The sequence below is a fragment of the Metabacillus sp. SLBN-84 genome, from assembly GCF_053629595.1.
On sequence record NZ_JBRJIP010000006.1, the window covers coordinates 1 to 54,063 of the forward strand.

Genomic DNA, 54,063 nt, shown 5'->3' on the forward strand with positions numbered 1-54,063 from the left:
CCTTTTCCGTGCTCTTATCTCTTTTTTGGATTACAAGCGGCCATTCCGACCGCTCAAATCCTTCCAATTTTACCACGAACGGCCAGATTCGACAAAGAGGGGTGCGAAAGACACCCCCGTTTCTCTTTATTTTGCTTTTGCCAGCTGCTTTTTCTTCATGGCCACTGCGGCTGGGCGCAATTTCTGAGCGACCTGGTACAGACCCTGCACGTTCAAAAAGCGTGAGAACTTGCTGTCCAGGTAGACGATTGGAAGCAGGTTGTCGTCCCCAAATTCCGCCACGCGGCTCTGGAGTTTTTCGAACAGGCTCCACTCAAGAGGCGTTGCGCCGCCACCGAAGACGAAAATCACTTCGATAAATCCGCCCACGCGGCTGAACACTTTACTCACTTCACCTGCAACCACGTCGCCGAAGCGGCTTTCTTCGGATTGGTTCACGTTTTTCACATGCGTCCACTTTTTCTTGGTGAACGGCGACGGCTCGTTGTGAATCAGTTCAGCAAGTTCCTTGCGTGACTTGTATGGATACCCCTCTTCCTGAAGTTTAGAAAGAGTGGATTCCAAAACCGAACCGTAACCCTGATTCATCGTAGAGCTCGCATCCGAGTTGAACTTCCCGTTTGAGAAGACAGCAAAATCAATTGTACCCTCTCCGATGTCAATCCCGAGCGTGTTTTTCGCACTCACCAAATCCCGGCCCGTAATGCCGTCCAGTTCCCCGTTCGGGAATCTCTTCACGGCTTCTCTGTAGATCATGTCCAGGAACGCATCTTTAGCGAACATCAGGCCGTACTGGGCACTCTCGCCTTCGTTTGCCACATACGCATGTTCAAACAGGATTTCGATATGCACCGGACGCTCGAAGTTATGGAACGTGACCATGTGCGGCATGCCATCGTTCAGGTACTTCTGGCGGTAGACTTTCGCGTGATGACGGTGTTCTCCGATCGGAAGGGCCGTCGCGAGATCCACTTTTACCTTTAACTTATCGGACGCAGGTAGGCTCTTGTTCTCGTCATAGTGCGCATACAGGCGGTCAGCTGCGATCGTCGCAAGGGCAAGGACGCCAGAGAGATCCACTTCCGCTTTCCCGATGCGGGCAAACACGTCGAATTCTTCTAAGTTAAGCCCTGACTTTAGCGCGCGTTCTCCGAACAGGCGGCGCTCTGTAGAACGGACGAGGGGGCTTGAAAAGCTCACGTCCATCTGATTGATGATGTCGCTCATGAAGGTACCCACTTCATCGTCGCCAAGCGGCGTATGATGTGCCGTGTTGAACTGTTTGACGGCGATTGACGGGAAAACCCTCACCAAACCGTTGATATTTGCTTTCACATACCCGTTTCCTAAATCCAGACCTGCTGTGATGGCTGCTGTCATAATCGCATCCGCTCCTTTTTTGTGAGTTCATACGCAGATTCCTGCGCTTTATCTGTTTTATTTGCTGAATGTGCTCCCAATGTCGTTCATCATGATCGAGACGGGATCGTATTCGGGTTCTGCATCTTCATCCGGAAGCACGTCGTCCTCCTGCTGCATCAGATCCGAGAGATCAAGCGGCAATTCTTCACCCGAGGGCTCGTCCGAATCGAGCAGAACCTCGTCTTCGACGTCCAGAGCTTCCTCCTGGAGTGCGAGTGGTTTTTGTTCTTTATTTATAGACGGTGCGGCTTGCGCTTGGTCAACCGGCGTGATGATCGGTGCAGCCTTTCGCACCGGTGTCGGCGCGGGTGCTGGCTCATGCGTGTCGTAAAACGTTTCACGCTGGCTCAAGTGGGCCTTGATGACATCCCCTTCGCCGTATTTATGGATCGCATCCACGATGATGAGCTGCAGGCTCGTTCCGAGATCGGACTGGGCATCGAGCCAGTCGTTGAGTTTCTTGGACTCCGGCTCCCAAAACGAGCGCCGCTTGCGTTTTTTCTCGCTCATGTGGTGTCTCCTCCTTTCGGTTCGGTTGTTTCTTGGTTGTTCGTCCCTTTTTCGGGCGTTTTCTTGGACCGGGCGTACTCGGTCAGCTGATGGGCGAGCCCGAACCGGACGGCTTCGATCGGTGTGTGGCCGTTCGCGATGCGGGAGAGCGTCGACTCGGCAATGCCGAGGTCTTTGCTGATTTTATATCGGCTGATTCCACTTTCGTGAAACAGCCAGTCGATTAAACGGCTGTCTGCGTCTACCATTGGATTCACCTGCTCTATTTATTCGCTATTTGCCTATACACACAGTATATCACGATACTTGCATACACGCAAGTATAAATAACATAAATTACCATTTGTCGTTAGGAGAAACGTTGATTCTGGTAAATAAAAAAACCCATCACAGATGGGTGCATGGAATCTTCTATTTTGCGGCGCATGCGATAAAGAATGAAGCAATGATAACGATAACAATCGGTGCATAGAGGACAAATAGCGTTGGTGAAAAAATCGCACTAAATAACCGTTTTTTACTCTTATATTGGCCAACACGTAATGAAAAATTAATTTGATCGTTATTTAGGTTGATGACGTGCTGATAGAGCTTTACATACGCTCTTTCCTGGTGAAGAAAATAGCCATCGAGCCCCCAAAATACGACGGCCGGAATCAGAGACAAGAGTATAAAGCCAGCGTTCATGTCTTTGACGTTCGCGAAAGCAAATAAACCGACCACTAAAGTCACAGTCCACCCTTTCAAGTAGAAAGAATTTGTCGCCATGCGGGATATTACGTTTTGAATCATCTCAAGATGTCTCATTTTTTCTTCCAATTGCGGCCATCTCCTTGAATTTTAACTTTTATATGTGCGAAGGTCGAACTCTAGCACACCTTTTCTAGTGTATAAAAGGTCTAACGGGTGCTGCCAAGATCTATCCCGCTCTCTAACGTATTTCGTACGCCACCCATCGAGGTCAGACGTAGACAATTTAATCAAATGGTTGAGGTCTACGGTATAATTGATGGTCAAATCCTTTTTCTCATCGGAATGTTCAAATTTAGCAGATTTCGTTAGTATTTCATGTCTCTCCGGTCGGACTGTCCGTAGCATCGTGGACATCGCGATTTCATTGTAAATCCAAGGAGATTTCGTTCTTTTTTCAATGACATCTTTAGTAGAAAGGGAATTTGGGGTGTTAATAAAGATGAGACACTCCGCTTTGTCCATCATTTTCGCTAATGCTCCCGAGAGCATCATATGGACGTGACTCGTAGAAAAGTTCCTCTTGTTGTAGTCGTATGTCGCACCGGTCTCATTCTTGCAGTATTCTTCATCAATCTTTTTTAAAAGATTGTCAGCATAACCCCAAACAGCAGAATCTATAAATGCATTCAATCCGAAATTATCCTTCAGCATGGCTGCAAATGCGAGAGTGAGCCTCTGATCTCCGTGAGAGTGAGAAAGAAAAATGTCTGCGTCCACTTCCGGAAACCAATCATCCTGCAATGCCACCCCATCTATGCTCCCATCTGCTAATAAAAAGCCATCCAGCTCTTTTTCGATATGCGCTTTCTGCTCATTGAAGATCGTTTCGCCTGAGCCAATATAATCTGAAAGAAATCTTTCATCCAAACCTACTAAATTAAAACCAACAAACATCTTAAAAGCCTCCCTTTGTCATACGTCAATCTTTCTGCCAAAACAAACTTAACCGTAAATTACTAATCTTGTCAATACAGGAAAATCCAATCATAATGAGGATGCCGAGATCAGCATCTATATAATAGAAGAAACACGAAAAAAGGCCGCCTCATTCGGCCGCCTGATCCTGCATCGTTTCTGCTTCTTTTCGTTTGTTTAATTCTTTATATAAAAGCGCCTTGCTTACACCCGTCTCCTGTGTGATTTGTGCAACCGTCAATTCCTGGCGATCATACAGTTCGAGCGCCGCCGCGACTTTCTTCGCACTCATCTTCGGGCGCCCTCCGCGGCGCCCTCTCGCACGGGCTGCAGCAAGACCTGCAGCCGTCCGCTCCAGGATCATGTTGCGTTCAAGTTCCGCCATCACCCCGATCATGCCGAACATGGCACGACCCATCGCGGTTTTCGTATCGAGCTGCTCGGAAATGCTGAAAAGCTCCACGTCTTCTTCCTGGAGACGGTCGGCGATCTCGATCAGCTGCTTCAAGCTCCTGGCGAGCCGGTCGAGCTTGTAGACGACGAGCGTATCACCGGGCCGTAAATGTTCGAGGCACCTCGCAAGCTCTGCCCGGTCCCATTTTCCACCAGATTCTTTTTCTGAGTAAATTCTCTCTGCGCCTGCTTTTTCCAAAGCGTCGATTTGAAGATCCAGGGACTGATCTTTTGTCGATACCCGGGCGTACCCGATTTTCATACCAAAAACCCCCTTTTTTCTGCTTTTATCGTACACAAAACGTATGGAGCCGTCAACATAGAAAAAAGAACGGGTTTAAATACGTGTGAACGACTTTGTAGACGATTTGCCACAAAACAAGTTCCGGTGTCTATTTAACATCCGTTTTGTAGACGGACAAAAAATACAGATATTGTAAATGATTTCGGTAACGTATTACGGTTTTTGATTCCGTAACATGTAACAGTATTTTTTTCTGAATTATTCAAAGAGGTATAAATTTTGAATAGTTTGTCAATAATGATACTAACCGTGGAATACCGACTTTTTTTCAAAAGGTCTTTTCTATTAATTTTTTTGATAGTGAGTAGGAGACTTCTATTTTTATGAGAACAAATGATTAGCACCATTTGATCCAACGTATGTGTCACGGCTTAACAATCGTGGGCGCAGCTCTATCAAGAGCTTCCGAAGAATGGGGGTGGTCAGCCAAACGCGGATTTGCAGCGGTTAGATCCAAAAATTTTCTGCTAATGCCTCCGACCTCGACCTAGTCTTGACCGAACGCATTTTCGACCATAAATCCGCTTTGCTTCCCCTAGTGCGGTAGGGCCAAATCGTTTACAATGTGGGTGTGGGCAAACCGGTGTCGAAAAGAAGCAATTTTAGAAACGGAGCTCAACTTGATATAATAGTAAGGGAAGGATGGAAAGGGGTGATGCGTGGAATTAGGCAAACAGTTGAATCAAATGATGCTGTTTGCGGTAATACTGATTAATAGATAGAAAAGGATCCGCATTGCTATCGTTTTTAGGTGAACGTTTATAAATCAACGGTAGAAAACGGGGCGGACTTCCGATACAATTAACCACATCAGCATAGAATGTTTTGGGTCAGCACCCCGCCATACTTTTTTTGAAAGGAGTGGCTGCGGATGCTGGAAGCCGTTGAGCTCATCAATAATCTGGTTGAGCTGTACAACAATGTCAACGCCATGTCGGATTCGGATTCAGGCGTTTTCTACTTGGCTGAGTTGTTGCTGAAAAAGTACAACAATCAACCCAAAACACCACGGAACAAACCGCGTAAGAAGAAAAAGCGAAAAAGACGCAACAAGAAAAACTGACTTAACGGTAATTAAGTCAGCTTCACAAAATCTCTTATGGAATTCTTCACTTAGCTTCACTGGCGGGTCAGTCCAAAACCACACCATGAACGGTTAGAAAATCAGATGTTGGCGCATCTTGATTTTCTTTTTTTTTTGTTATTTCAAGTATACCGTTTTCTATTTTATTTTCAAAGCATAATTCCGATGAGTATCTTAGATACATTCTGCGGAACAGGCACATGTTTCACATCCAACACTTACCACATTCAGACATCAACTTCCAATGATATGATGAATGGTGAGGTGATAACCATGTTCGTTTCCCCTATGCTGCTTCAAAAAGCCGATGCTCCATTTGAGGACGAGAATTGGATCACGGAACTAAAACTGGACGGTATTCGCCTCTTGCTCTCAAAGTTTGACGGGAAAGTGAAACTGTACACCCGTCACCATAATGAGGTCACGTCTAAGTTTCCGGAGCTACACTCGATTTCGATCCCGGACGGAACGATTCTCGATGGAGAGCTAATCGTGCCAGGTGAAAAAGGAAAACCTGACTTTGAAGCCATGATGGAACGGTTTCAATCAACGAAATCACAACACCAGATTCAATTTTGTGTGTTCGATATAATCTATTATGAAGGTCAAGTCGTGAATCTAGCGCTATACGAACGAAAACAGCTCTTAGAACGACTGATACCAGATTCCGATGTGCTATGTACGTCTAAATGGATATACGGGAATGCCGGTGCTTATTTTGATCTTGTGAAAGAGCAAAGCCTTGAGGGCATCGTTCAAAAGAGAGCCGACTCCAAGTATCAGATCAATAAACGATCGGATGACTGGCGAAAGGTGATCCATTATCAGTACACAGATGCCTTTATCCTTGGTCTCAGAAAAGATAAATTCGGACTCTTGCTCGGTGTTGGAGAACCGTCACGCTTACGCCCTGTGGGTGTGATGGAGTTTGTGACAAACCAAGAGCGTAAACGTTTTTACAGCATGTACAAAGAATTCGTCACCGGCGAAGATAAGACCTTCATTTATCTTCAACCGCAGCTGCGCTGTGAGATCAAATTCAGAAACTGGACGAAATCAGGAAATCTTCGGATTCCCTCGCTTGTCCGCTTCTTAGCATAAAGTCTACCCATCGGGTAGGCTTTTTATTCGCAGCAAACATTCGCTTGGTAATTAAATAAGAGGGGAAATCAACAATTCCCACCCAGATAACCCGAGCGGGATGAAAAATTTAGCAATTTTATTCGATTTCGCTTCAAAAGTTGTTAGATTTGAAATTCTTCTTTGATATAATGTTGGTACGAGAAGCGACCTGTCCTTTCATTCTCCAATGAAAGGAGTGAGGGCCGGTTGGCACGCAATAACCCCAATAGCAACACCAACCAATGCCCCCTAAAAAGGGCAACCGCCTATAAAACCCGCAAAGAGGGACAAGCACTTGTGCTTAGAGAACTAAAATGGCCGATTCTAGCAATCGTACTCATCTTAGGAATCACCTTCATGTTTTTTGCGGGCGTTGACCTGTCACAAGTGGGGGATCTCATCTCATCCACAGACGGACTGGTTAACATAGACACGCAACCAAAGCCATAACAATCTCCGCTTGACCATATCATATGGAGATTCATTGGTTTTATGCATCGCGTTTTCACCGGGCCTGGACAACCCGGAGCCGCTTTCTCGTACGGACATTGCAGGACAGGGTGTGAAACTGTGGGTCCCCCAGTGATTTTGGAAGATAGCACAAAAAGAAAAGCCCGGCAGTTGGACGACTGCTCGGGCTTTTTCTTTCTTTCTGCTTGCATTAGGGTTCTCGGAACGTCTAATCCAAGCGCTGCGCTGTGTATGTGACCTAACAACACATACATAAAACGTACTGGATCTGTGAGCTCCAAAGCGGCTGACGGACAATCAGCTTTTGGGTTCAGTTGGCTGGATGAATCTATTTGCAATAACTCCCTACTTAAAGTATATCACGATGAGCTTGATTGTAAACCTAAAAGTTGACCGGGGTCATCTATATTCCCCTTTTGCGAGCATATTCATGACAGATTGCATGAGACGGCACACTCTCACACCTTTAAAAAAGAGCCGCAACCCCTTGCCGCACATATCTGCAGTTAACTATGATTATTTAGAACACTGTTCTAAATAATCTATTGATATACCGATCCTAGTTACCAAGGAATTGAAAGAATTCAAACAAAGTGCCATAAACCGTTGACAGCATAGCGTTTTTATACGTAAAACGGAAAAACCAGCGGTTTATGCGAGAAACCGAGCAGATACCTATTCGATTATTGGGTAGGGTGGTTGGAGTTGTCCCCGAAAGGGGGTGATTCCATGACAACTTTCCAGGCGCTTACGCTTATGATCTCTTTCTCCACGATGGTCATCGCGCTGATCGCGGTCGTTGTCGCTATTTTTAACGCAAAAAAATAGCCCCCCCTGTTCGACCGGGTGAGGGCTACGCTTAGCTTCCAGATTCGATGACACCAATCCCCTATCGGAAGAATGGGTATCGATGACCACAGTTCCCAGCTGTGGTCATTTTTTTTGTGATTTGTTACCTGCATCATACCACATGCGGCCATACGAATTCAAAAGGCGCGTCACTCAGACCGGTACCGCGCAGCAAGTCTCTTGTACGAATCGACCGACGACGCATGATGGTCCAGCAGCGCGCGCAGGTTATCGGCTTCCATTCCCCGGATCGCCAGGTCGTTCATCTCTTTTTTCCCAAGCCGGAATGCGTGCCGGTGGATAAACGTCGGCGCCCCTTCAAACGTAAGCTCTTTTAATGGATTGTCACTGAATGCATCGGCGAGGATCTCCTGGGTGTTGACCGGGAGCGATAGGCTTGAGAGCCGATTGTACCGAAACGCCGCATGCGGGATCGTAAACAGATTCTTCCCAAGTCTTACACTCTCCAGATGGTTGTACGTAAACGCGCCGTCTTCGATCAAGGCGACCGTGTCCGGGATATAGACCGTTTTCAGCTGGTTGAACGCAAATGCGTAAAAACCGATAACGGACAATGTCGGCGGGAAGACAACAGACCTCAAGCCCTTGTTCCAGAAGGCTTCCGGCCCGATGGATGTCACTTCCATCCCATCGATATAAACCGGGATCACGACATCCTTTTCTTCTCCGTCATAATCAATGATCTCCCTCCGGAATTCATCAAATCGAAAATGCTTTTCATTAGTCGTCATAAATAATGCCATCCCCACACTCTCCGCTCTCCGCATAGTGATTATTCTAATGGGTTGATTTTACCACAAAATCACAGAAAAGGGGTGCAATGACGTGCGCAAACTCACTTACCGGCTGCAGGATACCCTCTGAACGCATCTACTTTAATTTGATCTTTTCTGACCTTTTGATTTTTTAGCAGAGTCGAAATAGATGTAACCATAGACGGCAATCCTGCAACAAAATAATGACTGTCTCGTTTGTCGTCTGTGATGTAATTTTCAATAGCAGCTGTGAGTGTTTCTCTTTGTTGATGGTAATACACATCAATAATTCATATAATAGTTTAATTATATTTATTGTTTTACCGCAGAATATCTCTCGAATAATTCCACTGACATGTTTAAGATACTCATTGCCTTTCTCTTTGTAAATAGATAAATCATCAATTTTATTAAGAACCTCTAATGCTCGATCAAATTCTCCCATATTAAACAGTGTGAGGAAAGATATGTACATTAAATGATGTTTTTCAGAATGAATATAGCTTCTCGAGCCTGTTTCTAATTCCATAGAACTACTAATTAATTTATTTAATTTATGCTTGTAATATTTAGTGTGCAATATTACATTAAAATAATTAATATCTACACAATCCGGAGAGCATTCTTTTAATATTTGCAGCTTATTTTGCAGGTCGCCCCACCTTCCAACTTTGACATAGCTATTGCAAAGTACAACTAATACTTCAGGAAGATATTTGTGGTAATCAATTTCTTTGGTGAAATTAGCAATAAAAAATTCCAATTTCTCTATAATGATATGATCACAAATAGTTTTATTGCTATGATCATTCTCATAATAACTCTTGGCAGCTAAATCTCTGGCATAAAAATAGTACCACTTAGGACGTTGTGGCTCTTCAATTAACATTCTCTCCAGCAACCTTATATTTCTAAATAGTTTCTCTTTTCCAGATATTATTTCTTTGGAATAGCCATCGTGGAAGAATTTTATTTGAGTCATTACATGTTCTGGGTTTTCTCCAAATGAAGTTAATGGCTCTTCATGAATTCTTCCGGAAAATTTTATACCGGAACTCTTTTTAAAAATTCTCATTAAGTTGTAATGCTTACCACCGTTGATTTCTTCAACAATTGGGCTAAGGCAAAACGTTTGCTCGCTAGATATTACACTCTCTACAACTTTTATAACACTCTTTATTTTACCTTTATATTGGGCATCCAAGAATTCATCAGCATCTACAAATAACACCCAATCATATTCAGCTAATTCTAAAATATAATTCCTTGGCTCCGAAAAATCGTCGTTCCATTTCTTTTCAAAAATCCTAACAAACGGAAATTTATCCCTGACCAAATCTAACGTCCCGTCTGTAGAACCACTGTCAATCAATATAATTTCATCCACATCATCCTTTACGCTATTTATGCATCTCTCTATGCATCTTGATTCGTTATAAGTCATAATCCCACAAGTAATTTTGGGATACGATAGTAGCCTGTACCTATCAATATCTATTGAGTTAATGTTCATCTTAATTCCATCAGATACTTTTTCAAGTAACGATAAGTCTTGGGCGAATAAATAGTTATCACTACACCTGTCAAAACCACTCAGATTATTCATAATTTTTAGTCCACCTGTTTTAGGGTTTGTTATTTATATCGCAGCTGGCAATAAAAGACTTTAGTTTTTTTTCAGACATATAGCCTACATTTCTCTTCTTTTCAATTCCATTTTCGTAACATAATAGAGTAGGAGTCTCCATAATATTCTTACTATCATATAGTTCTCTATCTCTATTATCTTCTACATCTAAATTAACAGCATGAATTTCAACATCTTCCTCTTGTATAACATTATTCAAGACAGGTTTAAACTCTTGACACGCAGGACATGATGTCGCATAAATATAAGAAATAAACGTATTCTTCTTTTTAAGATTTTTTTCATACTCATTCGTAGATATATTATTATATAGTGGCTTATCTTCAGTTATATTACTAATTACTAACGCAATTATGAATATTGATAATGTTAAAGAAACACCAACAACAATAATTTTTTTCATGCCATCTGCCGCTCCTTAGTTATAGCTTTTCCATCATTAAATTCAAAAATTTTATCAAATTTTGATAGATCGTCTACATTATGAGTAATAACTATTGTGATACAATCAAGTCTTTTTAGATTTTCTATTATCTGGTTTCTGGTGTTAACATCAATGTTCCCAATCGTTTCATCTAAAATAAGAACATCCGGATTAGAAATTAAAGCCCTTGCTAAAATTAGCACTTGCTTTTGACCAAGCGATAAGTTTTTTGCATTTTCCTCCAAACGATAATTCAATCCACCAGGAAGAGTATTAAGTACATGATCAAGGCAAGAAGCCTCAAGTGCCTTTCTTAATACACTTGGATCCTTTTCTTTTCCTAAATTAATATTCTCCAGTACGCTATCTTTAGTGAAAAATGATTCTGGCGAGACATATTTTATTCTATCTCTAAGAGATATATCGTCTATTGTATTTATATCTATTTTATTTACATACACACACTCATCAGACACATCAAGAAGTTTTGTGATAATTTTAGCAACCGTTGACTTTCCACAGCCACTGCTTCCAACAAATGCAACAAATTCACCATGCTTTATATCAAGATTAAAATCATTCAAGATATTATTACGACCACTATAAGTGAAATTAAGATCCTTTATTTCTATTTCATGAATAACATCTTCAATTTTTTTAGTATTGTGACTATCTTTAGTTGGATAATTTATTATCTCAAAAAAGCGTTCTGCTGCAACAATTCCTTTTTGGACCACTGGTTGTAAGTTAACTATATTCTCAGCCGAACCTGCAAAATACACTAACAGGGCGTTGAAGGTCAATAGTGCTCCAAAAGACATTTCATCTAAGAATATTTGTTTTGTCCCCATCCACAAAATAAAAACACCGAAGACTGACTGTATTATTTTTTTTAGAAAAGAACTAAAGTTTACCGTATTGTCTTCTTTGATAAAATTCCCTAATAGCTTTTCATATTTATCATTCGTCAGCTTATTAATTTCGATGTGTTTATTCAAACTTTTAATACTCTCAATATTCCTTACTACCTGAAATAAATAACTATCCATATCTGCATGCTTTTCCATAACGGTTCTGTTTTGCCTTTGCAATCGATCGAAAAACAGATATGAAAGGGTTAAATATAACCCAATAGGTACCAGAGATAACAGGAATAAGTTTTCGTTTTGATAATATAGAAAAACTCCAGATAAAATAAACAAAAAGAAATCAATTATAACAGTAACAACAAGCATACTGACAACATCTCTTAAAGTGAGGGAATCATTGAACCTTGAAATCATTTCTCCCTCTTGGCGAGAAGTGTAAAATTTTGGAGGGAGCTTAAAAAGTTTGGAGAAGTACATGTTTGCGAGTAATTTTTCGAAGCTCCGACCCACTCTGATCACCAAAAATCCCCTGATGTAATCAATAAGACTCTTTAATATGGCAATCGAAATAAAAACTGTAGAAACCACAAAAAGTGTATGATCTAGGTGGTTAGGGAGTATGTAATCAGCTAAAATTTTTATATAAAATGCACTAGCTACTGACAATACCATCAAAAGAATAGAAAAAACGGAAATTAAAAGGACTAAAAGCTTATGCTGTTTACAAAAAAACTTAATCAATTGAAACAAATACGATTTTTTCCGCACACTCGAAAAAGTCTTATTCCCATTTGATTTTGGTTGTGGCATTAATATAAGTTCCAAGTAACTATCAATAAAAGTATCTAATTCTATGTATTTTAAGTCACTTTCTCCAGGGTCACTAATTAAAATTTTGTTCTTTTTAATACTGTAAACTACCACATAGTGATATAGTTCTTCCTTTTTTACGTAAGCTATACATGGAGCGTTAATTTTTTTTACAAATGAGACAAATTCCGATTTTTTAATCTTGAAACCTTTGCAAGAAAAACCTAATTTTTCAAATCCACTAACCACATCCGATGCTTTTGTACCATAAGCATTAGTATTTATAAAATCTCGAACAGTAGTTAAGTTATAGTCTAACCCATAATAAAACAATATAGTTGAAACGCAAGCAGCCGCACAGTCATAAGAATCTTGCTGCCTGACATGAGTTAGTTTTTTTTTCATAATCAGCCCACACCTTGAATTATTTTTTATAAAAGCCCTACCAAAGAGGCAGGGCTTTTCTCATAATTATTAATTAATCATGTGCATTGATTTCGCCAAGTTTGGCAAACGATAGATTGAGAGGCACTACTAACACCTGTGATGCATTGTAGCCAAAGAGATTCGCAATATGCAGATGCGCCACCTACCATCTCATCCAACTCTTCCACATTTAAGGTATCATATTCGTTTTCTAAAAGTTTAAAGTCTTCCAAATGTCTCTTCCTCCCATTTATAAAAGAATTAGGCAAGCGCTTACCTTACAATTAATGCTATATCATTCATAATATGGAAGTCAACACAAAAGTAAATATCAAACTTTAAGCCTATATTCTGAAATTTGATTTCAGAGTTTTTTTGTATATTTTTGCAATTTGATAAGGTTCTTTTGTTCTTCTTGTGTTAGCTTCTTTTTCCCTGAAATGTGATCAATTAACTTTTTTACTCCTACTCCTTCAGTTTCTTTTACGCTCCGTTCGCTCATATCTTTATCAAAGACAGAGCCATAAGTTAATCCTTCTTTTAAACCCTTCTTTAATCCGTTTGAAAAGCTACTTTTATCGACCAATTAAATTACCTCCATCTTTTATTTAAATTTTTTTCTTACTTAAACTTAACTCATAGCTATTAATTTAAACAGTGTCTTATGATACATTATATACCATAGTTGTAATATTAGTGAAAACAGGAGGGGAATATGGATAAGTTTACTAAGTATGCGGTAGAACTCGCTTGGATTATTTCAATCATAGCCACTATGATAAGTCTCTCATTTAGTTTAATTTTTAAATTCATCCCTTGTGATTTATGCTGGTACCAAAGAATCTTAATGTACCCATTAGTAGTAATATTAGCAGTTGGAATTTACACCAAGGATAAAAATGTTAAGTTTTATGTACTCCCATTATCAATTTTTGGCATCTTAGTGTCTGGGTATCATGTTTTAGTGCAAAATATTGACATCTTAGAAGACCACACCTTCTGCAATATAGGAGCTTCATGTTCTACGGATTACATAAATTTATTAGGGTTTATAACGATACCACTAATGGCTTTAGTGTCGTTCATTCTTATTACAGCCCTTGTATGGCTTGATATTCGAGCTGTTAATGTAGTTGAAGAAACTACTACTATGTGAGGGAAATAGCAACAGAATACCAATAAATCCGAACTGACCAGATCAACATTTTAATTTGAGAGAGAATCTCGTGTTCAGTTCGGACCTATTATCAATACATATATCTTTTAGACAGATACCCTCTAATCGATACTCATTTCCTGATTTTCTTCCACGTATTCTATCTTTCCAGCTCCAGCCAGATTCTTTGCTTCTTTGCTGCTCATCGTTGCGGTAAACGCCCCGATGCTTGAGAGGTGATTGACGTCTTCTCCCCCATTTTGGTCAATTATTTGAAAGATCTCGTCAGGATCTACCCCATCTTTATACCCAATAATATATTCCGTCCCTGTTTGTGTCAGATACACCCCTGCAAATCCAGCTACGATAATGCCTATGAGAACCGTAATTATTATCCCTTTTTTCCTCATACGTTCGTTCCTCCAATCAAAAAAAATATCTTGTAAACGTATCCAATGCCCCCACTAATGATAATAAAGACCCACGCCAAACGATGAGCAATATACGAATCATGTATTCTGATTGTCCTCGTCTTCTCCATCAAGCCGTATGACATGGATAGGATTTCGGCTGCCCTTGCGCTTCTCCAGTTTCCGTTGATAGGCAGCTGTCAGGTAGTATCTGATTGTGTCGGGCTTTACGTTTCGAAACGCCGCGCACTCGTTGACCGTACCGGAACATACGAATTCGTCCCCTTTATACACCGCAACTTCAATCATATTTCTCGCCATGATACTCATCATCCTTTCTATACACCATCGCCCTGTAACTCCATTTCGCACAGCTGCGCGTAGGACGCTTCGATCTCTTTCATCTCCTGCTTCGCTCGAAGGTAACGCCTCTCGGCGTAGTCCAGGTTTGCCCTCGCCTCTTCGACCTGCATCTTCGCCATCGCCTTCACCGTGACATAGCCCCTGTGCAAAAACGGGTCCGTCTTGTCGTCATACGTTTCATCCAACCGCCGCAGCTCGTTCTTCCGCATAAAACCCCACCACCTTCCAGATGTGATCCGGCTCGTACAGCATGCCGTAGACCGTTCGTAGCGCCGACTCGGACAAAAACACGTAGGCCCATTTCGCCTGGGCGCTCACTCGCTCCACCGGACGGGTCAGCTCGTCCATCTGCGGCATATCCGGGTCACTTGTGACCTGGAGGACATACTGCCGGATCGGAAACGGATTTTTGTGATAGATTTCTTCAAGTTCGGGTTCGGTAAGGGCCCAGCTCCCTTTTATGATGTTTTGAACGGTCTTCGGTCCGACCAAGCTCTCCCCGTTCTCTGCCGCGCGGTCTTTTAAAAACTGGACGCACAGATCGGCGAGCGGTTCGGGCATCCTCTTTTGGGCGAGGTAGGCCCGGATTTCCGGATACGTGATCGTACGTGATTTGCTTCGGAATCTTGCTATGAGTTCCTTCATTCTTATCGCTCCTTTTTCGCCTGGTTACGAATCTCCTATATATTCCCATTTTATCAGATTACTTGCATACACGCAAGTATAAGTTCAAGGTCTGTCACACTCAAAAACCGCAGATGTCCCTCTGTTCCTGGTTTTTTTGAGAAACCTTTATATGTGTAACACGCTTATGTATATATTATTTTTTTATAGTCTTTGATTAAGAAAAGAAGGAACAAAGGAACACGATTCTCTGAGCCCTTGATACATAAGGATTCAGCCATTCCTTTTTGGCGTGAAAAGTGAGGGACATCCAAGGGACATTTCGCGTGAAAAAGGAACAAATGGCCGCATCTGACCCTTTTTTGCGTGACTCCGGGCTGCCCCGACCGGGCCGATTTGCTGCTCATTTCTTCGAAATCCGGCCTGATTCGGCCCAAAAAAGGAACATTTCGGGGGTAAAAAGGAACATTTTGACCCCAAAAAGGAACAATGCAGGAACAAAAAAAAGAGTCCCGCAGATGGCATGCGAGACTCTTTATAGTTTAATGAGGGACATCATACAGCGGAGTGTCCGTTCCGTAATAGCGTTTCAGAAGCTCTTTTTCCTCGTCTGTGATAGACAAGAGCACGTCATCGTTTGGCGGCTGGTTGCCCGTGAAGGTCTGATACAATCGTCCAGCTGCTTTCAGCAGCTGTGACTTGGCAATCAGCGGTGGCTGATTGGCGTCGATGATCTCCAGACCAATCGCCTCACCCTTTTCTTCAAACAGGCAAAAGTATTCGTCCCTTGTGTACCGGAGGCGCTCGATGTCGGATTCATACAGATCGTTGTCCCCATATTTGCCCCTTCGGTGCATGCTCACTTCCGGTTCAACATCGAGGTAGAGCACCGCATCCGGCAGCCGCATGAATCGTGTGAGCTCCTGGAGCCAAGCGTCATCGTTGTCAAACGCGCCGTATGCCCATTCCGTATGGACGTAACGGTCGATCAAGAGGATGTCGACCCCTTGCCGTTCGTATTCCTGAATCTGAACCTGCGCACGCTGTTTGTCCGCCGCCTGCAGAAGTTCGAAGGTCTTTTCGTCGGCCAAAAACTCTCCTTTCAGCCACTTGTGAATCAAGACTCCGATCGGAGAGCGGTAATTAGGGAAACTCATCGTCTCGACCCGGAGCCCTTTCTCTTTGAAATACGCTCTGAGAACTTTCAGTGCCGTATGCTTGCCGGCCTTGTCCAATCCTTCGATTGCAACAATCTTCATGGCGCGTGCTGTTTTGTTGCGTTCAGTGTGCTTCCCTGGTCTGTCTATGCATGCTATCATTTTATCAAAACCCTCTCTGTTCAACGTTTTCATGATTTTATTATATTCCATTTTATGGATTTTTTCAATCGAGTCCGTGAAACAAATCCCGTTGCTCTTTTCATTCAGAAAAAAGACGGGCGTGAAAAAGTGGTGCGAACCCGCCGCACCGATTAAAAAAAGGAACATGAGAGAAATTGGAGGGAAAACATGAAACCAATCCGCCAAAACACCCAGGCAGACTGCACCGTAGAATTCCTAGTGATCGACCCGAAGACGAAAAAGCCCTCTTGGACGGTCTATGAAACCATGACCATCCAGGCGCCGACCGTTGAGCATCTCATGGAGCGCGCCCACATGTACATCGGCCGCCCCGAACGGCATGACAACGTCTCCGCAATCCGCCTCACCGGACGCATGGCGATCATGAAACAGAAAAAAGACGCGTTTTTCCAACATGAAGATTCGATCACACTCGACTTGCATATTTTACGAGAACGGTCGGTTCCCCTTTCTGTCGATGACAGACTGGCGAGCGGGCAATAACAAAGGAGGAGATTCATATGATTACGATTGAGCGCCGCATCTTGAAAGCGGCGTGTTCAGCAGCTGCATCCCTGCCTGATAGCCGGACCGAAAAAGACAGCCGGTATGCACTTGATACCGTAAACGCTGTGATGGCCGCTTTGATTCAGGCAGAGGAGCCCGTCAACAAAGCATGCCTGTTTCACGAACAGGCGCAGCGAAGTGCAAAAGCCTTGGCCGCCTTTATCGAGCACCGAGGCAAAGAGATGTGGCGCCCCGACTCGACGTTTGATTATGGACAAAAGACCGTTACCGCGATTAACGCCTAAATTCTAAAAACAAGGAGCGATACCCTATGAGCATTTTATTGACCGACCATCCGAACTTGAGCGCCAAACAGACGATGAAGCGCCTTCGCGCGTCAAACCTCCGCCTTCACGCTAAAAAGTCAGACGGCTGCTTCATCTGCCGCATCACCGATGCCACTGGAAATGTGGTTAGCGTCTCATCCCGCAGCACGCTTGAGAGTGCGATCACGATTGCCGTCGGGAACCTGCAGAAAGCCGTTTCTGTGTGACCAAAAATCAATATTTCACAAATCTAAAGGAGCGTGAACCCATGAATACAACCGTCGAACCAGCCGCTATTCCAGACAGCAGTCAAAAAGAGCAGCTGCTTTCAGACATCCTGCTTCTCGGCATGAAGGCGCATTATCAATCCAGCCGGTGCGTCATGATTGAATTTTATGGGCACACAAGCAATCTGTATGTCAGCATCCGAGAGAGCGAAACCGAATACAAAAAAGAGCTCGCCTCGACCGTTATCCGGTTCGAGCCGTATTCCTTTTTTGATGAAGAGGAGAAAGCGGAATTTGAAACAACGATCATTCAGACTTTGGAGACATTGAAGCGGTATCTGACGGATTTGCTTGAACACGACATCGTCCACACCAAAGGCTTTCTGGAGATCAGTACGCGTGCGAGCTGACGGGTGTGACTGGTACCGGTGCGGGAATCATGCACCGGTTTTTTATTACATAATATAGTTACAAAACATGTAATACACTATGTGAAACCTTTCCGTAAATGGTATTCCAGAATGTTTTCTATCAAGCAAAACCAGTCACAGTCACCCTATGACTGAAACTGAATACAAAATCCAATTACCTAAAGGAGCGAATGCAACATGATACAAATGACAGTCCAGTCAATTAAAGAACACGAAGCAGAATCCCTGAGCGCGATAGAATCCAGCACCCTGACCGACATCAAAGGCATCATCGGAGCGGTCTCTTTCACAAATAATGAAAAGATCCACCTGATCGAGAGTCGTCTGATTATCGAAAAGTCCGAGCGGAGCGAGCTTGCTGCAGAAATGAACGATTTGAGAAAGCTCGAAGCCATCATCCAGTCGACCGTCGGCCGCGAAAAACCCGGCGATAGTGACGCACCATACGGCCAGCTTACGATCTTTGATTTTCTTGGAACGGAGACGGAAGAAGACCCGTCTGAAAAAGACGTCCCGGAAGAAATCCAGGTTGCAGTCAAAGAATTCATGGGATTCCTCCAGGCGACGTTCGGAAAATAAAAAAAGATCCGCTCTTTGTTCAAAAGAGCGGACCCATTCTCACGGAAAAGATACGAGAAGACGACCAACCAGACCAACGGTTTGCCGTCTGGGGCGCATGCCCCAAACTCATATACAAACTGTACCTTGAGTATAGCACAGCGCATGGACAGGGTTCAAGCACGCGCTAGATACCTAAAAACAGAGCAAAAGACGCCCCGAATGAATCGGGGCCGGAGAAATGAGTGAGGAAGAGGCCAATGTGCCTCAGGTTCGATTCGGTTCCCTATCGAGACCGGTCGAATCTTAACCCTGCAAGTCGATGTGATGGTGGACGTTGAAATGTCCGTTCGTCATCGGGCTCACACACATTTCCGTGTTTTTTGATCCCATTTTTGTCTATGACAACAAAAAAGGGATAAACCGAAGGAGAACGGTTTTAAAACTCACCAGGGAATGCGCGCCGGCCTCGACAACCGGGCACCTTCCTGATAAAAAGGATCACGGTATTGGTCGGATGCCGGATTCTTTTTTAAAAAGAGACCAGAGAGTCATAAGGGAGCTGCGACTGCGCGGTTCCCTTATTTTTTTTGAATACGAAATAAAAATAAAAGGGTGAGAACAATGGACGAACGAGATCAGGACTTACTGAACGAGATTAGGCAGGCCCTATACATGCACGGCAAGCTCTCGCTTTTGTTTTACAACATGATGGATGAGTGGATCGTCCACAAATGGGGCGAGTTCTCAAGACTCGAAGCCATCCAGCAAGACCTGTTTGCGAAATACCAGAAGGCGGGACTCACCGAAGAAGCTAACTCCTTGACGCTGATGGAGCTTCCAAAAGACGAAACCCTTATTTTTCGGATCTTAACCTGCGGCCACCTCCCTGCTGTCTTGCGTGAAGTGGGATTGATTCAGGAAGACGCCCCGGTGTCTCGGGGCCCATCAATCAACTGACCACCTTAAAGGAGGAGATCCATCATGGCCAAAAGCAGCGCCCAGAAAACCCGCGCATGCTGCACGCAACGGGGCGAGGAACCCAGAAGCGAACCGAGTATACGCCCCGGGTTTCAGCACGCACGTCCGCAAGACTCCGACCCTGCATGAAAAACGCGCGAAACAGGAGCAGAAGCACCGGCAACGCGCGTATGTCTAAAAACCAATTCAGGAGGCGATCCGCATGAATCAGCTGCAGAAAATCTTACTTGAAGAACGCGACGAGATCATCGAGTGGTTCCAGGAGCAGGAAGACGAAAACATGCTCGGTTCGACAATCAGTGTCCGGTCTTTCCAATGGAAGACTCATACCGTTTCGTTTGAAGGTGACTTCCGTCATCGCATCAACGGGGAGAGTCCGATTTATCCGACACTTGACGAAGCGCTAGACGAGATCATCGTCCGCGTCTTGATGCAGTATAACCAAACACCATAAACCGGAGCGAAATTCGCTCCGGTTTTTTTATGTAGCGCACACGCCATGCTGTATGCAGTGTGACATCTCGTATGCGCGTATACACCCATCGCTTAGAGCAGCGTTTCTATACGATATGCGCATGGAATGCGGCATGTGATTTTAAATGGCATACGGTGCGTATGAAATGCGTACGACATGTACTTATTCATGATTACGTAATATGTAACAGTAAACATATTATACAACCAGGTGCGGTAAACCCGCACCGACGAATCGAGCAAAATCTTATTCACATAAGGAGCGATCCCCAATGAAACCCACTTCACCTAATCTGCCAGCCCGCGTGAACGACAGCGCATATTATCCATCCAAAGAGATGCTTTCGGAGATGATCCAAAACTTTCAGGCACCAATCACAAAGTGTGTGATCCGCCCCGGGTTTCTCGCCCGCACGGACCGGTTCGACGTAGACAAGGCGGTGCGTGATTTAGAGAAGCATCCAGAGCGAGCTGGCCTCCTCTCTCGCCTATTGAGTGTGAGCGATCTGTCTGCAAAAACCTATGAGCGATTCTCAAACAACCCGAACAGCCTGTACAACTGGTACCCGGCACTTGAGCTCGCATTGCTCAAAAGCAGTTCCGATCTAAAGACGCCAGATACGAAAGTGCTGCGCCTTCCGATCGAGCTTGCCCAGTTCATCCGCCTCGAATACCAGGAGACGTCTCAGACGGATAAAGACTTGTTCAACCAGTTCATCTTCGATCAGTTCGGACTGGAGGACGGCAAAACGTATTTTATCAAGACCGGCACGTTCTCAAGCAAGTTTCAGTTCGCAAACGCGAAGTGCAGCGAGCCGCGCGAGATGGGTGAATACTTTCAGGTCGTAAACAACTTCGCAATGGAAGTCGGCGCGGGTCACAGTGTGGACCTGGTCGTGCGGGAATACATCGAGGACTGTGAAGACAATCCGACGATCTATAACGGCATGCCGCTCCGCACCGAATTTCGCGCCTTTGTCGACTGCGACAAGAACGAACTGATCGGCATCGTCCCCTACTGGCACCCGATCGTAATGAAGCGTGCGCTCAAAAACGGACTCGCTGAGTCGATCCAGGCCGACTACCAGACCTATCTCGCCCACGAAGACAAACTGACCGAGGATTACAACGAGAACCTGAGCCGTGTGCGCCGCGAGATCACGGAGCTGTTGCCGGAGCTTGCACTGTCCGGGACTTATTCAATCGATGTCATGAAAAACGGCGAGGATCTCTATGTGATCGACATGGCGCTCATGAGCGAGTCGGCACTGGCCGATTTGCTGTGACAATATATGTAATAGGTTTGTATTACATGTTACGTAAACATATTTTGTAGATTATATACTCTTACTAGAAGCCATTCATGCTTGTGAATCCTTGAAGGGCTTCTTTTTTATATAACACTCTTTAAGATGCACAGGGGACTCAAAAAGGTAATTGGGAGGAATGAATTTGGAACACAAGTACCGGATTGTTTATGCAAATTTAAAGTTAGGAAAATTCTATGATATGCGTTGTATAGACAAGGTCTACAAGACAATAAAGAAGATGGAGAGCAAAGGGGAAGTGCAAATTTTTGTTGACGAAAGACAGTCTTTAGTAGATCCGTAGTACGAAGAAAATACGCATCTACCACTTTGAAATCTCATCATCTCCAATCCAAAGAATCCCGATATCCTACATAATCCTGTTACGTAAAATGTAACAGTCACAAATAATCATAATTCGATAGAATGCGAGGTTGAAGCGCTTTGAAACCATTAAAAAACATCGAGGAAACCGGATTGCTCAAACAAAATGAAAACAAAATCAGTCTGAGTGAGTTTTTGAAAAGACACGAGCCAGATGTTGCTGAAGTTATGCAAGAACTAGAGCGTGAAGAAGAATACGGTGAATAAAAAAGTGCTTTGGATTTCTTATGCTTTATTTTACTGTTACATCTTACGTAACACAGTTACCTAACCATCTTATCTTTCATTATTAAGGAGCGAATATAATGAACACACAAAGTGAAAAGTTTTACGATGTTATCATGACCGTAGAAGTCAGACGCACTGTTCTCGCAACGTCTGAATCCGAGGCGCGCGATAAAGCAGACACGTCTGACATGATTCATGAAATTAAAAATTACCGGTTGGACGAAACCATCACCGTCGAGGAAATCAAAGACCGGTTTCCGACTGAGTATGACCGGATCGATGACATCGGGGCGCAGATTGTCGCGGACAGCTATGCTCCGATGCATGTTTTAAAAGCGAAGTACGGGGAGATCCGGAACTTGAACCAGGCGCTCGCGAAAGCCGGAAAGCCCGAGTATGAACCGCACATACTGAACCGTATGACTGACGACTTTCTAACGCGGCTCAAATGATAGCTTTCATCTTACTGTTACGTATTATGTAATACTCATATGAAAGCCTCATTCTATTCATGAACAGGAGGACAAATCCATGAATCTTAAACAGCAAATTGAACAGGTACGAGCGGAGCACGATGCGCTTAACATCAAGCTGCAGCAGCTGCTTGACTCGTGCGAGCACGAAACCGTCGTGAAGTTATCCTGCGATTCTGCGCAGTGTGACATCTGTCAAGAAAATCTCGGCTGGTATTGCCCCGATCCGCGCAATCCCGTCCGTACCTGCGAGTATGACTGGGATGAGAACGGCGAAGACTGCATTTATTGCGGGGCACCAGAAGAACGAAAATGACTTTCGTCAGAGGCTTTAAAATAAACCCGGGGTCGGCATACGCGTCCAAAAAAAGGAGGCATTTTCTTGGAACTTTTACACCTGGTGATTCCTATCGCTAAATATTTTGCAGCGCTACTGGTTATGATTGTTGTGCTGTGTGTTTTGGCTTGCATCTTTTATAGTGAATAAATCAATGATCGGTGGATGATTAAAAACAGCGGCAAAAGCCGCTCGGTGAAAACGCTGAAGAGTGTTATGTATTATGTAATACTTAATGTATTTCATTAATCTATTATTAATTATACAGGAGTGATTCGTATGTATTTTGTTATGAGTGACATCCACGGCTGCCACGCCGAGATGATGGCTGCCACGCCGAGATGATGGCTGCCCTTAGATTTTGGGATCCGAGCAAGCAGACATTAATCGTTATGGGAGATCTGATCGATCGCGGACCGGATTCGCTAAGCGTTATCCAAACGCTCGCTGACTTACAATCGCGACACCCAGACAAGGTCGTTGTGCTAAAAGGCAATCACGATGAGTCCTTCACAGAGTGGTTGCTGAACACCCCGGAAGAAGACCTCGGGTTTTACTACATGCTGACGCATGATGCAACAGTGCGATCATTTTATGGGAGTGACCCCGAGAACGCTCAGAAGTTCAAACGTGATTCACGCAAACAGCGCGGTATGCACATCCGCTACCTGTACAGAAAAGAGTTGCACTTTTTGGCGCGTCTTCCCATGCTTTATGAGACCGACCACTGCATCTTCGTTCACGCAGGTATCAATTTGACCATCCCTGACTTTAGGGATGATGAAAGAAGCATGAACGAGATCAGGAATCCGTTCATCTATTCGAAAAAGAAAGCGCCAAAGCGAGTCTTTTTCGGCCACACGCCAACCGGACTTATACGGGACAATCAAGAGGACTGCTCAATCTGGATCAATGATGACGGCGACAAGGTTGGCGTAGACGGAGCTGTCGCATTTGGCGGCCAGCTGAACGCTTTGCTTGTCAATCATCAAGGCAACATCGTTCAGAGAGTCATCATTCCTGCAGCAGCAAGCGTAACGACTTGATAGTCGCCCTCTAACCCGGACAGGAAATCCCTGTCCGGGATTTTTTTTTTGAATGAAAAGGCGGTTGCGGACCGCAACCCGGTCAAATACGCGAAAACGATAAACCCTAAAAGGAGCGATTCTAATGGCATTCACATATGACGGCTTAATCAGTGAAATCAAACAGGAAACGAACGGACTCATGGGGATCCATGTTCCGATGAAAGCGATGCATTACTGGGACTTTGTTGAAAACGCCGGACTGAATCCAGATACCTACTATTCGCTTGATGCCTACATCAATCAAGCATCCTACCAGGAAAAACGCGACACGTTCGAGTCACTTGGCTTCAAGGTGCTCTACCTGACGCTCTCAGCGGTCAAAGTCATTCATTATATCGAAGGTCGCGCAGATGGCGCTCCGAACGACCCGTCAATCGAAGAGGCGTTCCTGGACAACAAGCGCAACGTCTTTATTTTAGACATTGAGACGGGAATGAAAAGCCTGTATTTTTGTGATCGAGTACCAGAGCGAGGACGCCCTGGCTAAATACACCGTCGACCAGGAGAAGCTCGCAAGAGAGCTGGAGCAAAAAGAACAGGTGCGCGCACTTTTTGGCCGTACAAAGAAGAAAGAGACAAGCGACTCATCAATTTTTTAGTAATCAACTGAAACTAAGGAGCGATTCCATTATGAATGCAGCGATCAAACATATGACTCAAACTCAGGAAACGAAAATCAAGAACCTCGACGAAAACGAGCAGCGAAGGTATAAAGCGGGCCTGCTCCTCTTTGCTTCTTTCATCCGCGAGGACTTTCTCGATCTTCCGATTCTCCCAGATAACAAGTACGGCACAAGGGACTTTTTTACACACTTCCGTTTCTTCATGATGGTACCTTGTATCAGAACGGCCGCACTCAAATGCTGCTTGTCGTCTATCAAACTCAATGCACATCAGAGTGTCCGCTGCGCATTGAGTTTGAAGTGACAGACGCCGAAAAGAGAGAATACAAGATTCACCTATTCGATCAATCAGGCGTGCGAACTACCAAACATCTCCTCGTAGAAAGAGTGCAAGGGGAACATTACATTAACAGCAAAAACTATTTGTCTATGACGCTTTCTGAACTCGTCGCTCATTTCACATCATGCAGCGCCTAACCGGACAGGGAATCCCTGTCCGGTTTTTATCTTGTCTATCAAAGTTCGCAACAGGGATGCGCAAGCGGCCTACCAGTAAGCGTTGCGAAGAAAAAGGAGAGGATGATAATGATGGTCACAAGCAAATGGGTCAATCAACATCTGAACGCGGATCAAATCCAGTGGAGATCCGTCAAAGGGGAATTCGCTGAGCTTATTCAGGCTATCCAAACGCAAAACAAACAGGAAATCCAAGAAGAAATTGCGGATGTCCTTTATTTCACGTACTGCTTTTTACAGGGGAAGTTCGGCATCAACCTGCCCATGCTCGGCGCGATGCCCACAGTGAAAAAAATCATCGGCAGGCTTGATGTCTGGAAAGAAATTTTCGCCGAACGCGGGCTGAACTTTGAGGTGCGGTATTTAGTCGGCGGCAGCAATTATCATAAAAAATCGAAAGTAAATAAGGCCATTGGGATGACCAACCGTAACACATAATGCCAGACAAGGTTGCTCACCGCAACCCAGTCAAAACTGTGAAGACGATACCGACTAAAAAAGGAGCGATTTCTTTGAAGAATCTCATGGGAACCGTGATTTCCGAAGCCCTTAATCCCAACGAACAGACCCTCATTCTGACGAACCTTCAATCACACAAAACGAACGAATTCCGCGTCGAGCGCGGAACAGTCATCATTGCCGGAGAGAGAGAAATACCGACCTTCGCCCTGCTGTCTGCCTCGAATGCAAACGAGCTCAAAGATGCGTGGCTGCAAAAAGAGGGTACCTCCTTCCTTCTTTCACAGAAAGAACTCCAAAAAGCCGAACAGCTGAACCTTACAGATTCCCTTGCATAATCCCATAGAAAACCGACAGTCTATCCTGACTGTCGGTTTTTTTTTTGAAAGAGTGTATAAGATTCATAGAGTTGGGCATCCTATTAACAAGAAAAAAATGATAAGGGGTGTGACACCATTGGCTTCGAAAGAGATAATAGACAAGAGTGTGCTCAAAGCGTTCGGGAATCTAGCAAAGCAATCCAAGACGATTGTGAAAGTGAAAAGAAAATAACGAAAAACGTATGAAATTCCGTTACCTTGCCCATACTATTAACGAACGAGTCAATCGTTCCGCATAGTCCTTCTTTAAAGAGAGATCCATGATGAAACCACTCTTCCCGGTAGGCGGATAGGTGGTTCTTTTTTACATGAGCATTACATATTACGTAATACAGTTACGTATCTTTTATACGTTTGTGTGAAGAGAAAATAGAGCGACACATCCGATTATCGAACGTGCCGTTCTCCCATATACGCCTGAATCATCCGAACCAATGGCGGCATCTCATCTTCCAGATCGCTGAATCCTCTTTTGAGAGCGTGGTTTTTCACAGCTTTAATCATGGCGAAACCAATCTCTTCAGGAAGCTCTATCGCAGCGTGATGGTGGCCCACATCATCCAGGTTGCCATCCTCATTTATGACTTGTTGAGGCGATCGCTGCTCGCCTACTGCGACCTTCGTGAAATCACTCAACCCAATCAAGAACTGACTATTCATCCCGTTGACCGGATTCAGATAGTACATCATGTGAGGAACTTTTTTATACAAACGAGCGAAAAATCGACGCACTTTCGGAATTTCATACAACTCATCTGTGACATCGTCATAACCCTGGATAAACAACATGAGTGTGCCAAAACCTCTCCATGAATGGTCAGTTTCATCCGCCATTTTAATAGCTTCCAATACGCGATCAAATTGAAGATTGATAATTTCCTGTTTACCCAGCTGGATCATCTGAATTTTTCTCCCGGCAGGGTCTACAAATAACCCTCTTGAAAATTCCACTTCATTCCCCTCCTATTTAGCGCTGCGCATCTTCCATTTCGTCAAGTAACGCTTCAATCGCTTTGTTGAGAAACATAGTCTTGAACCCTCGCTTGCCATTAGCCAGGTTGTCGAGACGTTTCTGGAGGTCTGTTCGAAACAGGAATGTCGCCCGTGTATGAGTTTCTTCGACAGTTTTCTTTTTACTCTTCGCGTCATACATGTTCATCAAGCTCTCCGTGACTTCCCTGATTGTCCGCACAGGCGCTTCATGCTGCGGTGTTTCTTTTATGTATGCCGGTTTCTGTCTCTCATTCTTTGTTTCGGAAGGTGTAACAGCCGCTGTATTACGTTCTTGTGTTACATCTTTTGTAAGAGTTTCTGTATTACTATTACCTGTTCCATTCCCATGAATCGTTTCTTGTGCGGCAGATGCCTCCTGTGACCCTGCGAGCAGATCTTCATCATTCTTTGTTTCAGAAGGTGTAACAGTCGATGTATTACGTTCTTGTGTTACATCTTTTGTAATGGTTTCTGTGTTACTGTTACCTGTTTCATTTTCCTGCGCTGCTTTTTCAAACGCACCAGAAAGTGATCTTTTTTTTCTCGCCATAGTTCATCTATCCTTTCATTGCTGTTTTTGATCGTTCGATTTCCATGAATTCTTTTGCTAAGTCGTCGTATGAACTGACCAGTTTGTTTTTTGCATCGGATGAGAGGATTGCCGGGACGCTGCTGTAGGCAACGGATTTCGCAAACGCAATGGTTTTTGGAATAATCGTGTCAAACATATGAAATCCTGATTGGCTGCAGTATCTTCTGGCTTCCTGGAGTAGTTCCGAATGCAGGGACGTGGCCGACTCGACTTTCATTCCAATAACGCCTGCAACGTTTAGTTTTGGATTGTAATTGTTTTTGAAATCCTCGATTGCCTTCACAACCCTGATTAACCCTTTTACATCAAACATTTCAGGTACAAAGGGGATAATGACGTGATCGGCATAGGTCAAACAGTTCCCTGCCACAAATCCTAATGACGGAGGCGTATCGATAAAGATATAATCATAATCATCTTCAATACCTGCCATCCCGTCTTTTAATAAATAATAAGGGCGGGTGTATTTATCCAGGTGGGGGAGAACATCAAACTCCAAAAAATTCATGTCTCCGTTTGAAGGGAGCAAATCGATATTCTTCTTCATCTTACAGATTGCATCTTTTGGAGGGCAACCGTGAAGCATGACATCATAAATGGTGTTCTCGTAATCATCTGGTTCTTTTCCAAACGCGATGCTGCTGTTACCTTGCGCATCTGTATCGATAATGAGCACGCGTTTTTTATATTTCTTAGCAAGTATGGACGCCAGGTTCGTTACAAGCGACGTCTTACCCACACCGCCTTTATTCATGCTGATCGAATAAATTTTAGCCACACACATCACCCTTCTATATGAAGATAATTTCATTCTATAAGTGGAAGTACATTCCGTCAACGGAGAACTTAATCATATTATGTAAGATGTAATACTTTTATGTAACAGTTTCTTACAATTGTCGACAGTTTCCGGGGAAGGCCACATGGGTTTCTGATTCATAGGGGATTGAGTCAGCAGGATGTTTCGAGGTAATATCCGAATCGATATTCAAGGTTGAGGATCAGGGAAAGGGAACGCTCTTTTCCCTTTATCTGACCGCAGACCTCCAGCAACGAACGCTAGTGAGGCGGTAGGGTTTTGCTTTGAAATCGGGGACGTGCTGTTTACATCAAGTGCGGCACACAAGATATAAGAGGGGAGCTCCGAGTTATTCACTTGTGGATAACTATTATTCGTCCTTTTGCAGCAAGGTAGCTGTTGTGGATAACTATTATTAAAAGCGACCCCGTCACAGAACGCTTTTTTTGAAATGCGACCCTGCGGTAGAACGGTTCATTTTCGATGCGACCCCATACGAGAACGCTTTTTATTTGAATGCGACCCTACAAGAGAACGGTTTTTAATGCATGATTTTGCCCCTATTGGCGAAAAAGCGACCCCGCACCAGAACGCTTTTTGCAAAATGCGACCCCATGAGAGAACGCTTTTTATTTTTTATTGAAATCTATCATGAAAAAAGACCCTCTTAGAAGGGCCTTTTCAATTTATCTTATTAATTATCGTGCTGTTGGAACAGTGTACGAATGTGTTTTGTATAGTCGTCGGTCCCATCATGATCCAAACGGAACATAAGATCCGGATGGATTAGATAACGGGTTTTCCCTTTGTTCTTGAGAACCATGACCGCTCCTGCTTTTTGCAGAATATCCATGTATTTATCGATTGTTGTTCTGTTTGCTTTCTGATAGCCGAGAATGCGTCCGATTCTTGCTTTAGAAAGGTGTTTGAGAGCCCTAGGATTGCGTTCTAATGCCTCTTGAACCTTTTCACCTTCATGTGTGATCTGCTCATCCGGATTCGAAACCAAGTAATAAGCTTCAAAATGGAAATAAGGAATCACGCAGTGTAGCAGGCCTATGACGTTATGAATGCTCGTTTTCGTTTTTCGGTGGCGGTTTTTAAGCTCGTTGATCTTTTCTACTTCCTCAATAACGTCCCGCAGCTTGTTCTGAAAGAGTTTTACGAACTTTTCTCTTGGTTTCGTGACTTTCCCCTTCTGAAAATAGAGCTCATTTAGCACATAATTTGAAATACGACCATCCTGCTGATTGCGAATTTTTTCGACTAAACCGATCCTAGCAAACTTGCTCAATCGATCTTTCGCACGGTTGACAGGAATCCCCCATATTTCCGCAATTGTTTTGTTGTTTAGCGGCTCGCCTTCTTTCATCAATGGTTCCCCATTGAATCCAGCATAAATCACTAGCATCATGAAGTATCGTCGGTCTGCGACAGTTAATTCCGACCCCTCAAGCGAACGGATTGGTTCATTCTTTCCCATCACAAATGGTCCGCGCGGGTCCCGTAAGCGCTGTTGTTCCCGTTTCATTTTCTCTATGTAGGCTCGCTTTTGGTCTTTGGACATCAGCTCGTACTTCTCTGGGTCCTCGATGATCAACCGGCGGCGAAGGCCACCACCATCACTGTCAATCACTAATTCCAGCTGGTATTCTCTTTTACCTTCCATCTTATGGTAATCTCCCTTTCTCCTTTGACAGAAAAGGGTTGGCCATATTATAATGACATTGTTGAATAATCGAATTAATTGGTCTTTATATGGCCGACCATTGAACTTCTTGTTGCTGCCCAACAAGAGGTTTTTTTTTCGTTTCTGTCGGTTTTAGTAGTTTTCTGTACATAATCGTATCATAATTCGTCTTTTTATGTAAGAGTGAGAGAAAGACAGATTGGGAGACTGGATTCACATCTCTTCTGACTGACGAATCTCTCGTTTTAATCGTTCAATCTCTTTATCGGTATATAGGTCATGAGATTTCAGTGACTTCATCGCTTCCGCACGGATGCGAAACGTGCGACCTTCGAACGTATCCATTATGACTAACGATTTTTCAGCACCTGTGGCCGAGATATTCATTTTAAAAAACCGCTGCTCTGTATGCGGATCTACCTCCAGGTCTGTTATTCCGGATAATTGTGCGATGTATTCCAAAAGTTCTTTGACAGGATACTTCCAAAGTGTTTCAGAGTACACGTCAGAGGACACGCCATTTTCCATGAGGATTCGAATTAGTTCACGCATGCCGATTTCTTTTCGGTAAATTTGGTTAAAATGCTCTAAGACAATCTTTTTCCACAGGGTTGGATCAGAAAACATGGTTTCTGATTTGATGGGATGATTTAATACATGCTCAATCTTTTCTTGTCGATCCAAACAGAACACCTCTCCTTTTCACACGATTTTTTCTACTATAACATGATAAGGCGGGGAATAACTGAGCGAAGAATCATCAGATGGCACCTAATCATCCATAGGTTGAAAGGATTCTCATTAGGGAATAGAGAAAAAGAATCGAACGGATTTCAATATTCAACGATAGGGGGTTCGAATATGAACAAGAAAGCGAAAATTACGATTAAGATTTTCGCCTCGGAGGAAGAGAACGGTGAGAAAATTCGCGCGGTCTTTGAACTGGATGGGAGCGACCATGACATCATGGATCTCGCGGAAATCGCCCAAAGCACCGGAGTGATTGGAGAGTTTGGAATGGATAAACTGCTCCGCCACGTCCTAAATGAAGACGGGGATCGAGATTTATCTAGTTCAAGCGGCGGAGCGCTGCATTGATACAAAACTATTTGGAAAGCTCCACATCCATGACGATGACAGACACGACATCTTGGTTTTATTAAAGGTGAGGGTTACGATGTGTCTCAAATCATAGGCTGACAACAAACGAACTCATATTTTTTCTACTAGAGACCGGTGCGGAAATCGTACCGTCTTTTTTTCGTTGCGACGGACGCAACCGGAAAAATGAGTACAGATAAAAACTCACACATTTATTACTAAAAAACAGTCTACCGGTACCCGATAGAGTAGACATCGATAGAAAAATACGGAGGAACTCAAATGAAGCTGCAGCTAATGGAAATAACATACTTATTAATGATGCCACCGGTTATCTTAATACTACTTTTGAATGTTTTGGGCGAATTGACTTTCACCTCATTCATCGTATTAACCGGTCTTGTCTTGTCCGGAGGGGGTATTGCCATCCTCATTTTTCTCTACTCCATTCGTTATTCTAAGGTCGCATTCTATAACTGGATTTCAGGTTTTGTAGAATTGCATTTAGGGCGAGGCGTATCACTTCAAAAGAACGTGCGACAAGCGGTTCGATTGGGTCAGAGATTAGGAAAAAATGTCATGTTCTATACCAACCATTATCCAGAAGAAAGACTGCGGACCAAATGGGAAGGGAAAATCATCATCAAACGCGCCAACACCATACAATCATTTTTCTTCAATCTTACGTATTATCTAATTACAACGGGAAAGAAACGTGGAAAGAGATACCCGGTACTCCAGTGTGAAATTCTCTGCGACTCTATCAAAACAATGCGAAACTGATTGACCGGTGCGGAAGTCGCACCGGGATTATTTGCGTTGCGACGGGCGCAACCGAGAAAAAAGCCAGGACACTAAAATAGGAGAGGTGAACGATATGCAAATTCATTTAGGCAAAAACGAAGCAGATAAAAGACGGGTAGATTTTTATGGAAATGCGGTCGAAGGGGTGTTTGTAGAACTCGTCAATGATAAAGGGGTTACTTATTTCTCCAAACAAATTACTGAGACCGAGCGAGCGCGGCTGATTGAAACGTTGACCCGAACAGATAATGGGCGCGCCGTTTAAGTTAACAGTCTCACATACTTTCATAAGGAGGCTATTCCATGAATTTCAAGCAGCAATTCTATCAGCATATTCCACTAAGATTGATCAACCGAAATTATAAGCACTATAAAGCCAAGCGATTCTTGATTAACGATACGAGCCAGAACGTCTGGATTCCAAACAAGCACCTTCAGCATGACGGAACGATTAAGACGGGTGAAAATCTGGACTATATCTTCCGGAAAGCGAAACGGCAGCTGGAGCTTGCCGGCGTCGAAGGAGAGACATGATGAGAAAAGCATTCTGCCCCGTCTGCAGGTTCACCGCATATTCATTAAAGAAGGTCAGGGGATTGTACCAGTTCAAATGCGCATGTGGATGTGCGTTTAAATTAAAAGAAGAATTTACAAAGTGAGGGTCGCACCCCCTAACGCCTGAGCGGCAGGGGGATCGTCCCTTTCACATTACGGGTTCTTTGGCCGCGAGGAAATCTTTTAGAATTTCTCTTCCTTCAGGGCTCACGTAAAGGCCGCCTGGCAACTGGACGTTTTGATCGCTTACGTCTCCTGTAATAAAGCAAGCCTTCTCAATCGTATACTTCTGCAGAATGATCCGCTCATCCTCGACAAACATCTCAAGGGGATCGCGCGCCTGGATGTCCAGACTGCGGCGCAGCTCCATCGGGATGACGATTCGGCCTAACTCGTCCACTTTTCTTACGATTCCGGTACTTTTCATGGTTTGAAAACCCCTCTCTTTCTGATTGGTGAAACAATTTATTCCATTATAAAATGATAGAATAATAGGTAACTATTAACAATATTAACAGATTACTGGCATTATTTCGATAACTTAAAACCCATTACGCTGCGCAATACGCAGCCGGATAAACGAGAGGGATAGACCCAAACAGATAAATGTATAATATTCCCAGGAGGAATGTCAAGTGATTTTTGAAATTAAAGATGAACAAGGTTTCATACATAACAAGGTAACAAATCCCGCCGCGGTGTTTGATAAGGATTCCGGCACGCTTCATAAAATAGGGGAACGAGAGGAAATCCTGGATTATTTCAATGCGATGAACGAGGCATACAGGGGAGCAGGGTTTCACGACATCGCCGATGATCTGCATTATATAGAGTTGCCGAAAGACCAGGAGGAAATCGACAAGGTGTTCCAGATCACGGGATACATCAAAGTGCTGTACGCTAGGCTGTTCGCCTTTGCGCACTGATTTCCAACTAATCGAAGCGAGGGGGTGAAACAATGGGGCATTACGGCGGCACGACAACCCAAATTAGTTCACTTGAGGTGGGCACGAAATTCTACGTATGCAATGGGGCTTGGGACGGAGAAATCATTCTTGTTGACGGCATCAAGCGCGTCCTGGTTGAAGGGGACAGCATTGAAAATGCCATCACTTTTCCAGAAGGGCACACACTAGATATTGAACTCAAATAGCACACATAGGAACCCACATCGTAAAAATCGGTGCGGGTTTTCTTTTTGCATCACTCTGGCATGAAAGATTGTGTACGGTATGTGAAATTATTGTCTCCCGACAGCTTGGTTGCGGAAATCGCAACCCGGTCAACGGCGCGAAAATCGAATCTTAAAGGAGCGATCTATTTTGGCAGATTACACATATGTTGGCCTGACCGCCTATATCGAATTATCAGAAAAGAGCGTAGAAGGACTGAACGTGCTCGCCGAAGCGATTGACGCCATTCGGCCATTCGTTGACATCGCTCAATTCGATGAAATGGATTATAAACACATCCTGCATTCGCCTGAACTGCAGTACCTATACGATAACGATCATATCTGCTATACGGACCCATCTGAGCTCCCGCTTCAAACGCCGGATGCTTACCAGCGCGCCACGATTGATTCTGTGAACATAAAGGGTGCGCCGATGTTGCGCCTTTACGTACCGGCTGTCGCGAAAGATGACGACAAGGTGCGACACTTCATGCGGCACGCGTTGACGAACGTGCTGAGCGAACTGTTCCAAGAGTATCTTCTTTGCGTGAAAGTGAAAGAGGGGATTGAGTACGAACGTTTCGAAGACCTAAAAGAAACGGTCCTGGTGTCTGCAAGCAGGCATGTCGAATCCGTTGCGTAAAATCTAAAACCGATTGTCTTTTATAGACGATCGGTTCTTTTTTTGCCAGCAGATGCCTATTTCATGTGAACAGCAGATCGCACGGCATGTGACATCCAGTGTGACAGAAACCAATGTGTATGACGTACCGCATCCCGTGCCGCATTTCATGCTGGGTTTGATAAGTGCTTTCCTGCACACCGAATCGGCACGGGATGTTGATTGCATGGAATTGCATATATCATGTGTATGCCGTGCGAAATACCGTGCAGCATCTCATGGTAAACCCAGTATGTGAACGGTATATCATACCGTGTGCGTATACGGTGCGGGATCTCATGATTGATAAGAGCTGTTGCTCACAGCATGTCACATGGCGTGCCAAATGAGATAGGAGAATGATGACGCATGGGATACCTCTATTTATCAGATGCTGATTTCATACGCATGCTATGCGACACGAGATACGTCATAGGATGCGCACCGCATTTCGCATCAAAGACCACTCTTTTTTTTTTGCCAGCAGAGACACTTGACCGTAAGACCAGAGCGCCGGGGAGCATTTCCGAGTGCAGCGCGCGCCATCGGGGCGGGTCCCGCGCCCGTCGGTGGTCTTTCCCGCCTTCTCTCGCTTACGCTCGTATAACCGCTCCGGGCTTCCCGCCCCGTTGTCACGCAGAAAATAATCAAGGGCAGCAAGCCTTTTCGAGCGGGTCCCGCGTCGGTCGGTGGTGCCTCTTGACTTCTCTCGCTTTCGCTCGTATAACCGCTCCCTCCTTCCCCCTCGAAACGCCTGAAAATCCTTCTGTCCAAGCAGCGCGGAGCCTTCCTCCGCTCGGTGGTTTTTCCTGCCCTTTTTTGCTCGCACGGTGTGCGTACAAGAGGCTTCTTTTTGACATACAACCGCCTCGCGTCGTCCGCGCTGTCGGACTCCAGGATCCCTTTTCTGACCGTCTCTTTTGATGACCCGCTCCCCGTTCGGTCCGCGTCTCGATCGTCTTTTCTGACAGCTTCCCCCTACCTGATTTTCTGGCAGCTCCTGACCGCCTGTGAGCCCTCAAATCCCGACACGCAAACTCCTGCCCTATTCAGGCCCTCCGCTCCCGCAGTCGGGCTGAAATCGGGCCGGGAGGCGCCTCGGAACTCGTCATACGCCGCTGCGCTGATTGGCTGACCGATGGAACTCGGCCGACCGCATAACGGCGCGGTTTATCGTATGCCGAATCCGCCGGGAACTCGGTACGATGTCCGCCCCGATGTGGCACAACGCCAGTCGCCGCAATGGATTGAGGATGGTTTGATGTACGCGGCGGAATTGCGGTGCGGTACGGGGGAAAGAGCATAAGGGGGACGTATGACAAGCTACGCTTGTCAGTCAGCATAGCTGACCGTCCCCCTTACTGCGTCGGCTCCGCCTCCTTGCCCCTGCGCTTACGCTTGGGGTGCTCATTCGAAGCGGCTCGCGCCGCTTTCTAGTCTGATAAATCCTCTCCTGCAGAAAAGCAGCGGCAAGTCGTTGCCCCTTCTTTTCTTTCGGTAAAGGTCGATTGAAGGATCCGTGCGCTCCCCCTCAAAGCTCGCGCTTCGAGTGTACACACACTAGAAAAAAGTCTGTACGCACACCGGTCTGGAGGACGGACCCGTGCAAGCAGTGCTTGCACAGGTGATGACGATCGTTTTCCGGTGTGCGAAGGGCGTGAAAGACCGGGCGTAAATGCTTGCGCATTTCCACCTCAAAGACACAGGTTAACCCCAAAGACCCGACATGTCAGTGACATGTCCAACAAACGAAACGAATCCGTGCAAAACACGTATGATACGAGACTGACTATATAGGAGTGATCGCATGAATCTAACTACAATCGAACAAATGGACGCCATCTATTTTCTTGACCGCAACGCATGGAACGTAAACGACCGAGAAGCGCTAGTCGTCGAAATGGAGATCATCGAAGAACGTGGCAAACTGCTCGCATACGCAGAACAGGGACACCACACCATTCAGTTTGAACTGACAGACCAGCTGGTTTCCGAATTGACGAAGGGTGAGTGTCAACACCTGTTTGAGTCGAGAAAAAAAGCCTTGGCGCACTATGACGACGAAATTCAGAAAGCCGTCCAGGCCATCCACGACACCCCGAAGGACGCTCTGGTTCGAAAGTTTTTCCAGAGCTGGTTAGGGGAGACCATCCATGACTCTGAGATCCACCAGGCCATGAAAGCTAAAATCAAAGCCGAGTTCGGCGTGGACGTGTGACGCGTCCGGTTCACCAGCACGCAGCGGAATTCCGCTGCGTGTTTTTTTTCTGAGACGGGATAAACCCGTGGTTTTAAAGGGGATGATCCACAGAGAGGTGTCCTCTCTTCTTTTGGAAGTGAAGACATGTCGTGCCACCCTCCAGTTTGTTCCAATCTGGAACCGGCTGTTACTGTTTGTGCCACCATGTCCAGTAAAAGGGATGAATGCAAAAAATAGACAAAAATCCATAACCTGAAATGCTATAATGAGACCGTAATGAACCGATAAATAAATTGAAAATCTTAATTCAAGAGAGGTGAAAAATCATGATGGCAAAACCGAATCTAAGACAAATCAAACATGAAGCCAAGCAAAACAGCAGGCATTTGAGATACCGACGCATCGCTGTACCGAGAAAGAATGCAACCAAACACACAAGCAATCCGTTCGCAGCCGAAGCCGCAAGCGGAAACTTCCAAAACGATATGTATTTCTCCATGAATCCTGTCTTCATTGCATGGGTCTTTATCAAAAACATCGCCTTGCATTGCCTTCCGGCTTTTCTTCTGCACGGGGTCATGTTCATGATCCACAGCATCTCCGTTTCCGTGATGGGAGATGAATACACAGCTCCAGCTGCAGCGTTTCAGATCCTCTTCATCGCATATGCCATCTGTCTGTTCTTCGCCTTACGAAAAGTAAGTGACCATATGGCGTACTACAACATCACGATGCTTGTGAGCAAATACAATATTAACCGGTCATTCGAAAAAATGAAACGCAACATCACCAATCTAAAGGCAAACAAAGAACTTACAGTGATGGATCATTATCGCATGAAATTCAATAAATGCAATCTGTTCCCAAGTACGAAAGAATTGGCGCTTGAGGAGCAGTTGTATCAGAGTGAAAGCAAAAGCCACACCGCTGCAGTCCGCCAATACGCAGAGACGCGCAGAAGCCGCCTGAACATCGAAAACAAGCGAGCTGAGCACCAGGCAGCCAAAGCCATTGCCGATTGGAAACAAGCCGAGTACGGCGGCGTGAACGAATACGAGGCAATGGTCGCAAAATATACACGGCGCACCGTCCCAGCGGTCCAAAACATCATCAAAGAAGTCACCAGTCAGCCAAACTATTACTTGTGAGTAGACACGGAAGCACACAGCGAATTATCGCTGTGTGTTTTTTTTTCGATAAAAACCGCCCGTACAGATGCCACGGATGGTCCGACCGACCATCCAACAAGGCTTCGCCCGATAAATGAGTCAGTATTTCAGAGCTTGGAGGAAAGGACGGAATGAGATGTTCCATGTCAAATGCGTAGAGAGCTGCAAGGGGGACAATGGTGTGGTGTTTGTGAAAGGCCACGTTTATACGTGTGCGGGACAAATGGACGTTGTAGCCGTCATCCACGATGACAGGGGTAAGCCGCACATCTTTTACAAGAGAGAATTCGAATCATGCTTTATACCAGTAAAACCGTAAGGAGATAAAAATCATGAGTGATATACTGAAAAAGATTAAAGACATCTGCATCCTGCAGGAGCAGGACGAAATCAGTGAACAGTGGGCCATGCACCGAATCGGGAAGATCATGAAGCATGATGATGTCATTAGAGAAGAGATCCAGGAGCTAAAGCGGGATTTCGACTTAGTGGAAAAACCGCTCAGCCGAAAAATTCTCGCTGATGCCATTTTGAGACGGGAACAAAAACTCGACGAATATCATGCGTTTCACGCGAAAAACAAAACGAGGGTGTCACATGACCTGTGACCCATTCACCCGGTGAATTCATTAAAGGAGTGATGAACCATGCCCATTACTATTAAGAACGGAACGATTATCAATGCAAGCGAACACATCATCGCACACCAGGTCAACGGGCTTGGCATAATGGGTGGCGGTGTCGCCCGCCAGATCAAACAGGCTTACCCTGGTGTCTTCGCGCGCTACAAGACGTTCGTCAGCAACCACAGCTCTCCAGAGGAGCTCCTGGGACGCAATTTGATGATTGTGACCGACGGCAAGCCCGTGTATCAATATGACCCGTCTGGCGGCGCCAAAATCATCAGCAATCTGTTCGGACAAGCCCGCATTGGAACGTCCGAGAAACAAACAGACGAAAAGGCGCTCCGAAAAGCACTTGAGCACCTTGCTGAATTCGCCCGGATGGATCAACTTTCGGTCGCCATGCCGCATGGCATCGGCTGTGGACTTGGCGGGGGCGACTGGGATGAGGTGCTCGCCATGATTAAAGACGTCTTCGGCGATTACCCCGTGACCCTGTACAAATATACCGGATAGGAGAGCTGTATATGAGTCAAAAACCAGATCTCGTCACAGAAGAGATTCAAGAAAACGCAATGGCCACCATCCGGGAGCTGTTGCAAAACGAAGATATAGCCAGATTTGCCCAAGAGCTGGAGGACCAAAACCGGTTCTGAGCAACAATCATCGACCCCTTCCTGTGTCCCTTCTCTCTAAAAATGGTATAATATGGATATGAAATGCTCCTCACCCCTCTCTCTGGATAGCGGTATGAGGGGCATTTTTTTATAAATCCATATTAAGGGAGTGAAGCGAGATGGGATTCTTTAGTCACATCGACAGCAACGTTCTAACCCTGGCTGCAGGAGGACTCATGCTCCTCGGCAGCTTCGCGACGATCAAGAGCGGGAACGCGTCGAAATTCGATCATGACTTCGCGCTAATTCTGCTCATCGCAGGCGTCGTGAGCCTGGGCTTCGGGTTCGGCCTGATTGACCCGGGGCAGATAAAGGCCTTGTGGCCAAGTTAATATTACATCTTACGTAACATGATTCCAAAACAGGAAAACGGCCAATGGAAACTCACGGAAAAGGAGCTGGGTACACCCTTGCCAGCACTCGTAGACAAACTGACGATTAAAAAGCACGGAACGAGCGAAAAGCTCGACCGGCGCGTCAAACTGACCGATGACGACAAAAATGCTATTCGATACCGATGGTTCAACTCCCATGAAAGCGAACGGCCAACGATGACCGCACTCGCTGCCCAGTACCGTGTGGATCGGAGGTTAATCCAGTTCGTCCTGTTTCCGGAGCGGGAAGTTCGACACAAAGAACAGGCGAGCATGAGGAGAAAAGACGGCCGGTATTACAACAAAGAAAAGAGCCGGAAGAATATGCAGCGGTACCGGGAGTATAAACAGATGCTCGTAGATAAGGGGGAGCTGAACACACAACCCGACACCCTGTCGCAAGAATGAAAGGATATTGACTATGGGATTTTTGGATTTTCTGCTCTTGTTTTGTACAGGCTCAACGATTGTTTACAACTTTATCGTGCTGCCAATTAAACTCAGTCAAGCAGAAGATGGAGAAACAAAACGTGTTATTAAAGACAAATACATCCCCATCCTCACCATTGCGGTAATTGCCCTGATCGGATACTGGCTCACCATTTGGACACTATCTGCCGCATTGTTGTGAAAAAAGGAGGCGTTAAACCTTGTTTAGCCCTGTCGACTATGGAAAAATTGCGAAAGCATTCCTGACATTCAAAGGCTTTTCCGAGCAGCCACTAAAAAACAAAGCATTCTGGCTGCTCGCATACCTCGTCTTTCTGGGGTTTATCGCCATTCGCCTTCTAAATAACGCGCTCTATGACGCAGAGCAGCTCAGAAAGGGGCGAAAGAAATGAACAAAAGAGACGTGATCGGAATTTCCGGCGGGGATCCGTCTGCTGACATCCTTATGCACGTACTGATAGCGGCCGCCACTCGGCCACACTCTAAACTCACAGATGAACAAAGGGCTGAAATCAAAGAGAAGCGCCGCCTGGCGTCAGAGGAACGAACAAGGCGGGCAAAGATCATCAAAAACGTATGCCCCGCCTGTGACAGCAAATTGACCCGAGGGAAAAAAGACAAAAAGAATGACTATAAGAGAACGTGGGACTGTACAAATTGCGGAAGTCGCCATACGGTTTAACCCGCATTAATATTGAATGGAAAGGGGTCACGCCATTATGAACATCTGGATGATGAGCATTCTGGTTTATCTTTTAATTGGTATTTTGCTTGCCCACAAAGCCCCATATAGCAAAGATGTTCCAACCTCTGACAACATTATATTTGCCGTCGGTTGGCTTCCAATAATCATATGGCTGCAGTTTCGAAGGTAAACATTTGCGAATAGTACGCAATCTATTACCCAAAACCCGGTACCGCAATATCAGCACAAAAAAGCCTTTACGATAAGGGCTTTTTTATTTTTGAAAACAATCGCCCAGGCAGCAAAATAAACGATTCATCCCTTGCTGTTCAAATTCATTAAAAGGGGCGAATTCAATGGAAAAGACTAAAATCGTCAACAAGCATCACGGGGAGTCGTTTGACATCTATATCGGGCGCGGCTCGAAATGGGGCAATCCATTCTCTCATCTCGACAACACCAAAGCGCAATTCAAGGCAGCAGATCGCGAGGAAGCCGTTGCGAAATACCGGGAATGGATTCTGACCCGGCCGCAGCTGCTTGATGATCTGCACGAATTAAAGGGTAAGACGCTCGCCTGCTTCTGCAAACCAAAAAGCTGTCACGGTGACGTGCTTGCAGAAATGGCGGACGCACTGGATTCTGTGACCCCAACCAGCCAGGAATCCAAAACCGTGATTCACATTGGCTTCACGGGTCACAGGCCGAACAAGCTCGGAGGATACGACCTGTCAAAACCCGGGTATCTTCATCTGCAGAAAGACCTCGAACTCTACATCGAGCGGAATCTTGCCGTATTCGATATAGTCATCGGGCACTCTGGCCTCGCGCTCGGAGGGGACACGGTCTGGTCAAAGGCAATCCTTGCGACGAAAGACAAATACCCGGGGCGCGTCCTGTTTCACGCGGAGATCCCGATGCTTGAGCAGGCGGAAGCCTGGTTCAAACAGTCTGACATCGATTTCTGGCACGAACAGGTCGAGCGCTCAGATTTTCAGTCCGTGTACGGATCACTCGCTGGATTTTCAGACCAGGAGCGCAAGAAGCTCGCATCGAAATTCCTGAACATCCGCAACGAAGGCATGCTCGGCCATTCGAACGTGCTTCTCGCGCTTCACGACGGATCATCCGGCGGGACCGGAAACGCCGTGGCGCATGCCAAAACGATCAATCTTGTGACCCACACGGTTCATCCGAGCGTCTATTTTTGACGCTCGGGTTTTTTTGTTTCATCACAAAAAAGGAGGAGTCCAAATGAATATCAAAGAATATGCAGGCCTCAACAGTGTGAATGAAAGATCGAACGGTGAGAAAATGTCCCACGAAGAACTGTTCACCAAAATCGTGAACGGAATTGGGCTCGACACATGCGCCCGCTATATGCCCGCTTCAATAAGCACATTGCGAAAAGCCCTTGAAACAGACCCGCACCTGAATAATATCAAGCTCGAAAAATGGGATCGGATGCATCCGTCCTTCCGCCATACCTTCCGCCGCATCGGCGTTCGTTCGCTGTCTCTCAGTGACACAGTCTGCACACTCAAGCAAGCAGCCCGCATGCTGGTGGAACGCGATAATGTAAAGACTGAAACCGAACGAAAAGAAGCTGTATTCTCCTGTTAGAAACCCACATCCGTCATTAATTTTTGCAATGTGTGCATGTTTTGATTAAAATATGATAAACATAGGGTATATACATTGTAGAAACGAGATGGTACAATGAAACCCAATGATAAAGAGCATGCACACGGCAAAAAAGGAGTGAGCCACATGGCGACGGTTCAAAAATGGGGCAACAGCCTGGCAATCCGTATTCCGACCGAGTTTGCAAAAAACTTAGGCATCGCCAACGGATCGAAAATCGAGCTTCAACTATCTGACAGAGAAATGGTTGTGAAGCCTGTGAAAACAAAACCTACTTTAAATGATCTGCTCGCAAAAGCAAAAGGAAAAACCAACCCGCATTTGGACTATGACTTTGGGAAGCCGGAAGGGAAGGAATTGATTTGAGCATAAACGTACCAAAAAAGGGCGATCTCGGCTTTTTGGATTTCAACCCGCAATCCGGGGTGGAACAGGCCGGTCATCGCCCTTGTCTTGTGTTAAGCCCTGAATCGTTCAATCTGACAACCGGACTCGCTGTGGTCTGCCCGGTCCGCACACGGAGTGGAGACTGGCCGTTTGAAGTAGAACTACCCTCCCATTTAGGCATCCAAGGGTATGTGCTTACAGACCAAGTAAAAAGTATCGACTGGAAAGCAAGAAAGTTTCGCATGAAAGATGAAGCGCCGCAGGAGGTTGTGCAGGAATGCCTGGACATCATCCACACATTTTTATCATAAAAAAGGAGCCACCTCTCATCGGGTCGCTCCTTTTATCATTTCTAACGCCATTACGCACGCATTAAACAGCCGAAAGGGGAAATCGCTTATGAACAAGCCGAAAAGCCTGAACGGAACCGTCTGGCGCTGTACGGAAAGGGATATGGAAGAGTACGGCATGACCTGTACGGTTATAGACGGCGAAATCCACCCGGACTGGAACGGCGACAACGACATCGAGATTGAATATGAAGACGGATCAATCGCCTACATGAAATATCGGAGATTTATTTTTAGGTTCGAGCGCACCCGCTAATAGGGCCGCTCGGGCCTTTTTTTATTTGCCGAACTGTCTGTATTCGGTATCGAGTTTTGTGAAGCCAATCAGCCAAGCTCCTGGACGCTCTCTGCGATGAGCTGCAGGGATTCATCGCCGTTGAACCGGTTGATGCCGAGCGATCCCGTGACGACGAAGACCCGGTTATCCGGCCCGGTTTCAGACGATGGCGCCTTAAACTGATCCGCGCCGTTCCAGTGAATCACGGTCAGTCCGTTGTTTAACATCAGCTTCGCGTGCTGCTTGTCGGCACCCATTGTGAAAACCCGTGGTACATCACTCATTGCAATCGCGACACTGAACGAAGGTTTCGGGAATCCCTGACCGAACGGCTCCAGCTGCTCGAAAAACCGCACCGCCTCCCAAAGCGCCTGATTTGTGAACACAGACGTGTGACCGTGGAGCGGAATCACTTCGCTCTCATGTGCGACGCCCGCTTCCATCATGCGGTCAAAGAGCTCGGTCGTGAGGATGTATTCACCGCCGAACACCGACGCGCCCTCCGGCTCTCCTTGTGCGCTGAGATGCTCAAGCATGACCGTCATATAGGCATTGATGAACACCGAGCGGAACCGCTCGTAATTCTCGCCACGAATCGTAATCCCGGCTGCCTGGGCGTGACCGCCCCATTTATGAATCAGACCCGGATGCTCAGCATCGATCACGGTTAAAAAGCCGTGAAGGTCAAACGATTCGGGAGAGCGGGCAGAACCGACCAGAAATGGTTTCTCAGACACATCGACATTGATTATGTCCCCTTCTCCCCCGTCTATCATTCCTCCGGATCCGGCACCAAACGCGATGCTCGGCAATCCAAACGCCTGCGTGAAGTTTCCGGAGAGCAGGCCCGCCACCCCTTTGTTCATGCGAGCGTTGAAGACCATGAATTCGACCGGTGAGCGGCGAGCATTTGGGGTCATAAATTCGACCGGTAAACGACCACCCTTCTCGATATGGGAGAAAAGAGCCGCTGTGAGTGACCGCACGTATACCTTCCGCTGTTCGTTTATGGTATATAACAAATCTCCTGGAAGCATTTGTGCGGAGTCTGCGAGGTCGCACCTCTTAGATTGGAACAGCTGGAACGATAGCGCACTTTCGCCCGTCATCCGGCGGGGACTGTTTAAAATAGGGCCAATGACGAACCCGAACGTCTCCGCGTCCACCCCGTATTTCAGCTTGCCGTTTTTATAAAGGGTCGTCACAAGCAGATCCACGCCCCGGTAATACTGATGAAGGGGTGTGTCATCGTACCCGAGCAGACGCTCCACGGAATACCCTTCGATGAAATGCTCCAGCATCCTCACGGACTCCGTCACATAATACCGGTTCTCATTCAAAAGCGGCATCACATCACTGATCGTGGAAATGCCGACCAGAAGCACCAGAGAGCGAAAATCCCGCATCAGGGAAGCATCAGTGATGTATTTGCGACCATACGCCATCAGCGCCTTGTAAATAACCGCCGTACCGCTGATATGTGTGAACGGGTAGGTGTTATCCCCGTGACCATTCGGGTTGATGGCAGCGTCTGCACATGGCGCCTCTCCGGCCAGGTGATGGTCTGTGATAAGGACCGTGAGACCCTTGCTCTTTGCGTAGCTTACGCCCTCATGTGCGTTGCTTCCGTTGTCGGTCGTGATGATGACCTTGATATCAGGGCGAGCCATCAGCACGTTGTCCACGCTCGTTTGAGACAAGCCGTAGCCGTCACTCGTCTTCGGCGGATACAAATAGGCATCCCCAAAACCGAACAGAGACAACCCCACCCGCGCAAGTGTGCCAGACAATACGCCGTCAGCATCGTAGTCGGGAATGATGGCCACAGGAAGTCCTTTTACGCGGTGAAGGGCATCAATCCAACGACCCACCCCTTTTAGTAAAAACGGGTCATGCTGATGGGACACATCCGGGTGCATCAAATAGAGCAGATCCTGAGCCCCCAGATTCCGCCGTTTAAGAAACGATTCAACAATTGAATTGCTTACCGCGACCGGTGCCGCCGCTATACCCTGTCCCATCGCCATCTACCCATTCCGCCTCTCTCATCCGTCCTGTGCAGACTTCGGCCGCACATATATGTCATATTTTGGTATTTTTATTATAACACATCAAAAACACTGTGCATAGAGCGTTTTGGATCGTTATATAAAAGCGTTTATCCAAATACAAGACCTTCACACCCGCATTTAGCACATGGATTAGCTGGGCATCGGCTGCGCCAACCATCCGCGCCCTAAATGCCAACAAACAAAGAGCACACCAAAAACCATTAAACCATGTCCACTGAGACATAAAACGGAGGGAAAAACATGGAGAACGCCTTGGCGGAGAAAACGACCTATCAGATTCAGGGCTATTATTTCGGAGAAGGGCGAAGCGTGATCCAGGACACGAACTATCATTATGAGGGAGCAGGCAGCATGATCGACCACCAGAAAATCTGGTACGAAGAAGCATTAAAGGCTGGACACCAGAGCGGAGAGCTCGACGAGGCCGAAATCATTCAGGCAAACTATAAAAGCACCATCACCGATGAGCAGCTCATGGCGGTCCTAAACGACGGAACACTCATGAGCACGCCGTTTAACGAATTGTTCCCGGCAAAGCTCGACGCGTTCCTCCTCGAATCATTTAAGAGCGAATAGTGCCCAACAGGTCACAGCATCCCATGCACAAGGATACATGGGATGCTTTTTTTATTTGCGATCCGGAGCCAAAATCGGAAAATGTCCCTCTGTTCCTGGTTTTTTCGTGAAACCTTTATATATGTAACATGCTTATGTATATATTATTTTTTTATAGTCTTTGATTAAAAAAAGAAGGAACAAAGGAACACGATTCTCTGAGCCCTTGGTGTATAAGGATTCAGTCATTCCTTTTTGGCGTGAAAAATGAGGGACATCCGAGGGACATTTCGAGTAAAAAAGGAACAAATGGCAGCATCTGTCCCTTTTTTGCGTGACTCCGGGCGGCCCCGACCGGGCCGATTTGCAGCTCATTTCTTCGAAATTCGGCCTGATTCGGCCCAAAAAAGGAACATTTCGGGGGTAAAAAGGAACATTTTGACCCCAAAAAGGAACAATGCAGGAACAAATTCTGTGACACATCGGACGAATCCGAGGCTCTGTTTTTGCTTCTTTGTTTAACAATCAGAGTTGTCACCCTGTGCCAACTCCGAACAAAAAGGCGAAACAGACCGATCTTCTCACGGCGGTTTTCATGCGCGGCCTATTGATTGTGTGACTGGAGCGTCAAACCGTGTCCGCACCGCGGTTTTCCTGCATCCGCGCCCATTAAGAAGGCTGGTTTAGTCTTTTTCTGCCCCAACAAGGAACAAAGGAACATGATGAGGTTAAGCCTTGATATAGCAAGGTTTTGCTGTTCCTTATCGATACCTTAAAACAGGATCAATCACCCGCCCGTCAGTTTAGTAAACACGGGCTGTTGAATCAAGGAAAAATGTAACCGCTTACTTAGAGAGAGAGTGGCGGGTTGGACCCATTTGTTGAAGGGATAAAACCTTGCGCTTACAGCAATTCGCAATAAATGTCAACCCCTTCATGAAACAAACGGATAAGAATTGTGAAACATTTTTTATGAAGTATTTTTGCATTTTTTTCCCTAGCAGATATACTTTGCGTAGGGTGACGAAATTTCCACATTTCGCCAAAATCAACAGTAGTCGACATATACAAACCAACCAAAGGGGGCTTCGATAGGATGCGGACCAAAAACCTGTACCATAAGCAGATTACACTGTACGACATGCGCCTTGCATCCGGAAAACCCGGATCGGGTGCCGCTCGGCTTTGCGGGACAACCTACCGGTCGTTGAGGAACTGGGAGACGGGCATTGCCATCCCCAACATCGTAAACGTCCAGGACTTGCTTCAAATCTATGGTTGCTCGTTCTACCAGCTCGATCTCGCACTCTATAGCACCAGCGCAGATAAAGAAAAACAAAAACGGATTGATGCCGCATCCCGGAAGCCGATTCCGGTGAGCGACCCGCCGGAGATCCGTTCTCTCTATGAGATGCGAAAGATGTCACACCTCTCAGGTGCCGTGATCGCACAGCTGTGCGGGATCTCTTACCGCTCTCTCAGGAACTGGGAGACAGGCGCAGCCATACCGAACGTCATTCATGTGAATGACCTATTGCAGCTCTACGGATTTTCTTTTTACGAACTGGATTTAACGCCGTTCTATACGGCTTTTGAGAAGCGTTCCAATAAACAGAGAGAAATGGACGCACAGACCGACAACCCACTTAGGGAAAGACGACGCTTCACCGAGGCGTCCAAATCATAAATAAAACGGGCATCACATAAAAACAACTGCCCGGCACCACACGGAAGAAATGCAAAGAGAGGAGACGTACTATGCCAAATACCATTGCGACCAAACAGACGTCACTCCCGGAATCCATCTATATACCGGAGTATCTGGCGGATTACCTGTCATCGTACCTGTCGGGCCGAACCGTACCCGATGGGATTGACATGGCTTTTCTGCTGGAACTGGGCCTTGGCGCCTTGAACGCGAAGATCCAGAACGTAGAGGAATTCAACATGACGATTAGATCCGGGAAAAAACGCATCCCCGACAAGCTCACCTTCGATGAGGTGGCCATCATCCTCATGACCCTGTTCACCTTCAAAAACATTCAAATGACCGAACGAATGGATGACACGTTGCTCGGTGTCTACATCAACGAAAAGTCATCCGATAAGTACGGCACGTATGTCACCAACGGCAAATACATGTTTGAAATCATGGAACGGATCGTGCCGAACTTCAAAAACAAAGACATGCAGGACGTCATCGACAAGATCGAACGCTCAGCCCCGACGGTCGAGCAGACCAAAGACCGCCACCTGTTCATCGTAAAAAACGGCATTTACAACCAGCGGACTGGCGAACTCAAAGAGTTCAGCCCCGACTATGTCTATCTGACCAAAATTCCCGTGGATTACGAACCGTTCCCCATCAATCCGGTGTTGATCGCAGCGGACGGCTACAAGTGGGACGTGGACTCCTGGATCCGGGAACTGGCTGTCGATGACGACACCGAAACGCTCATCTGGCAGGTCATCGCCGACTGCCTGCAGCCCCATCATTCCCGTCATAAATCCATCTGGTTTTATTCGGAAAAAGGGAACAACGGAAAGGGGACGATTGGACAGCTCATCAAGAACCTGCTCGGAAAAGGCAATTACGCCTCGCTCTCCGTTGCTGATTTCAATCATGAGTTCTTGAAAGAGACGCTGCTCGGGTCTGCCGCCAACATTTCGGATGAAAACGACGTGGATGTGTTCATCGATTCGATTAAGGACTACAAAGCAAGTGTCACCGGAGATGACATCAACATCAACCGGAAATATGAAAAGCCGCTCCGGATTCAGTTCCTGGGCACCAACATCCAAATGATGAACGGACTGCCGAAAACAAAGGATAAATCCGACTCGTTCTACCGACGGCTTATCATCGTACCGTTCTTGAAATCCTTCACGAACAACGGGGAGCGCAAGTACATCAAGACTGATTACATTCATGAAACCGCCGTTCTTCAATATGTGCTGTTCAAGGCGCTGAACATGGAGTTTGACGAATACATCACGCCGGAAAGCTCAGCGGAGCTGCTTGAGTCCTATAAAGAGAAAAACAACCCGGTTCTTGAATTCTGGAACGAGCTCAAAGAGGATTTCGTATGGGATCTCCTGCCGACGCAATTTTTGTATGACCTGTTTGTGAAATGGTTTGACACCAATAATCCAAGCGGAAAGGTCATGTCCAAACGGACTTTCTCGGACACCCTGACCAACGTTATTTACAACCTGAGCGACCCGTGGGAAGCCAAGACCGGTCAAAACGATAAAGTCCGCTCAGCAGGAAGAATGGACGCCGACGAGCCGCTTATCACTGAATACGGGCTCGACAAGCCCGATAAGGGCGGCAATCACACCAGCTGGGTCAACCCGGCCTATAACGGAACCAACGACCTGAAAAGACGGGATTTCCCGCGCAAAAACACATACAGGGGCCTGATCCGGCTTTAATCAGCCCGGACCCCTTTATGAATCACGACTCACGGAAAGGAACGATACAAAATGCCCTACGCCTATAAACCAGATGACATGTTTTATGATGTCGAATCCCTATCTAACGTCTTCACAGTTGCCTGGTGGCTCCCGAACCCAGACATGAACGCTATTATTCTCTCCTATCTTGACGACGACGGTATCATCAAAGGCGAAGCCGATGAGGACTACATCAGGCAGTACATCTACCAGCTGCACCCAAGACTGAAAAAAGCGGGAACCGCCATCGTATTTGAAAACATCAAGCACACGGGGTGCATCAACGAGTTTGTCGGCCAGAGCGGCAACACTCACAGTGTTCTCGGCCTGCAGAGCTTCGCAAAGCGCATGGGGCTTGCCAATCAGACGACGTACCTGAACGCCCGCATCGATGAGCGCCACAAAGAAGGCGGCGGCCTGCAGTATGACCCCGCTTATTATCCTGTGAAGCAAACCGACCCGGACTATGACGAAAATCGCCACGGCTACCGGTTCGGCTATAATTCAACGAATTATGACTTGACGATTCTCGCTTATCTTTTGTCTGAACTACATGACCAGCATTTTGAGTGCGGACACACGAACCGTCCGGTTCAGTGGGACTCCACGACGCCCTTCACAGCCGCCATGCTTCGCAATTTCAATGATGAGCTGTTTGAGGACGACTGGCGCTCTCAAATGTCCATGAGGCTCGCTCACGTCCCTGGCAGCCACCCATCGGCCTTTGGTGATTTTAAGAAGCCGGGCTGGATCTTGCGAAAAAGCTGGCTGGTGTCGGGGCGGTATATCGATGTCTCCCGACTGAACGAAAAACTCCAGAAAGTGGGACTCAAACGCTTGCTCGGCATGCTCGGACTCCAAATCATGGAATCGGACAAGCTCTCAAACGACACGAAAATCAACACGCTTGAAGAGTTCGCCGATCTTCTCGCCTACAATATTTCAGACGTTGTAAACCTGCAGCTGCTGTTTGAGCACAAAGTATACCAAAACTCCTTTAACGTGCGCGGGCAGCTCTTGAAGACCTTCCCTGCAACGGTTTACGGACAAAAACGCGGATACCCGAAAAACGGACAGGAGATGCCCGTTGATGACGGCAATTACACCAACATCCGGAGAGACCGTCTTGCCCGTGACTCGACAAGTGCGAAATTCGTTGAGTACGCCATCGCGCCGTACAATCCGATCAAGGACATCCCGGCAGTCTCGTTCGTCTATCCGTCCGAACTTGAAGCCAAAAAGCTCGGCATCGAGCAGTCGGACATCTTAGAAGATACAAAGAAATTCTTCGAGGAGAACGTGACGGCGGACCCGAACCATCAGGCACATAAAGACTTCATGGAAGTCTACAATTTTTATGACAGCATCCGGGGCCACAACTTCAATTCATCCAAAGCCTACACCCAGTATTACGGAGAAGATGCCGGAGCGAAGAACAACCAGTACATTCGTGGGCTCATGGCCACGTTCAATACAAATCTGTTCTATCATCATAAAAACGAAAACGGGGACGTGTATCGCTCATCCTGCCTGGCCAACTTCTCAATCGGGGGCATCCACGGGGCGGAAGTCAACATGGAACTCTTTAATCAAGACCTGGACACCTACTTAAACGAGCAAGCAATCCAGGATTACGTTGAGAGCCTCTATCCGTCTGCGACGGATGCATTAAACGGCCCGACCTATATTATCCTGCCGGAAGGATTCACCCCTACAGAGCGCGTGAGAGCCAAAATGAACGAGGATCGGACGATTAAAATCCGTGAATTCGTCAAATCCGGCTCCACAAAGAAAAAAGCAGAATGGCGGAGCGTTTCTCCTGTGAGCCTGTTCAAAAAAGAAGCGTCCGGAAACTGGAATGTCAACGATAAATATAAGTATGTCAGTGTCGGCCCGAGCCATCATGAGGATTTTACGTCCTATTATCCGCTTCTCCTGTCCCGCCTGTCCGTGTTTATCAATCCGAGCTATCACGGCTATGACGACAAGGGAAATCCGGCAGACCCGTACTATGAACTGTTCCTGACGCGCCTTGCGAAAAAGAAAGAATCAAAGGACATGTCGCTCTCAAAAGAACAGCGTGAACTTGCCCATATCGAACAGGATTCTCGCAAACTCTTAATAAATGCGGCTTCCGGTGCTGGTGACGCGACGTTTGACAACAACATCCGCGTGAACAACGCCGTGATTTCGATGCGGATCATCGGTCAGCTTTTTGCCTGGAGAATCGGCCAGGCGCAGGCACTCGCCGGTGCGCGCGTACCGAGCACGAACACCGACGGTCTTTACACGATGGACATCTCGGCCGAAGTGAACGACCGCATCTTAGAGGAAATCTCCAAAGACATGCATATCGGCATCGAGCCAGAACGACTCGACCGCTTTGTTTCAAAGGATTCGAACAACCGTCTCGAAGTCTATGAAAGCAAGATTACGAGCGCAAAGGGCGGCACGCTCAACTCATGGGAAGGCCCGCAGCCGACCCAAAGTTTGGATCATGCGGCGATCATTGACCATGTGCTTGCAAAATACCTCGCCGATGAGCGCTTGGAGAACCCGGCGAACCATGAGTTCGACCGGGCTCATGCAGAAAAGATTTTTGAAGAGTTCATCCAGAACCACATCCAGAAAGGGACGCCGCAGGAAGCACTCAAATTCTTCCAGTGGATCGTCGCAAGCTCGACCGGTACGCACCGCTATCACTATGCGAAACTCGTAAACAAACATACGGGGGAAACGATGGTTCGGAACCTGCAGCATTACAACCGCATTTTCCTAATCAAAGAAACAAATGAACCCGTCCGCCAGGAGCTGTACCTTGCCACCCGCCGTGCGGTTGATAAGAAAGCCTGGAGCACACGCGAAAAAGAATATAAGAACGGAGACCGCATGCGCCGTGACATGTGGGAACATGACGCTGACGCGTTGCACATTTTGGCAGATAACGGCCTTGACCTGCTCGGGCACAACAACAGCCCAACCTCCGCCCACCACAAAGACGAGGCGAAGACGAACAAGATCCGTACGATGCCTGCCAACCAGCATGTCGGCATCTACAATCAGTCCATCGTGGATCTGCCAGACGAAACGGCGCTGCAGATGATTGGATCGCTTGATGTTAAGGCGTACACCGACATTCTGGAAAGCACGTTCGCATCCTGGTCAAACCTGTAAGAGCGCCTTCCGTGCCCTCGGCACGGGGTGCTTTTCATAAAACACATCGAATAGGAGGAAGGCGTCATGCCCGCAAGCATCACACTGCACACGAACCGCACGCTCTATGACAAGTGGCACACCCGCTACACGGATACGAGCACGCGCATCAAAGAACTCAAAGCAAAACGGGAGTCGACCTTCATCGACTCCGATGAGCTAAGCGCCGACGAGGCGGAAATTCAGGAACTGTGCATCCAGGCGAACCTGATCCATCAGTTCTTGGCCGACGTCGGAATCATGGCCCGCATCGAAGACCGTACGGACGGAGGCGCTTATTAAAAGCGCCTCTTATTTATTTGAGAAAGACGGCACGCCCCGGCGGCCGATCAAACGCAAAAAGAATGGAGAATGACTGATGACAACCGCTACGCCTGTTCGCGACACCAGAAAGGCACCAGAACCACTTGTGAGAGCACCCGTTCAATCGTACTGGATTTACACGGAAAAAGGGTCACGTCTTCATCAGGCGCGTCCAGGAACCGTCGTGAAGGACAATCCGTATTCTGTTCCGGAATCCTGGGTCACAGAAGGACACGTTGAACCCGAAGAACTCGAATAAAAGGAGAGATGCTTTATGCCACGCCATAAAAAAAGACCAACCCGATACCGGTACATCACCAATGGGGTCGTGGTTGGAACGGATCCAATCAGCGATTTTAGATTGATTGCCGGAAGCAACCTGTCAAAGCCGTATCATGGAGCCACGGCCCTGCGTGTCCAGATCCCGAGAGACCTGAAACTCACGAAAGAGACTTGTGATCCTTATTCCACAACAGATGATGACCGGACTCTTGAGGAACTTGGGTATGATTTTATGATCCGGGACAACACAAAAGGCATCTGGGTCGCAAGAAATGAATTCAAGGGGACACGGCCGTGCGATGTCGACCTGTACGTTGCGCGTGAAGCGCTGAAAAAGAAAGCCGTGAGGACCTCATGACCAGCAAGAACCCCAAAATTCGAAAATTACTGAGCTGCATCCTGTTTATCGCGGCATTCTGCTGGCTTTTCATGGCGATCGGCATCGCGCTGTTCGAGTACGACCCTGGCGTACTTACCCGGACGATCTCGTTTCTGCTCGCTGCGGCCTACTTCTATCAGCTGTACGAAAAAAACACCCGACCTGAAGATAAGTGACCAGGCGCTGCCTCCGCAGCGTCTTTTTTGCTGTCAACCCAAACCAGAAAGGATGATTCGAGTGATTCAGCAGGCCAACCACATGAAACGCTTTAACCTAGACGGCTACATCCAGGCCAAAAAGCTCGTCAATGAGATCCAGCGGGCAGGCGGTCAGGCGAAAATCGCAGAAACCTGGATGGATTACGGCGCAGGGATTGCCTGGGAGACCGTTCTCGTTTACAGCCGCTTTCTCTCAAGATGGTGCCAGGGTCTGAATCCGGCCGATTTTGACGCCATGAACCGAGGAGAAAGACCGATTTATCATGACGAGATCTTAAAACTCGCCACGCACCAAACATGAACCGTAAGGAGGCATCGACCAGCATGTCAGAAAATCAATCATCTCCAACCA

76 protein-coding genes (1 of these 76 only partly in view) are annotated in these 54,063 nt (G+C 46.2%); 53 read left to right on the forward strand and 23 right to left on the reverse strand.

Annotation, left to right across the window (positions count from 1 at the left end; genetic code table 11):
• Positions 1–126 precede the first annotated feature (126 nt).
• The 6 genes from RKD52_RS21425 to RKD52_RS21450 all read right to left on the reverse strand — a co-directional run bounded on the left by RKD52_RS21425 (position 127) and on the right by RKD52_RS21450 (position 4,315).
• Positions 127–1,380, reverse strand: a complete 1,254-nt coding sequence (locus tag RKD52_RS21425) for a hypothetical protein (protein WP_454101416.1) — start codon at positions 1,378–1,380, stop codon at positions 127–129.
• 57 nt (positions 1,381–1,437) lie between these two features.
• A complete protein-coding gene (locus RKD52_RS21430) occupies positions 1,438–1,932 on the reverse strand; it encodes a hypothetical protein (protein WP_454101417.1) in 495 nt (164 codons plus the stop codon).
• Positions 1,929–2,180, reverse strand: coding sequence for a hypothetical protein (locus tag RKD52_RS21435; RefSeq protein ID WP_454101418.1), 252 nt, complete (start codon positions 2,178–2,180; stop codon positions 1,929–1,931). Before RKD52_RS21435 ends, RKD52_RS21430 begins: the two co-directional genes overlap by 4 nt.
• A 163-nt stretch (positions 2,181–2,343) precedes the next feature.
• A complete protein-coding gene (locus RKD52_RS21440; protein ID WP_454101419.1) occupies positions 2,344–2,751 on the reverse strand; it encodes a hypothetical protein in 408 nt (135 codons plus the stop codon).
• 21 nt (positions 2,752–2,772) lie between these two features.
• Positions 2,773–3,579, reverse strand: coding sequence for a hypothetical protein (locus tag RKD52_RS21445; protein WP_454101420.1), 807 nt, complete (start codon positions 3,577–3,579; stop codon positions 2,773–2,775).
• 151 nt (positions 3,580–3,730) lie between these two features.
• Positions 3,731–4,315 carry a recombinase family protein gene (locus tag RKD52_RS21450; protein ID WP_454101421.1) on the reverse strand — a complete coding sequence of 195 codons (585 nt, stop codon included), beginning with the start codon at positions 4,313–4,315 and terminating at the stop codon, positions 3,731–3,733.
• A gap of 913 nt (positions 4,316–5,228) precedes the next feature.
• On the opposite strand from RKD52_RS21450, the gene RKD52_RS21455 reads away from it, so the two are divergent.
• The 3 genes from RKD52_RS21455 to RKD52_RS21465 all read left to right on the forward strand — a co-directional run bounded on the left by RKD52_RS21455 (position 5,229) and on the right by RKD52_RS21465 (position 7,862).
• Positions 5,229–5,420: a hypothetical protein gene (locus RKD52_RS21455; protein ID WP_454101422.1), complete on the forward strand. Its 192-nt coding sequence runs from the start codon at positions 5,229–5,231 to the stop codon at positions 5,418–5,420.
• 294 nt (positions 5,421–5,714) lie between these two features.
• Entirely contained in the window at positions 5,715–6,542 is an 828-nt protein-coding gene (locus tag RKD52_RS21460) for an ATP-dependent DNA ligase (RefSeq protein WP_454101423.1), read from the forward strand.
• 1,221 nt (positions 6,543–7,763) lie between these two features.
• Complete coding sequence (locus RKD52_RS21465) at positions 7,764–7,862, forward strand: putative holin-like toxin (protein ID WP_454101424.1); 99 nt, start codon at positions 7,764–7,766, stop codon at positions 7,860–7,862.
• 170 nt (positions 7,863–8,032) lie between these two features.
• Here the strand turns inward: RKD52_RS21465 and RKD52_RS21470 are convergent, their stop codons facing one another.
• The 5 genes from RKD52_RS21470 to RKD52_RS21490 form a co-directional block, all read right to left on the reverse strand.
• Entirely contained in the window at positions 8,033–8,647 is a 615-nt protein-coding gene (locus tag RKD52_RS21470; RefSeq protein ID WP_454101425.1) for a leucine-rich repeat domain-containing protein, read from the reverse strand.
• A gap of 163 nt (positions 8,648–8,810) precedes the next feature.
• Positions 8,811–10,265 (reverse strand): glycosyltransferase, encoded by a 1,455-nt coding sequence (locus RKD52_RS21475; protein ID WP_454101426.1) that lies wholly within the window; start codon positions 10,263–10,265, stop codon positions 8,811–8,813.
• A gap of 19 nt (positions 10,266–10,284) precedes the next feature.
• Complete coding sequence (locus RKD52_RS21480) at positions 10,285–10,710, reverse strand: thioredoxin family protein (RefSeq protein WP_454101427.1); 426 nt, start codon at positions 10,708–10,710, stop codon at positions 10,285–10,287.
• Complete coding sequence (locus RKD52_RS21485; protein ID WP_454101428.1) at positions 10,707–12,815, reverse strand: peptidase domain-containing ABC transporter; 2,109 nt, start codon at positions 12,813–12,815, stop codon at positions 10,707–10,709. Before RKD52_RS21485 ends, RKD52_RS21480 begins: the two co-directional genes overlap by 4 nt.
• A gap of 385 nt (positions 12,816–13,200) precedes the next feature.
• Positions 13,201–13,422: a hypothetical protein gene (locus tag RKD52_RS21490; RefSeq protein ID WP_454101429.1), complete on the reverse strand. Its 222-nt coding sequence runs from the start codon at positions 13,420–13,422 to the stop codon at positions 13,201–13,203.
• Positions 13,423–13,551: 129 nt separating this feature from the next.
• Here RKD52_RS21490 and RKD52_RS21495 point away from each other — a divergent pair, with 129 nt between their 5' ends.
• Complete coding sequence (locus tag RKD52_RS21495) at positions 13,552–13,992, forward strand: disulfide oxidoreductase (RefSeq protein WP_454101430.1); 441 nt, start codon at positions 13,552–13,554, stop codon at positions 13,990–13,992.
• 122 nt (positions 13,993–14,114) lie between these two features.
• Here the strand turns inward: RKD52_RS21495 and RKD52_RS21500 are convergent, their stop codons facing one another.
• The 5 genes from RKD52_RS21500 to tmk all read right to left on the reverse strand — a co-directional run bounded on the left by RKD52_RS21500 (position 14,115) and on the right by tmk (position 16,708).
• Positions 14,115–14,402, reverse strand: a complete 288-nt coding sequence (locus RKD52_RS21500) for a hypothetical protein (RefSeq protein ID WP_454101431.1) — start codon at positions 14,400–14,402, stop codon at positions 14,115–14,117.
• 99 nt (positions 14,403–14,501) lie between these two features.
• Complete coding sequence (locus tag RKD52_RS21505) at positions 14,502–14,723, reverse strand: hypothetical protein (RefSeq protein ID WP_454101432.1); 222 nt, start codon at positions 14,721–14,723, stop codon at positions 14,502–14,504.
• A gap of 17 nt (positions 14,724–14,740) precedes the next feature.
• The gene (locus RKD52_RS21510; protein WP_454101433.1) at positions 14,741–14,974 is read right to left on the reverse strand and encodes a hypothetical protein; all 234 of its coding nucleotides are present in this window, start codon (positions 14,972–14,974) and stop codon (positions 14,741–14,743) included.
• The gene (locus RKD52_RS21515) at positions 14,943–15,410 is read right to left on the reverse strand and encodes a hypothetical protein (RefSeq protein WP_454101434.1); all 468 of its coding nucleotides are present in this window, start codon (positions 15,408–15,410) and stop codon (positions 14,943–14,945) included. The genes RKD52_RS21510 and RKD52_RS21515 overlap by 32 nt, the downstream gene beginning before the upstream one ends.
• Positions 15,411–15,931: 521 nt before the next feature.
• Positions 15,932–16,708: a dTMP kinase gene (gene tmk, locus RKD52_RS21520; protein WP_454101435.1), complete on the reverse strand. Its 777-nt coding sequence runs from the start codon at positions 16,706–16,708 to the stop codon at positions 15,932–15,934.
• 189 nt (positions 16,709–16,897) lie between these two features.
• Between tmk and RKD52_RS21525 the strand changes: the two genes are divergently transcribed.
• The 16 genes from RKD52_RS21525 to RKD52_RS21600 all read left to right on the forward strand — a co-directional run bounded on the left by RKD52_RS21525 (position 16,898) and on the right by RKD52_RS21600 (position 25,986).
• Positions 16,898–17,233 carry a hypothetical protein gene (locus RKD52_RS21525; RefSeq protein ID WP_454101436.1) on the forward strand — a complete coding sequence of 112 codons (336 nt, stop codon included), beginning with the start codon at positions 16,898–16,900 and terminating at the stop codon, positions 17,231–17,233.
• A gap of 17 nt (positions 17,234–17,250) precedes the next feature.
• Entirely contained in the window at positions 17,251–17,541 is a 291-nt protein-coding gene (locus RKD52_RS21530) for a hypothetical protein (RefSeq protein WP_454101437.1), read from the forward strand.
• Positions 17,542–17,567: 26 nt separating this feature from the next.
• A complete protein-coding gene (locus tag RKD52_RS21535; protein ID WP_454101438.1) occupies positions 17,568–17,789 on the forward strand; it encodes a hypothetical protein in 222 nt (73 codons plus the stop codon).
• A 41-nt stretch (positions 17,790–17,830) separates the two neighbouring features.
• Positions 17,831–18,199: a hypothetical protein gene (locus RKD52_RS21540; protein WP_454101439.1), complete on the forward strand. Its 369-nt coding sequence runs from the start codon at positions 17,831–17,833 to the stop codon at positions 18,197–18,199.
• A 198-nt stretch (positions 18,200–18,397) separates the two neighbouring features.
• A complete protein-coding gene (locus RKD52_RS21545; RefSeq protein WP_454101440.1) occupies positions 18,398–18,799 on the forward strand; it encodes a hypothetical protein in 402 nt (133 codons plus the stop codon).
• Positions 18,800–19,402: 603 nt separating this feature from the next.
• Positions 19,403–19,738 carry a hypothetical protein gene (locus RKD52_RS21550; RefSeq protein ID WP_454101441.1) on the forward strand — a complete coding sequence of 112 codons (336 nt, stop codon included), beginning with the start codon at positions 19,403–19,405 and terminating at the stop codon, positions 19,736–19,738.
• A gap of 223 nt (positions 19,739–19,961) precedes the next feature.
• Positions 19,962–20,213 carry a hypothetical protein gene (locus tag RKD52_RS21555; protein ID WP_454101442.1) on the forward strand — a complete coding sequence of 84 codons (252 nt, stop codon included), beginning with the start codon at positions 19,962–19,964 and terminating at the stop codon, positions 20,211–20,213.
• A 292-nt stretch (positions 20,214–20,505) separates the two neighbouring features.
• The gene (locus tag RKD52_RS21560; RefSeq protein ID WP_454101443.1) at positions 20,506–21,519 is read left to right on the forward strand and encodes a hypothetical protein; all 1,014 of its coding nucleotides are present in this window, start codon (positions 20,506–20,508) and stop codon (positions 21,517–21,519) included.
• Between the two features lie 465 nt (positions 21,520–21,984).
• The gene (locus RKD52_RS21565; RefSeq protein WP_454101444.1) at positions 21,985–22,131 is read left to right on the forward strand and encodes a hypothetical protein; all 147 of its coding nucleotides are present in this window, start codon (positions 21,985–21,987) and stop codon (positions 22,129–22,131) included.
• 98 nt (positions 22,132–22,229) lie between these two features.
• A complete protein-coding gene (locus RKD52_RS21570) occupies positions 22,230–22,604 on the forward strand; it encodes a hypothetical protein (RefSeq protein WP_454101445.1) in 375 nt (124 codons plus the stop codon).
• A gap of 79 nt (positions 22,605–22,683) precedes the next feature.
• A complete protein-coding gene (locus RKD52_RS21575; protein WP_454101446.1) occupies positions 22,684–22,941 on the forward strand; it encodes a hypothetical protein in 258 nt (85 codons plus the stop codon).
• A 329-nt stretch (positions 22,942–23,270) separates the two neighbouring features.
• Entirely contained in the window at positions 23,271–24,008 is a 738-nt protein-coding gene (locus tag RKD52_RS21580; protein WP_454101588.1) for a metallophosphoesterase, read from the forward strand.
• Between the two features lie 124 nt (positions 24,009–24,132).
• Positions 24,133–24,537 (forward strand): hypothetical protein, encoded by a 405-nt coding sequence (locus RKD52_RS21585; protein ID WP_454101447.1) that lies wholly within the window; start codon positions 24,133–24,135, stop codon positions 24,535–24,537.
• 143 nt (positions 24,538–24,680) lie between these two features.
• The gene (locus RKD52_RS21590; RefSeq protein ID WP_454101448.1) at positions 24,681–24,977 is read left to right on the forward strand and encodes a hypothetical protein; all 297 of its coding nucleotides are present in this window, start codon (positions 24,681–24,683) and stop codon (positions 24,975–24,977) included.
• A gap of 281 nt (positions 24,978–25,258) precedes the next feature.
• Positions 25,259–25,627 carry a pyrophosphohydrolase domain-containing protein gene (locus RKD52_RS21595; protein ID WP_454101449.1) on the forward strand — a complete coding sequence of 123 codons (369 nt, stop codon included), beginning with the start codon at positions 25,259–25,261 and terminating at the stop codon, positions 25,625–25,627.
• A 74-nt stretch (positions 25,628–25,701) separates the two neighbouring features.
• Positions 25,702–25,986 (forward strand): hypothetical protein, encoded by a 285-nt coding sequence (locus RKD52_RS21600; protein ID WP_454101450.1) that lies wholly within the window; start codon positions 25,702–25,704, stop codon positions 25,984–25,986.
• A gap of 429 nt (positions 25,987–26,415) precedes the next feature.
• On the opposite strand, the gene RKD52_RS21605 is transcribed toward RKD52_RS21600, so the two are convergent.
• From RKD52_RS21605 to RKD52_RS21625, 5 genes are all read right to left on the reverse strand, one after another.
• Positions 26,416–26,979, reverse strand: coding sequence for a hypothetical protein (locus RKD52_RS21605; protein ID WP_454101451.1), 564 nt, complete (start codon positions 26,977–26,979; stop codon positions 26,416–26,418).
• Positions 26,980–26,995: 16 nt separating this feature from the next.
• Entirely contained in the window at positions 26,996–27,571 is a 576-nt protein-coding gene (locus RKD52_RS21610) for a hypothetical protein (protein ID WP_454101452.1), read from the reverse strand.
• A 7-nt stretch (positions 27,572–27,578) separates the two neighbouring features.
• Positions 27,579–28,391 carry a ParA family protein gene (locus RKD52_RS21615; protein WP_454101453.1) on the reverse strand — a complete coding sequence of 271 codons (813 nt, stop codon included), beginning with the start codon at positions 28,389–28,391 and terminating at the stop codon, positions 27,579–27,581.
• Between the two features lie 715 nt (positions 28,392–29,106).
• Entirely contained in the window at positions 29,107–30,081 is a 975-nt protein-coding gene (locus tag RKD52_RS21620; protein WP_454101454.1) for a hypothetical protein, read from the reverse strand.
• 234 nt (positions 30,082–30,315) lie between these two features.
• Positions 30,316–30,786, reverse strand: a complete 471-nt coding sequence (locus RKD52_RS21625) for a hypothetical protein (protein ID WP_454101455.1) — start codon at positions 30,784–30,786, stop codon at positions 30,316–30,318.
• A 177-nt stretch (positions 30,787–30,963) separates the two neighbouring features.
• Here RKD52_RS21625 and RKD52_RS21630 point away from each other — a divergent pair, with 177 nt between their 5' ends.
• The 4 genes from RKD52_RS21630 to RKD52_RS21645 all read left to right on the forward strand — a co-directional run bounded on the left by RKD52_RS21630 (position 30,964) and on the right by RKD52_RS21645 (position 32,541).
• The gene (locus RKD52_RS21630; protein WP_454101456.1) at positions 30,964–31,200 is read left to right on the forward strand and encodes a hypothetical protein; all 237 of its coding nucleotides are present in this window, start codon (positions 30,964–30,966) and stop codon (positions 31,198–31,200) included.
• Positions 31,201–31,485: 285 nt separating this feature from the next.
• The gene (locus tag RKD52_RS21635; RefSeq protein ID WP_454101457.1) at positions 31,486–31,986 is read left to right on the forward strand and encodes a hypothetical protein; all 501 of its coding nucleotides are present in this window, start codon (positions 31,486–31,488) and stop codon (positions 31,984–31,986) included.
• A 94-nt stretch (positions 31,987–32,080) separates the two neighbouring features.
• The gene (locus RKD52_RS21640; RefSeq protein ID WP_454101458.1) at positions 32,081–32,272 is read left to right on the forward strand and encodes a hypothetical protein; all 192 of its coding nucleotides are present in this window, start codon (positions 32,081–32,083) and stop codon (positions 32,270–32,272) included.
• 38 nt (positions 32,273–32,310) lie between these two features.
• On the forward strand, positions 32,311–32,541 hold the full coding sequence (locus RKD52_RS21645) for a hypothetical protein (protein WP_454101459.1): 231 nt from the start codon (positions 32,311–32,313) through the stop codon (positions 32,539–32,541).
• A gap of 169 nt (positions 32,542–32,710) precedes the next feature.
• On the opposite strand, the gene RKD52_RS21650 is transcribed toward RKD52_RS21645, so the two are convergent.
• A complete protein-coding gene (locus RKD52_RS21650) occupies positions 32,711–32,989 on the reverse strand; it encodes an AbrB/MazE/SpoVT family DNA-binding domain-containing protein (RefSeq protein WP_454101460.1) in 279 nt (92 codons plus the stop codon).
• Between the two features lie 208 nt (positions 32,990–33,197).
• Here RKD52_RS21650 and RKD52_RS21655 point away from each other — a divergent pair, with 208 nt between their 5' ends.
• The 19 genes from RKD52_RS21655 (at position 33,198) to RKD52_RS21745 (ending at position 43,212) form a co-directional block, all read left to right on the forward strand.
• Positions 33,198–33,488 (forward strand): hypothetical protein, encoded by a 291-nt coding sequence (locus RKD52_RS21655; protein ID WP_454101461.1) that lies wholly within the window; start codon positions 33,198–33,200, stop codon positions 33,486–33,488.
• 32 nt (positions 33,489–33,520) lie between these two features.
• The gene (locus RKD52_RS21660; RefSeq protein ID WP_454101462.1) at positions 33,521–33,715 is read left to right on the forward strand and encodes a hypothetical protein; all 195 of its coding nucleotides are present in this window, start codon (positions 33,521–33,523) and stop codon (positions 33,713–33,715) included.
• 169 nt (positions 33,716–33,884) lie between these two features.
• Entirely contained in the window at positions 33,885–34,379 is a 495-nt protein-coding gene (locus RKD52_RS21665) for a hypothetical protein (protein WP_454101463.1), read from the forward strand.
• Between the two features lie 1,825 nt (positions 34,380–36,204).
• Positions 36,205–36,615 carry a hypothetical protein gene (locus tag RKD52_RS21670; protein ID WP_454101464.1) on the forward strand — a complete coding sequence of 137 codons (411 nt, stop codon included), beginning with the start codon at positions 36,205–36,207 and terminating at the stop codon, positions 36,613–36,615.
• A gap of 308 nt (positions 36,616–36,923) precedes the next feature.
• A complete protein-coding gene (locus RKD52_RS21675) occupies positions 36,924–37,745 on the forward strand; it encodes a hypothetical protein (RefSeq protein ID WP_454101465.1) in 822 nt (273 codons plus the stop codon).
• A 202-nt stretch (positions 37,746–37,947) separates the two neighbouring features.
• Positions 37,948–38,085 (forward strand): hypothetical protein, encoded by a 138-nt coding sequence (locus RKD52_RS21680; protein WP_454101466.1) that lies wholly within the window; start codon positions 37,948–37,950, stop codon positions 38,083–38,085.
• A gap of 13 nt (positions 38,086–38,098) precedes the next feature.
• Entirely contained in the window at positions 38,099–38,374 is a 276-nt protein-coding gene (locus tag RKD52_RS21685; RefSeq protein WP_454101467.1) for a hypothetical protein, read from the forward strand.
• A 39-nt stretch (positions 38,375–38,413) separates the two neighbouring features.
• Entirely contained in the window at positions 38,414–38,905 is a 492-nt protein-coding gene (locus RKD52_RS21690) for a macro domain-containing protein (RefSeq protein ID WP_454101468.1), read from the forward strand.
• Between the two features lie 11 nt (positions 38,906–38,916).
• Complete coding sequence (locus RKD52_RS21695; protein ID WP_454101469.1) at positions 38,917–39,045, forward strand: hypothetical protein; 129 nt, start codon at positions 38,917–38,919, stop codon at positions 39,043–39,045.
• A 140-nt stretch (positions 39,046–39,185) separates the two neighbouring features.
• Positions 39,186–39,398, forward strand: coding sequence for a hypothetical protein (locus RKD52_RS21700; RefSeq protein ID WP_454101470.1), 213 nt, complete (start codon positions 39,186–39,188; stop codon positions 39,396–39,398).
• A 78-nt stretch (positions 39,399–39,476) separates the two neighbouring features.
• Positions 39,477–39,848, forward strand: a complete 372-nt coding sequence (locus RKD52_RS21705) for a hypothetical protein (protein ID WP_454101471.1) — start codon at positions 39,477–39,479, stop codon at positions 39,846–39,848.
• Between the two features lie 13 nt (positions 39,849–39,861).
• A complete protein-coding gene (locus RKD52_RS21710; RefSeq protein ID WP_454101472.1) occupies positions 39,862–40,071 on the forward strand; it encodes a hypothetical protein in 210 nt (69 codons plus the stop codon).
• Between the two features lie 19 nt (positions 40,072–40,090).
• On the forward strand, positions 40,091–40,282 hold the full coding sequence (locus RKD52_RS21715; protein ID WP_454101473.1) for a hypothetical protein: 192 nt from the start codon (positions 40,091–40,093) through the stop codon (positions 40,280–40,282).
• A complete protein-coding gene (locus RKD52_RS21720; protein WP_454101474.1) occupies positions 40,279–40,572 on the forward strand; it encodes a hypothetical protein in 294 nt (97 codons plus the stop codon). The genes RKD52_RS21715 and RKD52_RS21720 overlap by 4 nt, the downstream gene beginning before the upstream one ends.
• A 359-nt stretch (positions 40,573–40,931) precedes the next feature.
• A complete protein-coding gene (locus tag RKD52_RS21725) occupies positions 40,932–41,786 on the forward strand; it encodes a DUF4326 domain-containing protein (protein WP_454101475.1) in 855 nt (284 codons plus the stop codon).
• Positions 41,787–41,829: 43 nt separating this feature from the next.
• A complete protein-coding gene (locus RKD52_RS21730) occupies positions 41,830–42,198 on the forward strand; it encodes a hypothetical protein (RefSeq protein WP_454101476.1) in 369 nt (122 codons plus the stop codon).
• Positions 42,199–42,294: 96 nt separating this feature from the next.
• Positions 42,295–42,585, forward strand: coding sequence for an AbrB/MazE/SpoVT family DNA-binding domain-containing protein (locus RKD52_RS21735; protein ID WP_454101477.1), 291 nt, complete (start codon positions 42,295–42,297; stop codon positions 42,583–42,585).
• Positions 42,586–42,587: 2 nt separating this feature from the next.
• Positions 42,588–42,917 (forward strand): type II toxin-antitoxin system PemK/MazF family toxin, encoded by a 330-nt coding sequence (locus RKD52_RS21740; protein ID WP_454101589.1) that lies wholly within the window; start codon positions 42,588–42,590, stop codon positions 42,915–42,917.
• Between the two features lie 88 nt (positions 42,918–43,005).
• Positions 43,006–43,212 carry a hypothetical protein gene (locus RKD52_RS21745; protein ID WP_454101478.1) on the forward strand — a complete coding sequence of 69 codons (207 nt, stop codon included), beginning with the start codon at positions 43,006–43,008 and terminating at the stop codon, positions 43,210–43,212.
• A 68-nt stretch (positions 43,213–43,280) separates the two neighbouring features.
• On the opposite strand, the gene RKD52_RS21750 is transcribed toward RKD52_RS21745, so the two are convergent.
• Positions 43,281–45,260: a DHH family phosphoesterase gene (locus RKD52_RS21750; RefSeq protein WP_454101479.1), complete on the reverse strand. Its 1,980-nt coding sequence runs from the start codon at positions 45,258–45,260 to the stop codon at positions 43,281–43,283.
• A 285-nt stretch (positions 45,261–45,545) separates the two neighbouring features.
• Between RKD52_RS21750 and RKD52_RS21755 the strand changes: the two genes are divergently transcribed.
• From RKD52_RS21755 to RKD52_RS21800, 10 genes are all read left to right on the forward strand, one after another.
• Positions 45,546–45,881 carry a hypothetical protein gene (locus RKD52_RS21755; protein ID WP_454101480.1) on the forward strand — a complete coding sequence of 112 codons (336 nt, stop codon included), beginning with the start codon at positions 45,546–45,548 and terminating at the stop codon, positions 45,879–45,881.
• A gap of 1,075 nt (positions 45,882–46,956) precedes the next feature.
• Positions 46,957–47,547: a helix-turn-helix domain-containing protein gene (locus RKD52_RS21760; RefSeq protein ID WP_454101481.1), complete on the forward strand. Its 591-nt coding sequence runs from the start codon at positions 46,957–46,959 to the stop codon at positions 47,545–47,547.
• A gap of 71 nt (positions 47,548–47,618) precedes the next feature.
• A complete protein-coding gene (locus RKD52_RS21765) occupies positions 47,619–49,295 on the forward strand; it encodes a DNA primase family protein (RefSeq protein ID WP_454101482.1) in 1,677 nt (558 codons plus the stop codon).
• Positions 49,296–49,346: 51 nt separating this feature from the next.
• On the forward strand, positions 49,347–52,490 hold the full coding sequence (locus tag RKD52_RS21770) for a hypothetical protein (protein ID WP_454101483.1): 3,144 nt from the start codon (positions 49,347–49,349) through the stop codon (positions 52,488–52,490).
• 66 nt (positions 52,491–52,556) lie between these two features.
• A complete protein-coding gene (locus RKD52_RS21775; RefSeq protein WP_454101484.1) occupies positions 52,557–52,811 on the forward strand; it encodes a hypothetical protein in 255 nt (84 codons plus the stop codon).
• A 76-nt stretch (positions 52,812–52,887) separates the two neighbouring features.
• Positions 52,888–53,091, forward strand: a complete 204-nt coding sequence (locus RKD52_RS21780; protein ID WP_454101485.1) for a hypothetical protein — start codon at positions 52,888–52,890, stop codon at positions 53,089–53,091.
• Positions 53,092–53,106: 15 nt separating this feature from the next.
• Entirely contained in the window at positions 53,107–53,472 is a 366-nt protein-coding gene (locus RKD52_RS21785; RefSeq protein WP_454101486.1) for a hypothetical protein, read from the forward strand.
• Positions 53,469–53,669: a hypothetical protein gene (locus tag RKD52_RS21790; RefSeq protein WP_454101487.1), complete on the forward strand. Its 201-nt coding sequence runs from the start codon at positions 53,469–53,471 to the stop codon at positions 53,667–53,669. Before RKD52_RS21785 ends, RKD52_RS21790 begins: the two co-directional genes overlap by 4 nt.
• Before the next feature lie 82 nt (positions 53,670–53,751).
• Positions 53,752–54,012: a hypothetical protein gene (locus RKD52_RS21795; protein WP_454101488.1), complete on the forward strand. Its 261-nt coding sequence runs from the start codon at positions 53,752–53,754 to the stop codon at positions 54,010–54,012.
• Positions 54,013–54,035: 23 nt separating this feature from the next.
• Positions 54,036–54,063, forward strand: the 5' end (the start) of a protein-coding gene (locus RKD52_RS21800; protein ID WP_454101489.1) for a hypothetical protein. 251 nt of this gene lie beyond the right edge of the window; the window shows 28 of its 279 coding nt (coding positions 1–28); the start codon lies at positions 54,036–54,038; the stop codon falls past the right edge of the window.

Excerpts from the sequence above, each read along its gene's own strand:
- RKD52_RS21425 (WP_454101416.1), bottom strand. The coding sequence starts at position 1,380 with ATGACAGCAGCCATCACAGCAGGTCTGGATTTAGGAAACGGGTATGTG.
- RKD52_RS21430 (WP_454101417.1), bottom strand. The coding sequence starts at position 1,932 with ATGAGCGAGAAAAAACGCAAGCGGCGCTCGTTTTGGGAGCCGGAGTCC.
- RKD52_RS21435 (WP_454101418.1), bottom strand. The coding sequence starts at position 2,180 with ATGGTAGACGCAGACAGCCGTTTAATCGACTGGCTGTTTCACGAAAGT.
- RKD52_RS21445 (WP_454101420.1), bottom strand. The coding sequence starts at position 3,579 with ATGTTTGTTGGTTTTAATTTAGTAGGTTTGGATGAAAGATTTCTTTCA.
- RKD52_RS21450 (WP_454101421.1), bottom strand. The coding sequence starts at position 4,315 with ATGAAAATCGGGTACGCCCGGGTATCGACAAAAGATCAGTCCCTGGAT.
- RKD52_RS21455 (WP_454101422.1), top strand. The coding sequence starts at position 5,229 with ATGCTGGAAGCCGTTGAGCTCATCAATAATCTGGTTGAGCTGTACAAC.
- RKD52_RS21460 (WP_454101423.1), top strand. The coding sequence starts at position 5,715 with ATGTTCGTTTCCCCTATGCTGCTTCAAAAAGCCGATGCTCCATTTGAG.
- RKD52_RS21465 (WP_454101424.1), top strand. The coding sequence starts at position 7,764 with ATGACAACTTTCCAGGCGCTTACGCTTATGATCTCTTTCTCCACGATG.
- RKD52_RS21470 (WP_454101425.1), bottom strand. The coding sequence starts at position 8,647 with ATGGCATTATTTATGACGACTAATGAAAAGCATTTTCGATTTGATGAA.
- RKD52_RS21475 (WP_454101426.1), bottom strand. The coding sequence starts at position 10,265 with ATGAATAATCTGAGTGGTTTTGACAGGTGTAGTGATAACTATTTATTC.
- RKD52_RS21480 (WP_454101427.1), bottom strand. The coding sequence starts at position 10,710 with ATGAAAAAAATTATTGTTGTTGGTGTTTCTTTAACATTATCAATATTC.
- RKD52_RS21485 (WP_454101428.1), bottom strand. The coding sequence starts at position 12,815 with ATGAAAAAAAAACTAACTCATGTCAGGCAGCAAGATTCTTATGACTGT.
- RKD52_RS21495 (WP_454101430.1), top strand. The coding sequence starts at position 13,552 with ATGGATAAGTTTACTAAGTATGCGGTAGAACTCGCTTGGATTATTTCA.
- RKD52_RS21500 (WP_454101431.1), bottom strand. The coding sequence starts at position 14,402 with ATGAGGAAAAAAGGGATAATAATTACGGTTCTCATAGGCATTATCGTA.
- RKD52_RS21505 (WP_454101432.1), bottom strand. The coding sequence starts at position 14,723 with ATGGCGAGAAATATGATTGAAGTTGCGGTGTATAAAGGGGACGAATTC.
- RKD52_RS21510 (WP_454101433.1), bottom strand. The coding sequence starts at position 14,974 with ATGCGGAAGAACGAGCTGCGGCGGTTGGATGAAACGTATGACGACAAG.
- RKD52_RS21515 (WP_454101434.1), bottom strand. The coding sequence starts at position 15,410 with ATGAAGGAACTCATAGCAAGATTCCGAAGCAAATCACGTACGATCACG.
- tmk (WP_454101435.1), bottom strand. The coding sequence starts at position 16,708 with ATGATAGCATGCATAGACAGACCAGGGAAGCACACTGAACGCAACAAA.
- RKD52_RS21525 (WP_454101436.1), top strand. The coding sequence starts at position 16,898 with ATGAAACCAATCCGCCAAAACACCCAGGCAGACTGCACCGTAGAATTC.
- RKD52_RS21530 (WP_454101437.1), top strand. The coding sequence starts at position 17,251 with ATGATTACGATTGAGCGCCGCATCTTGAAAGCGGCGTGTTCAGCAGCT.
- RKD52_RS21535 (WP_454101438.1), top strand. The coding sequence starts at position 17,568 with ATGAGCATTTTATTGACCGACCATCCGAACTTGAGCGCCAAACAGACG.
- RKD52_RS21540 (WP_454101439.1), top strand. The coding sequence starts at position 17,831 with ATGAATACAACCGTCGAACCAGCCGCTATTCCAGACAGCAGTCAAAAA.
- RKD52_RS21545 (WP_454101440.1), top strand. The coding sequence starts at position 18,398 with ATGATACAAATGACAGTCCAGTCAATTAAAGAACACGAAGCAGAATCC.
- RKD52_RS21550 (WP_454101441.1), top strand. The coding sequence starts at position 19,403 with ATGGACGAACGAGATCAGGACTTACTGAACGAGATTAGGCAGGCCCTA.
- RKD52_RS21555 (WP_454101442.1), top strand. The coding sequence starts at position 19,962 with ATGAATCAGCTGCAGAAAATCTTACTTGAAGAACGCGACGAGATCATC.
- RKD52_RS21560 (WP_454101443.1), top strand. The coding sequence starts at position 20,506 with ATGAAACCCACTTCACCTAATCTGCCAGCCCGCGTGAACGACAGCGCA.
- RKD52_RS21570 (WP_454101445.1), top strand. The coding sequence starts at position 22,230 with ATGAACACACAAAGTGAAAAGTTTTACGATGTTATCATGACCGTAGAA.
- RKD52_RS21575 (WP_454101446.1), top strand. The coding sequence starts at position 22,684 with ATGAATCTTAAACAGCAAATTGAACAGGTACGAGCGGAGCACGATGCG.
- RKD52_RS21585 (WP_454101447.1), top strand. The coding sequence starts at position 24,133 with ATGGCATTCACATATGACGGCTTAATCAGTGAAATCAAACAGGAAACG.
- RKD52_RS21590 (WP_454101448.1), top strand. The coding sequence starts at position 24,681 with ATGAATGCAGCGATCAAACATATGACTCAAACTCAGGAAACGAAAATC.
- RKD52_RS21595 (WP_454101449.1), top strand. The coding sequence starts at position 25,259 with ATGATGGTCACAAGCAAATGGGTCAATCAACATCTGAACGCGGATCAA.
- RKD52_RS21610 (WP_454101452.1), bottom strand. The coding sequence starts at position 27,571 with ATGGCGAGAAAAAAAAGATCACTTTCTGGTGCGTTTGAAAAAGCAGCG.
- RKD52_RS21620 (WP_454101454.1), bottom strand. The coding sequence starts at position 30,081 with ATGGAAGGTAAAAGAGAATACCAGCTGGAATTAGTGATTGACAGTGAT.
- RKD52_RS21630 (WP_454101456.1), top strand. The coding sequence starts at position 30,964 with ATGAACAAGAAAGCGAAAATTACGATTAAGATTTTCGCCTCGGAGGAA.
- RKD52_RS21635 (WP_454101457.1), top strand. The coding sequence starts at position 31,486 with ATGAAGCTGCAGCTAATGGAAATAACATACTTATTAATGATGCCACCG.
- RKD52_RS21640 (WP_454101458.1), top strand. The coding sequence starts at position 32,081 with ATGCAAATTCATTTAGGCAAAAACGAAGCAGATAAAAGACGGGTAGAT.
- RKD52_RS21645 (WP_454101459.1), top strand. The coding sequence starts at position 32,311 with ATGAATTTCAAGCAGCAATTCTATCAGCATATTCCACTAAGATTGATC.
- RKD52_RS21650 (WP_454101460.1), bottom strand. The coding sequence starts at position 32,989 with ATGAAAAGTACCGGAATCGTAAGAAAAGTGGACGAGTTAGGCCGAATC.
- RKD52_RS21660 (WP_454101462.1), top strand. The coding sequence starts at position 33,521 with ATGGGGCATTACGGCGGCACGACAACCCAAATTAGTTCACTTGAGGTG.
- RKD52_RS21670 (WP_454101464.1), top strand. The coding sequence starts at position 36,205 with ATGAATCTAACTACAATCGAACAAATGGACGCCATCTATTTTCTTGAC.
- RKD52_RS21675 (WP_454101465.1), top strand. The coding sequence starts at position 36,924 with ATGATGGCAAAACCGAATCTAAGACAAATCAAACATGAAGCCAAGCAA.
- RKD52_RS21685 (WP_454101467.1), top strand. The coding sequence starts at position 38,099 with ATGAGTGATATACTGAAAAAGATTAAAGACATCTGCATCCTGCAGGAG.
- RKD52_RS21690 (WP_454101468.1), top strand. The coding sequence starts at position 38,414 with ATGCCCATTACTATTAAGAACGGAACGATTATCAATGCAAGCGAACAC.
- RKD52_RS21695 (WP_454101469.1), top strand. The coding sequence starts at position 38,917 with ATGAGTCAAAAACCAGATCTCGTCACAGAAGAGATTCAAGAAAACGCA.
- RKD52_RS21700 (WP_454101470.1), top strand. The coding sequence starts at position 39,186 with ATGGGATTCTTTAGTCACATCGACAGCAACGTTCTAACCCTGGCTGCA.
- RKD52_RS21710 (WP_454101472.1), top strand. The coding sequence starts at position 39,862 with ATGGGATTTTTGGATTTTCTGCTCTTGTTTTGTACAGGCTCAACGATT.
- RKD52_RS21720 (WP_454101474.1), top strand. The coding sequence starts at position 40,279 with ATGAACAAAAGAGACGTGATCGGAATTTCCGGCGGGGATCCGTCTGCT.
- RKD52_RS21725 (WP_454101475.1), top strand. The coding sequence starts at position 40,932 with ATGGAAAAGACTAAAATCGTCAACAAGCATCACGGGGAGTCGTTTGAC.
- RKD52_RS21730 (WP_454101476.1), top strand. The coding sequence starts at position 41,830 with ATGAATATCAAAGAATATGCAGGCCTCAACAGTGTGAATGAAAGATCG.
- RKD52_RS21735 (WP_454101477.1), top strand. The coding sequence starts at position 42,295 with ATGAAACCCAATGATAAAGAGCATGCACACGGCAAAAAAGGAGTGAGC.
- RKD52_RS21745 (WP_454101478.1), top strand. The coding sequence starts at position 43,006 with ATGAACAAGCCGAAAAGCCTGAACGGAACCGTCTGGCGCTGTACGGAA.
- RKD52_RS21750 (WP_454101479.1), bottom strand. The coding sequence starts at position 45,260 with ATGGCGATGGGACAGGGTATAGCGGCGGCACCGGTCGCGGTAAGCAAT.
- RKD52_RS21755 (WP_454101480.1), top strand. The coding sequence starts at position 45,546 with ATGGAGAACGCCTTGGCGGAGAAAACGACCTATCAGATTCAGGGCTAT.
- RKD52_RS21760 (WP_454101481.1), top strand. The coding sequence starts at position 46,957 with ATGCGGACCAAAAACCTGTACCATAAGCAGATTACACTGTACGACATG.
- RKD52_RS21765 (WP_454101482.1), top strand. The coding sequence starts at position 47,619 with ATGCCAAATACCATTGCGACCAAACAGACGTCACTCCCGGAATCCATC.
- RKD52_RS21770 (WP_454101483.1), top strand. The coding sequence starts at position 49,347 with ATGCCCTACGCCTATAAACCAGATGACATGTTTTATGATGTCGAATCC.
- RKD52_RS21775 (WP_454101484.1), top strand. The coding sequence starts at position 52,557 with ATGCCCGCAAGCATCACACTGCACACGAACCGCACGCTCTATGACAAG.
- RKD52_RS21780 (WP_454101485.1), top strand. The coding sequence starts at position 52,888 with ATGACAACCGCTACGCCTGTTCGCGACACCAGAAAGGCACCAGAACCA.
- RKD52_RS21785 (WP_454101486.1), top strand. The coding sequence starts at position 53,107 with ATGCCACGCCATAAAAAAAGACCAACCCGATACCGGTACATCACCAAT.
- RKD52_RS21790 (WP_454101487.1), top strand. The coding sequence starts at position 53,469 with ATGACCAGCAAGAACCCCAAAATTCGAAAATTACTGAGCTGCATCCTG.
- RKD52_RS21795 (WP_454101488.1), top strand. The coding sequence starts at position 53,752 with ATGAAACGCTTTAACCTAGACGGCTACATCCAGGCCAAAAAGCTCGTC.